Origin of the sequence: Hydrogenophaga sp. (genome assembly GCF_014773545.1) — a bacterium.
Classification (GTDB): Bacteria; Pseudomonadota; Gammaproteobacteria; order Burkholderiales; family Burkholderiaceae_C; genus Hydrogenophaga.
The window spans coordinates 1-55144 of the sequence record NZ_SDDV01000010.1; the positions used below are offsets into that span (position 1 = coordinate 1).

A 55144-nucleotide genomic window follows, 5' to 3' on the forward strand; every position below is an offset into this window, starting at 1 on the left:
GGCTGCGCCAAACACCATCTTTTGCAAGCCCTGCATCATGCAAAACGCGGTGGCCATGCTTGCGCACCAGCCACCGCGTCAGCGGTTTAGTTCAACTTTGATTTAAACGGCAAAACGCCGGATACCCACAATCGCTGCCGTTAAACAAAGTCGCCTAGCATCCCAAAAATGTGTTTGAAATCAAACCTGTAACGCATCATACTGGATGCATGAACAGGTTTAACAGATCCGATAAACCCGACTGGGTCCCTCCAAGGTCCGCCCGGCTGCTGGATCAGGTGCGCGAACGGGTTCGCTACCTGCACTACAGCATACAGACCGAGAAGGTTTACGTCTACTGGGCGAAGGCGTTTGTGTTGTGGACGGCACGCAGCGGTGGCGGTTTCCGGCACCCGCGCGAGATGGGGCAGGCGGAAGTTGAAGCTTTTCTGACCATGCTCGCCACCGAAAAGCAGGTCGCGCCGGCCACCCACCGGCAGGCGCTCAACGCGTTGCTGTTTTTGTACCGACAGGTGCTGGGCATGGAGTTGCCGTGGATGCAGCAGATTGGCCGGCCGCCGGAGCGCAAGCGCATCCCGGTGGTGCTGACGGCGCATGAGGTTCAGTCGGTGTTCGGCCTCATGACGGGCACCGAAGGGCTGCTAGCGGCCCTGCTGTATGGCAGCGGGTTGCGTCTGCGCGAGGCGCTGGGCCTGCGCGTCAAGGATGTGGACTTTGACCGCCATGCCATCGTGGTGCGCAGCGGCAAGGGCGACAAGGACCGGGTGGTGATGTTGCCCAAGGCGTTGATCGCTCGGTTGCAGGCGCAGCTGGCCCACGCGCGGGCGGTCTGGGGTCAGGATCGGGCGAGCGGACACAGCGGCGTGTTTTTGCCGCATGCGCTGGAGCGCAAGTACCCTCGGGCGGGCGAGAGCTGGGCGTGGTTCTGGGTCTTCCCGTCGCACAAGCTGTCGGTCGATCCGCAGACGGGCATCGAGCGCCGCCACCACCTGTTTGAGGAACGGCTGAACCGGCAACTGAAAAAGGCGGTTCTGCAGGCGGGCATTGCCAAACATGTGTCGGTCCACACCCTGCGCCACTCGTTCGCCACGCACCTGCTGCAGGCGGGCACCGACATCCGCACGGTGCAAGAACTGCTGGGGCACTCTGACGTGTTTGTCGTCACCTCAGAACCGCAATTGGTCGCGACGGACGGCGCAGGGTTGCACAACGCACACCACTCCCTCATTTGAGCGACTGGAAGTTTTGCATGAAATCGACTCCCCAGCCCGAGGCCGTGCGCCGGCCGCGCCGCCTCGCCCGCCTTGCCGGGCTGCTCGGCTTGGCCATGCTGCTGCCCCTGAGCAGCATGGCGCAAACCGCGCAAACCACGCCCCCCGCCCCGTCTGCCCTGCAGGTGCAGGTCTGGGCCGCCAGTTGCATGGCCTGCCACGGACCAGACGGGCGCGCCGAAGGCACCGGCTTGAGAATCGCCGGCATGCCGGCCCAGGAGCATCTGGACAAGATGCTGGCCTTTCAAAAAGGCACTCGCAGCGCCACCATCATGCACCGCCACGCCAAAGGCTACAGCGAGCAGGAACTGCGGCTGATTGCCGAATACTTCTCCCGCATCAAATAAAAGCGCCATCATGATCCAGCGACGTCTTGTGCTCCAGCCCGGCCTTGCAGATCACGGTGGTCGAGCCGGCCAGCGCATTCGTCATGTGCCCGCTGAGCAACCGGGTGCTGCACGGAGGCTTGCACCTGCGCGACATCACACGCTCCTACGCCCGCCTTGTCAGCAACAACCGCCTGCACTGGGTGCGCGCGCGCGCCGACGGCATCGAGGGCCTGGGCACGGCGGCGCAGCAGGCCGCCGTACCGCACGCATGGAAAGCCGGCCCGCAAACCGAGCAGTTGCGCAACATGCTGCGCGCCCTGCCCGACCAGGGCGTGGTCGCCATCAGCATCCCCAAAGTACCGTTCAGATGTCCGCCCGGACCGTATGAACGCGCCAGCCTGATCGCTGACTACCTCAGCACGCGCAAACCGCGCGCCAAGCTGCTGGTGTTCGACGCCAACCCGGAAATTCAGGCCAAAAAAGGCTTGTTTGAATCGGTCTGGGCCAGTCGCTACAGCAAGCTGATCGAGTACGTGCCCAACGCCGAGCTGAAGGCGGTCGACAGCGTGGCCGGCACGCTGGAATTCGATCTGCAAGGCAAGGTCAGCGCCCAGGTCATGAACGTGATACCGCCGCAGCGCGCCGGCCAGATCGCCCGCGCCAGCGGCTTGGCCAACGTCGACCAGCGCTGGTGCGGGGTCGATTTCCTGAGCTATGAATCAACCGCCGCCAAGGGCGTGTACGTGCTGGGCGACTCGATCTCCAGCGCCGGCCGGCCCAAATCGGGCCACATGGCGAACCAGCAAGGCAAGGTCTGCGCCGGCGCCATTGCGGCCCTGACCCTGGGCCAGGCGGTGCCGTCCGATCCCATCATTGCCAACACCTGCTACAGCTTTATCTCGCACAACGAAGTCGTCCACGTGGCGGCGGTGTACCGCTACAACCGCGAGCAAAGGGTGATGGCGGTCGTGCCAGGATCGAGCGGCGTCTCAACCCAACCGGGCCGAAGCGGTCTACGCCATGTCCTGGGCGACCAACATCCTCAACGACACGCTGGGCTGAAGCGGGCCCGCTTGCGTTTGTCGGAATAAAAAAACCCGCAGCATGCTGCGGGTTTTTTTCAGGCTAGGGCCACGCAGGCCGAAGCCGCTGGCGTCAAGCGATCAGTAACCGCCGCGACCACCACCACCGCCGCCGCCTTCACGACGGCCACCACCACCACCGCCGCCGCCGCCGTAGGGACTGCGGAAACCGCCGCCGTCACCACCGCTGCGGCCGCCGCCACCACCAAAGCCGCCGCCACCGCCGCCACCACCAAAGCCACCGCTGCGGGGTGGGCGAGTCTCCATCGGACGGGCTTCGTTGACCACCAGGCTGCGCCCACCCAGCGATTGGCCGTTCATGCCTTCGACTGCGGATTGCGCTTCCGAGTCGCTGGCCATTTCGACAAAGCCAAAACCTTTGGAGCGGCCGGTGTCGCGCTCCATCATGACCTTGGCGCTATTGACAGCGCCGTAGGCGCTGAAAGCCTGCTGCAGATCTTCGTCGCGGACGGTGTATGGCAGATTGCCGACGTACAGTTTGTTGCCCATTCTTGGGACTCCTCAAAACACTGGAAAAAATAGCGAGGCAGCCCCGTTAGCAAACAAACCTGTAGCACGCGAAACCGACCGATCACTTGTCATGCGAGCGCTTAAGTCACTCACCCGCCCATTATGCGCGCAAAGCCAGACTATCGGAGATTTTTTTTCAAAACCACCAGCGCTGCGCCGCATCCGCTCTGACCGCTGCCGTCCCGCGCAGCCGCATCCCTCTGGGTGGTCGAGGCGGTTCAATCTATACTTGCTGCGGCGCCGATAGGTTCCGGCTTGCGGGCGTTTTGGAACTGCCGCTAACGGGCATGACTTTGAAAGCCACCCCGGCAAATGAAAGTCCTGCCCGTTCTCCCTCACCCCCAACCCCTCTCCCGCATACGGGAGAGGGGAGCGAAGTGAGTCGCGGCCCGACTTTCACGTTAACGAGGTGATTGCCGGTCTTGCTCGTGGCTGCGCCGGGTTTTTGAATATTCGAAGCTGCTCCGCAGAGATAGAGCCGTGATCCCCTGCCTGATTGCCACGCCGCAAACGTTTCGCTTCACCGAGCCGCTGGCGCTGCGCAGCGGCGCCGTGCTGCCCGCCTACGAGTTGGTGGTGGAAACCTACGGCACGCTCAACGCCGCGCGCTCCAATGCGGTGCTGATCTGCCATGCGCTCAACGCCTCGCACCACGTGGCCGGCTGTCAGATCGATGCCAGCGGTCAAGCGCTGGCGCGCAGCGAAGGCTGGTGGAACAACATGATCGGGCCTGGCAAACCGGTCGACACCGAGCGCTACTTCGTCATCGGCGTCAACAACCTGGGTTCGTGTTTCGGCTCCACCGGCCCGACGCACCACAACCCAGCCACCGGCCAACCCTGGGGCGCTGATTTTCCCGTGCTCACGGTGGAAGACTGGGTGCAGGCGCAGGCGCGCCTGCTCGACGCCATGGGCATTCAGACGCTGGCCGCCGTCATGGGCGGCAGCCTGGGCGGCATGCAGGCCTTGAGCTGGACCCTGCAATACCCCCATCGTGTGCGCCACGCCGTGGTGATCGCCAGCGCGCCCAACCTGACGGCGGAAAACATCGCTTTCAACGAGGTGGCGCGGCGCGCCATCGTGACCGATCCAGACTTTCACGCCGGCCACTACCTCAAACACCACACCCTGCCACGGCGCGGCCTGCGCATTGCTCGCATGATCGGCCATATCACGTATTTGAGCGATGACGTGATGAATGAAAAATTCGGTCGCAGCCTACAGCCGCGCGCGGGGGAGGACAGCACCCGTGCCGCCGAACTCGCCTACCGCTATTGCACCCAGGAAGTGGAATTCCAGATCGAGAGCTACCTGCGCCACCAGGGCGACAAGTTCAGCGCGTATTTCGACGCCAACACCTATTTGCTGATCACACGCGCGCTGGATTATTTCGACCCGGCGCGCGCGTACGGCGGCAGTCTGCGTGCGGCGCTGGCACGCGCGCAGGCCAGTTTTTTGCTCGTCAGCTTCAGCACCGACTGGCGCTTCTCGCCCGCACGCAGCCGCGAAATCGTACAGGCGCTGATGGAAAACGGCCGCAACGTCAGCTACGCCGAAATCGATGCACCGCATGGGCACGACGCCTTCTTGCTCGACGACCCCCGCTACCACCAGCTGGTGCGGTGCTACTTCCAACGCAGCGTAGCGCAAGAGGTGGCGGCATGAGCGAACAAGCCATCATGGCTTCGATTGCCCGCCTGGTGCCGCGCGGCGCGCGCGTGCTCGACCTGGGCTGTGGAGACGGCGCGCTGCTGGCGCTGCTGCGCGAGCAGCGCGGCTGCAGCGGCTACGGCGTCGAGATCGACGATGCCAAGGTGCTGGCCTGCGTCAAGCGCGGTGTCAACGTACTGCAACTCAACCTGGAAGGTGGTTTGAGCCTGTTTGGCGACGACGCCTTCGACGTGGTGCTGCAAATCGACACCCTACAGCACCTGCGCAACGCACAGATCATGCTGCGCGAGACCGCGCGCGTGGGCCGCCTGGGCATCGTCGCCTTTCCCAACTTCGCCCACTGGCCCAACCGGCTGCACGTGCTGCAGGGCCGTATGCCGGTGACCAAGCGGCTGCCCTACCAGTGGTACGACACGCCCAACATCCGAGTCGGCACCTACGCCGACTTCGAGTTGCTGGCGCGGCGCAATGGGCTGACCATAGAAGACAGCTTCGGCCTGCACGAAGGCCGTGAAGTTCGCCGCCTGCCCAACCTGCTGGCCAGCACGGCGGTGTTTCGCCTGTCGCGCTGAACCAATCCAGCGGCGCAGCAAGGGCGGCACGAACTCCTGAATCAGACTGGAAAACACGGCTTACTTCGCGCTCAAGACGGCCTTGATCGGTCCGATATTCTTGGAAGAGAAAATGGTTTTCTCTTCGTTGTCTTGGCGCGCAGGGGCGGCCGGGGCGGTCGGGCATCATTTTCCAGGGCCACGGGCATGACATCGAGCTTCGTATTTGGCATCGCCGGGCGACTGCTGTCGGTTGGCATCGCCATCACCTTGGGGCTGGCCGCCTTGGCGGTGCTGGCGTACGTCAACCTCAACCAGGCCGCCCGCGTAGCGGCCTTCACCGAACAGCAGCGCGTGCCCCAGTTGCGTGCGGTCGACGACATCGAATTCAATATCGCTCGCACCGGGGGGGAGTTGCGCCACGCCATGCTGGCGCGCACGCCACAGGAAATGACTGAGGCACTGACCGACATCAGGCGGATACGGCAAACCGTCGGCGAGCTGCTCCAGGCTTATGAATTGCGTCTGAACTCGGGTGCGAGCCAGCTGCATTTTGAGCGGCTAAGGCCACGCAGCGAAGCGTTCTGGCGGGTGGTCGACGCCAATATCGCACTGATCGAACAAGGACAGCGCGACGAGGCCTTCGGCCACCTGGTGCAGGCCTTGGTGCCGGCGCGCAACGCCTTGCTGGCCGAGCTGGCGCAGGGTGCGCAGATCGAGGCACAAGGGCTGACGGCCGACATGGCCCAGATCCAGCGCGACATGCGCAACACCTCCAAGCTGCTTGCCCTGCTGGCGCTGATGATCGGGCTGGCGCTGCTGGCACTTTCCTGGCGCGTGGCCGCGCTATTGCGCCGGCGCGTGGCAGCGGCACGGGCCGTGGCCGAGCGGGTGCGCAACGGCGACCTGAGCACCCCGATTGCCGATGGGGCGCAGGACGAATTCATGCCGCTGCTGGCGGCCCTGCGCGACATGCAAACGGCGCTGACGGCGGTGGTTGTCGACGTGCGCCGCAGCGCCGAAGGGGTGGCGGCGGCCAGCGCCCAAATCGAGCGCGGCAACACAGACCTGTCTCAGCGCACCGAACAGCAAGCCGCCGCGCTGGAACAAACCTCTGCCTCCATGACACAACTGGGCTGCACGGCGCGCCAAAATGCCGACCATGCGCGCCAGGCCAGCCAGCTCGCCGCCAGCGCCAGCGCCGTCGCGGTGCAAGGTGGCGTGGTGGTCGGGCAGGTGGTGCAGACCATGCACGATATCAACACCAGCAGCCGCAAGATCAGCGACATCATAGGCGTCATCGATGGCATTGCGTTCCAGACCAACATTCTGGCTCTCAACGCCGCGGTCGAGGCCGCGCGGGCGGGCGAGCAGGGCCGGGGATTTGCGGTGGTGGCCGCTGAAGTGCGCCATCTGGCGCAGCGCAGCGCCGAGGCCGCGCGCGAAATCAAAGGGCTCATAGGAGCCAGCGTGCAGCGCGTCGAACAGGGCAGCCAACTGGTCAATCAAGCCGGCTCGACCATGCAGGAGATTGTGCAATCGATCCAGCGCGTGACCGATATCGTGGGTGAAATCAGCAGTTCCAGCGCCGAACAAAATACCGGGGTCGCACAGGTCAGCGAGGCGGTGGCTCAGATGGACCAAAGCACGCAGCAAAACGCTGCCCTGGTGCAAGAGAGCGCAAGCGCCGCCTCCAGCCTGCGTCAACAGGCGCAGCAACTGGTGCAGACCGTCGGCGTGTTCAAGCTGCCAGGCGCAGCAGGCGCGAGCGCCGCTCAGGCACCGGCCACGTACCCGACGGCGCCACCGGCGCGCGGGCGCAGCAGCACAGTGCACAAAGCCGTCTACGCGCCCGCCCACGCGGGCCGCAAGGTCAGCGGCGATCAGGCCTCGAGTCGACCGACGTCGGCAGCGGCCGCTGCGCCACAGCGAAGCGGCACCGACGACTGGGAAAGTTTTTAAGGCCCAAGCCCTCCGGAACACAGAATGAACGCATCAAGCCGATCGACCCAGTTGGCGCAAGCCGCCAACACCAGCAGCAACACCGCGCGCACCGAACTACTCACCTTTTGCCTCGGTGCGGAGGAGTACGGCATCGACATTTTGCGCGTGCAGGAAATTCGCTCCTACGAAGAGCCGACACGGATTGCCCATGCGCCGGCCTTCATCAAAGGCGTTGTCAACCTGCGCGGGGTGATCGTTCCGGTGGTCGACCTGCGCCTCAAGCTCGGTTGCCAGCAGGTCGAATACAACGCTTTCACAGTCGTGATCGTGCTCAACCTGCGCGGGCGCGTGATCGGCGCGGTGGTCGACTCGGTGTCGGACGTGCTGCACATCCCGCCCGAGCACATCAAACCCGCGCCTGAGCTCAACGCCATGGTGGACACCAGCTTCATCACCGGCATTGCCAGCGTGGGCGAGCGCATGCTCATTCTCATGAACATCGAGGCGCTGATGTCGAGCGCCGACATGGGGCTGATCGACGCCGCCCCGGCCCTGACTGCCTGACGACCATGCAATACCTGATGCGACAATTTTCCATCCGCACCCGCATGTTGGGTGCAGTCGGCGTGGTTTTGCTGCTGCTGCTGCTCATTGGTGGTGCCGGCCTGTGGGGCCTGATGCGCATGCAAGCAATGAGTGCGCAGTTCTCCGAGCGCGCCTTCGGAGCCGCCGTGACGCTTGTGCGCCTGCAAGTGGCGCTGGGCGATCTGGGGCGCTTCGAAAAAGACATGGTGATTGCGTATGCAACCCCGGCCGATGTGCGGCGCGCCCAGGCCGGTTGGCAGACGGCGCACGAGTCGGCGCAGCGTCAACTCGAACAGGTGTTCGTCGGCACCGAGCTGCAAGACAGCGACCTGGTGCGCGCCATGCAGCAGCAATTGGCCGCTTACGCCGCCGCCGTGCATCCGGTGGCGCACCAACTCATCGCCAGCGGCTACGAAACCGCCAGCGTGGCCAACCGCATGCTGGGCGGTGCGCACAGCCAGTTCGACGCCCTGCGGGCAAACATCGAGCGGGCGCAAGACGCGCTGACGGCGCAGGCAGATCGACTCAGGCAAAACGAAGCCGCCATCAGCCAGCAAACCCGGTGGCTGTTTGGTTTGGCCGTGGCCTTGGCCGCGCTGCTGGTGCTGCCCACCACGCTGATCAATATGCGCAGCATTTGCCGGCCGCTGGAAAAAGCGCAGCGTCTGGCCCAGGCCATCGCACAAGGCGATTTGACGCAAGCGGTGCGGGTCGATGGACGCGACGAGTTGACCAGCCTGATGCGCGCGCTCGACGGCATGCAGGCCGCGCTGGCCCACATCGTGGGCGAGGTGCGCAACGGCACCGAGAGCATGGGCAGCGCCAGCACGCAAATTGCCAGCGGGAATCAGGACTTGTCGAATCGGACCGAACAGACCGCTCATCGGCTGCAACAAACCGCCGCCAGCTTAGCGCAGCTCACCAGCACGGTGCGTCAGAGCAGCGAATCGGCGCACCAGGCCGTGCAAATGGCACAGAGCAACGCCGACACGGCCGCACGCGGCGGCCAAGTGGTCGCACAGGTCGTCAGCACCATGGACGAAATCAACCACAGCAGCCAGAAAATCGGCGACATCGTCGGTGTGATCGACAGCATTGCCTTTCAGACCAATATCCTCGCGCTCAACGCCGCCGTCGAGGCCGCGCGCGCAGGAGAACACGGCCGCGGCTTTGCCGTCGTCGCCACCGAGGTGCGCAACCTGGCGCAACGCAGCGCGCAGGCGGCCAAAGAAATCAAGGGCCTGATCGAAGCCAGCATGGAAAAGGTGGGGAACGGCTCGCAACTGGTGGCCCAGGCCGGCAGCACCATCGGAGAAATCGTGACCAAGGCCAAGCAGGTCTCGGCCTTCATCAACGACATCACGACCGCTGCTCGCGAACAATCGCAGGAGATTGAACAGGTCAACACGGCGGTCACACAGCTCGATCAGATGACGCAGCAAAACGCCGCGCTGGTCGAGCAAAGCGCGGCCGCTGCCGCCAGCCTGCGCGATCAGGCCGGCCGTCTGGCCGAGCTGGTGCGGGTGTTTCGCCTGCCCGGCCCCGGCAGCGAACAAGCCACCTGAGCGCGGGCACATTCAGCCGTCGAACGCGCATATGTCTGACAGCACGCACAACTCCTTCATCCTCATCGACGGTGTTGCGCTGGCGCTGTATGACTGGCCGCTGCCCCTGCGGGTGCGACCGCGTGCGGTTGTCTTGATTGTGCATGGCTTGGGTGAGCACGCCGGGCGCTACGTGGCGCTGGCCCAGCGCCTCAACGACTGGGGTTTTTGCGTGCGCGCCTACGACCAGCGCGGCCACGGTGAATCCAACGGAGCACGCGGCGTGCTGGCTGCCGACAACATCTTGCTGCAAGACTTGGGCGAGGTACTGCGCGAGACGCGGGCGCAACTGTCGCAGCCCTGGTCTTGTCCGCTGATTCTGCTGGGGCATAGCATGGGCGGCCTGGTGGCAGCGGCCCTGGTCGAGCGCCAACCAAGCGCAGTCGACGCACTGGTGTTGTCCTCACCCGCCTTGGATCTGGGCCTGGGTGCGTGGCAAAAATTCATGCTCAGTCTGCGCTACCGACTGGCCCCCGATCTGACGCTGTCCAGTCGACTCGATCCGAGCAAAATTTCACACGCTCCGGCCGTGTTTGAGGCTTACCGCAACGACGAGCTGGTACACCGCCGCGTGTCAGCCCGGCTGCTGCGCTTCATGGAGCGGGCCGGTGCACGCGTGCTGGCGGCCGCGCCGAACTGGCGCACGCCCACTTTGTTGCTGTACGCCGGTGCCGACGAGCTGGTACGCCCGGCTGGCAGCCGGGCCTTTGCCGCGGCCGCTCCGGGTCATCAGGTGCGCAGCCATTGCTTCGAGCAGATGTATCACGAAGTTTTCAACGAAACCGATCCATCAGATGTCTATGCCGCGCTCATCGTCTGGCTCGATCAACTGATCCCGCGCCGCTAACCCCTCTGCCGCACGCGGGAGAGGGGAGCGAAGTGAGTCGCGGCCCGACTCTCACGTTAAAGGCTTGGCTGAACTGAGCTGCTTGCTGATGATTCCAGCCAGCTCGAACATACTCACCTGCGGCTGGCCAAACAAGGGCGCGAGTTTGGCGTCGGCGTTGATGCGGCGTTTGTCAGCGCTGTCTTGCAAGTTGTGGGCCTTGATGTAGTCCCATAGCTTTTTGATCGCCTCGGTGCGCGCCAGCGGTTCGGCGCCAATCACCGCCGCCAAGGCGGTGCTGGGTTGCAGCCCGCGGCCCGGCGTCGGCTTGGCGGCGGCCTTCTTCACCGGCGCCGGCTTGGCTGCTGCGGTTTTGACGCCCTTGCTGGCGGCGCTTTTCACTGCCCCCTTGCTGCTTGCGGCCTGGGCCGCTGTTGCGCCCGTCGGCTTGCGCGGCGGGAATTTGCTGGCGCGCGGCTCGAACTCGAAGTTCACCTTGCCGGCTGCCGCGTCCCAAACCAAAAAAGCCTTGAAGGCGCGGCGCGTGCGCGCAGAGACGAATTTGTCCAGCAGGTCGGTCTTGCCGGTCTGCAGCAGCTTGCTCATCTGCTCGCGCGCGACCAGTTGTTGCAGGATGATCTTGCCGCTCTTGAAGTCGCAGCTTGGTGTGGCCTGAGCGTCGCTTGGCAGCGATTTTTCGCACACGTAGTTGGCGCCGTGCTCGTGCACCGGGCTGTTGCATTTGGGGCAGGCGCCGAGCGACTCGCTGGCGCTGAAGTCGACCCGCTCGCCGCTCGCTTCGTTCTTTTTGTCGTCGCCGAAGTCGAATTCGAGCTTCCAGTTCTTGTCTTCTTCGTTGAACTTGAGCACGATCTCGGCCACGAACGGCCAGCCGGCCTTGGAGCGAAAGCCTTCCAGCGGGCCGATCTTTTTGTCCGCCAGCAAACGCTCGGCCTCATCGGGCTCAAAAGTGCGGCCGGCCGGCGACTTGCCAAACGAAAAGCCGCAGCCCTCACTCTGACCGTCGGCGCCGCTGCAGGCGTAGCGGCGGTAATTTTCTTTCACCACGCCGGCGCAGTTGGGGCAGGGTGTGTGCAGCGTGGCGTAGTTGCCGGGCACGCTGTCGCGGTCGTGCTCTTTGGCCTTCTTGACCATGCGCTCGGTCATGGCGGCGATCTCAGCCATAAAAGCGGCGCGTGAAAGCCGGCCCTGCTCCATTTGCGCGAGCTTGTATTCCCAGGCGCCGGTGAGCTCGGGTTTGGTCAGCTCCTCCACCTGCAGGCCGCGCAACAGCGTCACGAGCTGGAACGCCTTGGCGGTGGGGATGATCTCGCGGCCTTCACGCAGCATGTATTTTTCGCTCAGCAAACCTTCTATGATGGCCGCGCGCGTGGCGGGCGTGCCCAAACCTTTGTCCTGCATCGCCTGACGCAGTTCGTCGTCGTCGAGCAACTTGCCCGCGCCTTCCATCGCACCCAGCAGCGTGGCCTCGGAGTAGCGCGCCGGTGGTCTGGTCTTGAGGCCCTTGGCCTCGACCAGCTCGGCGCGAACCGATTCACCCGCGCGCACCGGCACCAGGCTCTGGCCCTTGTCGCCCTCTTTTGCGCCCTCCACGTCTTCGGCCGCTTCCTTGCCGTAGACCGCCATCCAGCCCGGCTTGACCAGCACCTTGCCTTCGGTCTTGAAATGCTGGTTCAGCGCTTTTGAAATACGCGTCGTCAACATGAACTCGGCGCTGGGAAAGAACACCGCCAGGAAACGGCGCGTCACCAGTTCGTAGAGTTTTTGCTCGGCATCGGACAGCCCGCTGGGCGCTTGCAGCGTGGGGATGATGGCAAAGTGGTCGCTGACCTTGCTGTTGTCGAAAATGCGTTTGCTCGGGCGGATGTAGCCCTTGTTCAGCGCGGTCAGCGCGTGTGGCGCCAGTTGCGTCAGGCCGCTTGCGGCCAGCATCTCAAAGGTCTGCTTGACGGTGGGCAGGTAGTCCTCGGGCAGGGCGCGCGAATCGGTGCGCGGGTAGGTCAGCGCCTTGTGGCGTTCGTACAGGCTTTGCGCCAGTTGCAGCGTGGTCTTGGCCGAAAAACCAAAGCGTCCGTTCGCCTCGCGCTGCAGGCTGGTCAGGTCGTACAGCAAGCCGCTGGCCTGCGTGCTGGGCTTGCTTTCTTCGCTGACGCTGGCCGGCTGGCCGCGCACCGCTTCGACGATGGCCAGCGCCTCGCGCTGGCTCCACAGACGATCGGCGCGCAGTTCGGCGTCGGCGGCGTCGCCAGCCGGTTTCTTGAACGCCGGGTCGAACCATTTGCCCGGGTACGCGCCGGCCTCGGCCAGAAAACTGGCGTGAATTTCCCAGTAGTCGCGGCTGCGGTGGGCGCGAATCTGCTCTTCGCGCTCGACCACAATCGACAGCGTGGGCGTTTGCACGCGGCCGACGGTGGTGAGAAAGAAGCCCCCGTCGCGCGAGTTGAACGCCGTCATGGCGCGCGTGCCGTTGATGCCGACCAGCCAGTCGGCCTCGGAGCGGCTGCGCGCGGCGTCGGCCAGACCCTGCATCTGGGCGTCGCTGCGCAAGTGCTCGAAACCGTCACGGATGGCCGCCGGTGTCATCGACTGCAGCCACAGGCGCTGCACCGGCTTGCCCAGGTTTTGATAAGCGCCGCTTTTGATGCCGCCGGCGTATTGCTCGATCAGGCGAAAAATCAGCTCGCCCTCGCGTCCGGCGTCACAGGCGTTGATGAGCTGGCCCACGTCCTTGCGCTTGGCCAGCTTGACCACGGCGGACAGGCGCGACTTGGTCTTGTCAATCGGTTTGAGCTCGAAGTAAGGCGGCAGCACCGGCAAATGGGCAAAGCTCCACTTGCCGCGTTTGACGTCGAATTCCTCGGGCGCCGCAATCTCCAGCAGGTGGCCCACCGCAGAGGTCACGACGTAGCGCTCGTTCTCGAAATGGTCGTCGTGCTTGTCGAACTTGCCCGCCACCGGAGTGAGCGCGCGCACGATGTCCTGAGCCACGGAGGGCTTCTCGGCAATCACCAGGGTTTTGCCCTGCGCTTGAGTTTTCGCCAGACCTACAGTTTTCATCTCTACAATCGGTTTTCTCGCGCGTGTGCACGCGCCCCTGGGTCTGCGCGCTCGCACGCACCCGCATGGGTCAACCTTACCAAATTTTCGGCTGCGGCCACCCAATTTCGCCCGCCTGACGGCTGGCGCCCAAGCGTAGCCGCTTGGCCCGTCGTGCTGGCTGTCGCAGCGCCCATTTGTTCATGCCTGAAACTCTGTTGTCGCACGCCGAATCGCTCTGGCAGACCTTGGCGCGCAGTCTGCCGGGGCTGACGGTCGAGGTGCTCAGGCGCATCGACTCGACCAACAGCGAGCTGATGCGCCGCGCCCGCGCCGGTGTGATCGAGCCGGTGCTGCTGGTGGCCGAGGAGCAAAGCGCCGGGCGCGGGCGCCTGGGCAAAGCCTGGCACAGCCAGGCCGGACAATCGCTGACGTTTTCGCTCGCCCTGCCGCTGGCACCGACCGACTGGTCTGGCCTGTCGCTGGCGGTGGGGGTGAGCCTGGCGCACAGCCTGCACCCCGAGGTGCGGCTGAAATGGCCGAATGACCTCTGGCTGCAGCAGCGCAAACTGGGCGGCATTCTGGTCGAGACGGCGGCCTGCGCCGCGCCCGGTTCGCGCCAGCGTGTGGCGGTGATCGGCGTTGGCCTCAACCTGGCGCGCCCGGCGGCGGCGGCGCTGGCCGCGCTGACGTGCGCTCCTGCCGCCCTGCCGGCGCAAGCGCCGGCCGGGCTGTCCGAGCTGCTGGTGGGCATTAGCGCGGGCGAGTTGCTCGAACGCGTCGCCCCGGCACTGGTGCGCGACCTGCTGGCCTTCGAGTCACAAGGTTTTGCTGCTTTTGCGCTGCGTTTTGCCCAGCGCGACGCGCTGCGCGGTCTGCCGCTGCAACTCTCGGACGGCACACAGGGAACCGCCTGCGGGGTCAACGAACAAGGCGCGCTGCAGTTGCTGACCGCGCACGGCATGCGCAGCGTGAACCATTCCGACCTGAGCGTGCGGCCATGCTGAGGTGGGCGATTGCGCTGCTGCTGCTGGCCAACGCCGGCTATTTCGCCTGGTCGCAAGGGTATCTGGGCCCGCTCGGACTGACCGCGCAGCCGCAACGCGAGCCCGAGCGGCTGCACACGCAGCTCAGGCCCGAGGCGCTGCGCTTGCTCGATGGGCCAGCGCCTGACACCGCGCAGACCGACCCAGGCGCTCCAGCGGCAGCGACGCCCAGCGTTGCACCGCTGGCAGACCCGGCGCAAACCGACGCGCCAGCTCCCAGCGCGCCAGCACCCAGCGCAGCCGGCGCATGCTGGCTGGCCAGCGGTTTCAGTGCGGCGCAGGCCGACGCTTTGCGCGCCGCGCTGGCGCTGCTGGACCTGCCCAGCGCGAGCTGGCAACTCACGCCGACTGGCAGCGGTGGGCGCTGGATCGTCTACATGGGGCGCTTTGACAACCCACAACAGCTCGAACGCAAGCAAGCCGAGTTGCGCGCGCTGCAAGTCGAATTTCGCAGCGTCAACACCGCTGGCCTGCGTCCAGGGCTGGCACTGGGCACTTTCTCCAGCGAAGCGGCGGCGCAACAAGCGCTGCGCGATCTGCGGCCCCAGGGCGTGCGCACCGCGCGCGTGGTGCTGTACCGGACTGAAACGCTCAGCTACACCCTGCGCCTGCCGCAGGCCAGCGCGGCGCAACACGCCGCCGTGGCCGCGCTTGGGCCGGCGCTGGCGGGTCGAACGCTACAGCGCTGCGAATAGTTGAGCGCCGCTGGCGCGGGTTCAGCGCCGCTGGCGCATCGACCAAGCCAGCGCCAGCACCCAAGCCCACAGGCCCAGCACCCACAGCAGTCCGCTGGCACCACCACCGCCACCGCCCGCCACCGGTGGCGGAACCGGTGGCGCCAGCACCTCCACCCGCACGCGCTCGCGTCCGATGCGACCGGCGCTGTCGGTCACGCTGAGCTGGAACACATGCACCCCCTCTACCGCACCCAGGCGCACCGTGGTGCTGGCCTGATCGGCGGCGGCGATCTGCGCCGGCGGGCCCTCAATCTGCTGCCACTCAAAGCGCTGCACGCTGTAGCCCGCAATGGCCTGGCTTTGGCTGCCGTCCAGCGTCAGCGTGGCGCCGGGCGCCGCAGCAGCCAGCGGCGCAATCAGCGCCGCCGGCGCACGGGCCTGCTGCAGCGCCAGCTTGGCGTCGAGCAGGCCGGCGCCGCAGGTGCTGGCGGTGCAATTGCAAACCCCAACCCCCGGCCGGTCGCACACCGGCAGATGCGCCTGCACGGTGTGCGGCCGGGTGCCCGCCTGCAAACGCTGGACCAGTTGCGACGGTGTCAGCGCCGGGTTGACGCTCAGCATCAGGCTGGCCACACCGGCCGCCAGCGGGGCGGCAAAACTGGTGCCCATGTCGTGGCGGTAATAGTTGTCCTGCGGCTGCGGCCTGGTGAGGCCGCTGTTGCTGGTGGAGAGCAGCAGCGAAGAGCGATCGGCCGCCTCGTTCGAACCGCCCGGCGCCGCCAGCGCCACACCGGCGCCAAAGCTGGAATAGTCGGCCTTGCTGCCGTCTCGGCGCACCGCGGCCACCGTCAGCACGCGCTGGCAGTTGGCCGGGCGGGTCAATGGAGCATCGGCGTTGCCGGCCGCCACCAGCACCAGCGCGCCGGCCTGGGTCACCGCGTCTATGGTTTCCTGGTAGGCCGGCGAGCACGGACCATCGCCGCCGAAACTCAGGCTGATGATGCGAGCCGGGGTCGGATTTTGGGGAACGCCAGCCACCGGCAGCCCGGCCGCCCAGCGCAGGCCGTCGAGCAGATCGGCCACCGTGGCGCCGCACTTGCCCGCGACCCGCACCGGCAACACCCGGGCGCCCCAATTGACACCCGCCACGCCACGCCGTTGTTGCTGGCGGCGGCGATCTGGCCGGCAATGAAGGTGCCGTGCCAAGAGCTGTAGCTTGGTTCACAAAAAGCAAACAGCGGCTGGCGCGCTTCGTCCCGCGTGATCCAGTCGCCCGGGTCGCTGGCGTTGTCGTCGCGGCCGTCGCCGTCGTTGGCCATGTGGAGTTCACTGACCAGGTCGTAACCCGGCAGCAGGCGAGCCGCCAGATCGGGGTGGTCAAAGCGCACCCCGCTGTCGACCACCGCCACCACCACGGGGCTGCCGGTGCTGTGGGCCGCCCAGGCGGCGGGCAGATCGAGCGCCGCGCGCTGCGCCTCTGTGGGTGCGTGCAAATGCCACTGCTGGCCAAACAGCGGGTCGTTCGGCGTCAGCGGCGCGGCTTGCTGGCGCACCAGCACGACGTTGGGCTCGACCCAGGCCACTTCCGGGTGCAGCCGGGCGCGCCGCAGCGCCTGCTCGAGCGCAGCACCCGACAAAGGCTGGTCAAAGCGCAGCAGGGGCGCAGCGCCGGCCAGCGCGCCCGCCTGCCCGGCCAGGCCGGCTTCGCGCGCCACGCGCGCGAGCCGCTCGTGGCTGCGGCGGGCCTGCCGCTCCCACTGTGCCTGGGCGCGTTCGGTCGGTGCATCGGCACGCGCCCGCTCAGGCGGCGCAGCCGCGTCAGCGGCGGGCTTGAGGCCAAAGATCAGCCCCAGGGCCACAGCAGGCGCTGGCTCTACATGTGCCAGCACCAGCCCAGGCAGGATCAGCGCCAGCACGGCCAGCACGGGCCAGCAGCCGCTGCGTTTGATTGCATTCATGGAATCGATCTCCGCTCAACAGTATCAAGCCGGGTATCACGCCGGCTGGCCCGGGGACGTTTTCAGGCGCAGACCACGCGCGCCATCTCCAGACACTTGTTGGAGTAGCCCCATTCGTTGTCGTACCAGGCCACGACTTTCACAAAGGTCTTGTCCAGCGCGATGCCGGCGTCGGCGTCGAACACGCTGGTGCAGACCTCGCCGCGAAAATCGCTCGCCACCACCTTGTCTTCGGTGTAGCCCAGCACGCCCTTGAGCGCGCCCTGGCTCTGCGCCTTCATCTCGGCGCAGATCTCCTCGTATGTGGCCTCCCGGTTGAGCTCGACCGTCAGATCGACCACCGAAACGTCCGAGGTCGGCACCCGAAAGCTCATGCCGGTGAGCTTTTTGTTGAGATCGGGAATCACCACGCCAACCGCCTTGGCCGCGCCGGTGCTGCTGGGGATGATGTTCTCCAGAATGCCGCGCCCGCCGCGCCAGTCTTTGTTGCTCGGGCCGTCGACCGTCTTTTGCGTCGCGGTGGCCGCGTGCACGGTGGTCATGAGCCCGCGCTTGATGCCCCACCGGTCGTGCAGCACCTTGGCCACCGGGGCCAGACAGTTGGTGGTGCAACTGGCGTTGCTGATGATGGCCTGGCCGGCGTAGCCGGCGTGGTTGACGCCGTAGACGAACATCGGCGTGTCGTCCTTGCTCGGGGCCGACAAAATGACCTTCTTCGCACCCGCGTCCAGGTGTTTTTGCGCTGTCACCTGGTCCAGAAACAGACCGGTCGACTCGATCACCACGTCGGCGCCGACCTCGCTCCAATTCAGCTTGGCCGGGTCGCGCTCTTGCGTCAGACGGATCTTCTTGCCGTTGACCACCAGTTGCCCGCTTTCGACCGCCAGTTCGCCCTTGAAGCGGCCGTGCACACTGTCGTACTTGAGCATATAGGCCAAGTAGTCGGGCTCGAGCAAGTCGTTGATGGCCACCACCTCGATGTCCTCAAAGTTGGCCACGGCGGCGCGCAACACCATGCGACCGATGCGCCCGAAGCCGTTGATACCGATTTTTATGCTCATGTGAAACGTTCTCCTGAAGGGTCAATAAAAAACCAAATCACTCGCTCGGCCAGCACGGCGTGCGCCGGGCCGCTGTGGCTTACTTCGACGCCCGGGGCTTGCGTTGCAGCACCGCCTGGACGATTTGCGCCAGATTGTCGGCCGTGAAGCCAAAGTGCTGCAACAACACCGGCGCCGGGGCCGATTCGCCGTAACAGTCCAAGCCCAGCACGGCGGCCACGCCGTACTTCCACCAGCCGTCGCTGCGGCCCATTTCCACCGCCACGCGCGGCACACCGACTGGCAACACGGCGGCTTGGTAAGCGCCGTCCTGGCGGTCAAAGGTGGTGCTGCTGGGCATGGAGACCACGCGCACGGCAATCTGGTGCGCCGCCAGCAACTGCTGCGCCTGCAGCGCCAATTGAACCTCGGAGCCGGTGGCGATGATGACCGCCTTGGCCTTTTTCTTCAGCCCCACCGCGTCCGGCTCGGCCAGCACGTAGGCGCCACGGCTGATGTCGCCCAGATCGGATTTGGGCGCGTACGGCAGGTTCTGTCGGCTCAGCAGCAGCGCCGTTGGCTGGTTTTTGTTTTGCAGCGCCACCGCCCAGGCCACCGCCGTCTCGGCGGTGTCGGCCGGACGCCAGACGTCGAGGTTCGGAATCAGGCGCAGGCTGGCGGCGTGCTCGACCGCCTGGTGCGTCGGGCCGTCTTCGCCCAGGCCGATGCTGTCGTGGGTGAAGACGTGGATCACGCGCTGCTTCATCAGCGCGGCCATGCGAATGGCGTTGCGGCTGTAGTCGCTGAAGGTCAGGAAGGTGCCGCCGTAGGGAATGAAGCCGCCGTGCAGCGCGACGCCGTTCATGACGGCGGCCATGCCGAATTCGCGCACGCCGTAGTTGATGTGGCGCCCGACCACGCCGGCTTCGTTGCGCAACACCTGGCCGGCCGCGTCAAAACGCAGGCTGGGCGTGCTGGCGGTTTGGGTCAGGTTGGAGCCGCTCAGGTCGGCGCTGCCGCCCAGCAACTCGGGCAGCGCGGCGGTGAAGGCCTCCAGCGCGATCTGGCTGGCCTTGCGACTGGCGACGGTCTGCGCCTGTTCGTGCGCCGCAATTGCCGTATCGACCGCCACCTGGGCAAATTTTTTCGGCAAATCGCCTTTCATGCGGCGGCTGAATTCTTTCGCCAGCTCGGGATGGGCGGCTTTGTAGGCAGCAAAGCGCTGGTTCCAGTCCGACTCGGCGGCCTGACCGGCGGCTTTGGCGTCCCAGGCGGCGTACACGCCTTTGGGGATCACGAACGGCGCGTGCGGCCAGTTCAGTGCCAAGCGCGTGAGCTGAATTTCTTGCGCGCCCAGCGGTTCGCCGTGCGCCTTGGCGCTGTTGGCGCGGTTGGGCGATCCGTGGCCGATGGCGGTTTTGCAGACGATCAGGGTGGGCCGGTCGGCGCTGCTTTTGGCCTCGAGCAGCGCTCGGTCAATCGCGTCGACGTCGTGACCGTCAACAGCGCGCAGCACGCGCCAGCCGCAGGCCTCGAAGCGCTGCGTCGTGTCGTCGATGAACCAGGGCGCGACCTGTCCGTCGATCGAGATGCCGTTGTCGTCGTACAGCGCCACCAGCTTGCCCAGCTTCCAGGCCCCGGCCAGCGCAATTGCCTCGTGGCTGATGCCCTCCATCAAGCAGCCGTCACCCAGGAACACGTAGCTGTGGTGGTCGACGATCGGGTGGCCGTCGCGGTTGAATTGCGCCGCCAGCAGCTTCTCGGCCAGCGCCATGCCGACCGCGTTGGCCAGCCCCTGGCCGAGCGGGCCGGTGGTGGTCTCGACCCCGGGCGTGTGGCCGACCTCGGGGTGGCCGGCGGTCTTGCTGCCCAGTTGACGAAAGTTTTTCAGCTCTTGCAGCGACAGCTTGTAGCCGCTCAAGTGCAGCAGCGCGTACAGCAGCATCGAGGCGTGGCCGTTGGACAGCACAAAGCGGTCGCGGTTGGCCCAGGCCGGATTGGCCGGGTTGTGGCGCAGGTGGCGGCCCCACAGGGCGAGCGCCATCTCGGCCATGCCCATGGGCGCGCCGGGGTGGCCCGAGTTGGCCTGCTGCACCGCGTCCATGGCCAGCACGCGGATCGCGTTGGCCTGCGTTTGTTCCGTTACAGCGGCGGTGCGATCGGGGTGGCTGGTGGACGTGGACGTGGACATGGTGTGCGGGGGCTGGCTTGGGGGCGGCACGCGGGTCGCGCAGGCACCGAAAGTTGGAATTTTATCGACCCGCGCGCACCCCCGGCGACTGCATAATGCGGCCGTGCCTGAACTCCACGCTCACCCTGCCTTGCCCCAGCCTGTGCCAGCCATGCTGTTGGCCGCCGGGCGCGGCGAGCGCATGCGCCCGCTGACCGATAGCACGCCCAAGCCGCTGCTGCGGGTGCGCGGCCAGCCGCTGCTGTACTGGTCGATCCAGGCGCTTGCGCGCGGCGGCTTTTCGCGCCTGGTGGTCAACACCGCCTGGCTGGGCGAGCAGATCGAGCAGCAGCTAAGCGCCTGGCAGCACACCCGGCCCGAGCTGCAGATCGCCTTTTCACGCGAGGGGCGCGACTTTGGCCGTGCGCTGGAGACCGCCGGCGGCATCGCGCGCGCGCTGCCTGGGCTCGATGAGGTGTTCTGGGTGCTGGCAGGCGACGTCTACGCACCCACCTTTGTTTTTTCTGCTGCCAGCGTGCAGCGTTTTGCCGCCAGCGAGCGGCTGGCGCACCTGTGGCTGGTGCCCAACCCGCCGCAACACCCGGGCGGCGACTTTGGCCTGGCCGCCGACGGCAGCGCCCTGCCTCAGGCCGCTGAACAACTCACCTACAGCGGCATTGGCCTGTACCGGCGCGCGCTGTTCGAGCCGCCCTGGTGCGAGCTGGCGCCTGGCAACCCGCACGGGGTGGTGCAGCCGCTGGCCGCGTTGCTGCGTGCTGCCATGGCGGCCGGGCGAGTCAGCGCCGAACGCCATGCCGGGGTCTGGGTCGACGTGGGCACACCCGAGCGCTTGGCCGAGCTCAACGCCGCGCCCTGAGAGGGCCCGATGCGCCCACAACCCGCAGCGCTTGTCAGTCGGGTAAAAAGCCGACAATGCAGCCCATGAACGCCTGCCTGCACAGCCCCTGCCACGCCGAACGCCGCGCCCGTGTGGCGGCCCAGCTCGGACCCGACGGCATCGCCATCGTGCCGACCGCGCCCGAGCGCGCGCGCAACCGCGACAGCGACTTTGCCTATCGGCACGACAGCTATTTTTATTACCTGACCGGTTTCACCGAGCCCAACGCCTGGCTGCTGATCAGCGCCGACGGACAGAGCACGCTGTTTTGCCAGCCCAAAGACCCAGAGCGTGAAATCTGGGACGGCCTGCGCCTCGGGCCGCAGGCCGCACCGGCCCGACTGGGCGTGCAGCAGGCGTATGAGGTAACGGAACTCGACGCCCGGCTGCCGCGCCTGCTGGAAAACCGCCGCAGCGTCTGGTTTCCATTTGCCACCCACGCCGGCCTGTCGCAGCGGATCGACGGCTGGCTGCAGACGGTGCGCGCACGCGCGCGCGCCGGCGCGCTGTGCCCGCACACCCAGCGCGACCTGTGCGTCTTGCTCGACGAGATGCGGCTGATCAAAGACCCGCAGGAGCAAGACATCATGCGGCGCGCAGCCGACATCAGCGCGCGCGCCCACGTGCGCGCCATGCAGCGCAGCGCCGCCGTGCTGCGCGCCGGCCAGCCGCTGCGCGAATACCAGCTCGAAGCCGAGCTGCTGCATGAATTTCGCCAGCACGGCGCGCAAAGCCCGGCCTACAACAGCATCGTCGCCGCCGGCGCCAACGCTTGCGTGCTGCACTACCGCGCCGACCAGGCATTGATTCGTGACGGCGATCTCGTGCTGATCGACGCCGGCTGCGAGCTCGACGGCTACGCCAGCGACATCACGCGCACCTTTCCGGCCAACGGCCGATTCAGCGGCCCGCAGCGCGCGCTCTACGATCTGGTGTTGGCCAGCCAGGAAGCCGCCATTGCCGCCATCCGACCCGGCGCGCGCTTTGGCGACCCGCACCAGGCCTGCTTACAGGTGCTGACGCAAGGCATGTTGGATTTGGGCCTGCTGGATAAAAACCACTCCGGCACGCTGGACGACGCGATCGCGCAGCGCCACTACGTCGCCCACTACATGCATCGCACCAGCCACTGGCTGGGCATGGACGTGCACGACTGCGGCAGCTACGTCGAGCCGGCCGAGATCGACCAGGTAAGCGAACGCAACGACCCGCACAGCGGCGAGACGGTGTTGGATCGACCCAGCCGCATCCTGCACCCTGGCATGGCGCTGACGATAGAACCTGGCCTGTACGTGCGCCCGGGCGAGGGCGTTCCGCGCGAGTTCTGGAACATCGGCATCCGAATCGAGGACGACGCCATCGTCAGCGCCAGCGGCTGCACGCTGATCAGCCGCGCGGTGCCGGTGCAAGCAGACGAGATCGAAGCGCTGATGCGCGGCTAACGGGCATGACTTTGAAAGGCGCCCCAAAAAATAAGTGAGTCGCGGCCCGACTCTCACGTTAAAGCGCTGCACCCGCGCGGCAGCCATGAAGCACAATGGCGGCCATGGACTTGAAGCCCCTGATCACCTTGCTGGCGATCGTCAACCCGCTGGCGATCGTGCCGTTTTTCATTCACTACACGCAGGGGTTTTCGCGCCAGCAGCGCCAGCGCACGGTGCTGATTGCCTCGTGCAGCGCCTTTGCCGTGATCGCCATTTGCGCCCTGATTGGTTTGCAGGTGCTGGCCTTCTTCGGCATTTCGCTGGCCAGCTTCCAAGTAGGCGGCGGCATGCTGCTGTTGACCGCGGCGCTGGGCATGCTCAACGCGCAACCGGCCGAGGCCAAGACCACGCAGGACGAGGTCAACGACGCCAGCGCGCGGGCGTCGATTGCAGTGGTGCCCCTGACCATTCCGCTGCTGACTGGCCCGGCCACCATGTCGACCGTGGTGATTTACGCTGACCAGGCGCAAACCGTATGGCAACAGGCCGCGCTGCTGGGCTACGGCGTGGTGATTGCGATCGCTACGGCACTGTGCTTTACGCTGGCGCAACCGATTGCGCGCGCCCTTGGCCAGACCGGCATCAACGTCATGACCCGCTTGATGGGGCTGATTCTGGCCGCGCTGGCGGTCGAGGTCATGGCCAGGGGGCTGCTTCAATTATTCCCCGGGCTAGGCAACTAAACCCGATTGCCCGGCGCTTTCGCGCAACCACCATGTGTCAACTGCTCGGCCTCAATTGCGCCACACCGACCGACGCCTCGTTCAGCTTCACTGGTTTTTGCCAGCGCGGCGGCAACACCGCTGAACACGCCGACGGCTGGGGCATCGCTTTCTTTGAAGGGCGCGGCTTGCGGCTGTTCGTCGAACAGGAAAGCGCGGCGCAATCGCCGATGGCGCAGTTTCTGCAGAGCTACCCGCTCAAGAGCAAAAACATCATTGCCCACGTGCGCAAGGCCACGATGGGCGAGGTGGCGCTGGAAAATGCCCATCCTTTCACGCGCGAACTCTGGGGCCGCAACTGGGTATTTGCCCACAACGGCGACCTGAAGAACTACTTTCCCCACCTGCACCGCCACTTTCACCCGGTCGGCAGCACCGACAGCGAGCGCGCCTTTTGCTGGCTGCTGCAAGAACTCTCAAAGTCGCACGCCAGCCTGCCCAGCGTGGCGGAACTGACGCTGACGCTGCGCGAACTGCTGCCGCAGGTGCGGCGCTTTGGCAGCTTCAATTTCCTGCTCTCCAACGGCGAGGCGCTGTGGGCGCATTGCAGCACCGAGTTGCACTACCTGGTGCGTCAACACCCGTTTGCTCAGGCCACGCTGAAAGACCAGGACTGGACGGTCAATTTTGCCGAATTGAACCAGCCGGGCGAACGCGCGGCCGTGATCGTGACGGCACCGCTGACGCACGACGAACCGTGGCAGCGCTTCGCCGCCGACGAGCTCAAGGTGTTTGTCGACGGCTTGCCGCTGGCCAATTGATCGGGCCCCAGATCGAACCCGTCCGGGGCGTAGACTGGCAGCGCATCTACTGAATCCAAAGCCGCAGCGCATCCCAGGCGCGGCCAAAAACGCCGCTCTCCGGTACGGCTTCGAGCACTTGCAGCGGCACTTCGGCCACCGGCACGCCGCTGCCCAGGCTCACGCGCAGGCTGCCCACTACCTGTCCGCGTGCAAAGGGCGCAATCAGCGGATCAGGGCGCACGATCTCGGTGCGCAAACGAGTGGATTCGCCGGCCGGCACAGTCACCACCACACCTTGCGGATGACCCAGCCGCACCACCGCAGAGCGGCCTTTCCAGACCGACGGCGTGGCCAGCGGCACACCGGGGGCGGACAGGCGAACGGCATCGAACGCGCTAAAACCCCAGTTGAGCAGCTTCTGACTCTCGTTGGCGCGGGCATTTTCACTCGCAGCACCCACCAGCACGCTGAGCAAGCGCCGCTGGCCCTGCGCGCCAGCGCCCAGTGCCGGCACCTGACGGCGCGCGGTGGCCACCAGGCAGAAACCGGCGGCGTTGGTGTGCCCGGTTTTCAGGCCGTCGACGTTGGGGTCGCGAAACAGCAGCAGATTGCGGTTTCTGTCATTGGCCTCGGGGGTGCCGGGAAAACGATAGCGCTGGATCGCGTAGTAATGCATGAACTGAGGGAAGTCCTGCATCAGTCGGGTCGCAAGCGTGGCGAGGTCGCGCACCGTTGTGCTGTGCCCGGGTGCGCTGAGTCCTTCGGGATTTTGAAAGCTGCTGGCGCTCATGCCGAGCGCGCGTGCCTGCTGGTTCATCTTCTCGACAAAGCGCTCGACCGAGCCCGCCACGCCCTCGGCCAGCGCCACGGTGGCGTCGTTGCCCGACTGCACGATCATGCCCTTGATGAGGTCTTCCACCGGCACTTGCATGCGCGGGTCGATAAACATGCGCGAGCCCGGCATGCGCCAGGCGCGCTCACTCACCGGCAAGGTCTGCGTCAGGCTGATGCGCTGCGCCCTGAGGGCATCGAACACCAGATAGGCCGTCATCAGCTTGGTCAGTGAGGCGGGATCGACCGCCAGATCGGGATTTTTGCTTGCCAGCACCTGCCCTGAGCTGAGGTCGACCAGCCAGTAGGCGCGCGCCGCCACTTCGGGCGGCTGCAGCATTTGGGCCGCAGCAGGCACAAGCGCCGCGCCGCACAAGCAAACGAACAAGAAACGGGAAAACCAGCGACGTAACACCATCACATCCTTGCAAGTGAAAATAAGGCCGGCACCACCCCTGCTCAGGCGCGCAAATGGCGCCCGACCAGATCGCGCAACAGCGGCAGTTGGCCGTGAAAAAAGTGACCGCAACCCGGCAACACCAGCACCGGCAGCGCCTGGGGCCGCGCCCAGTCGAACACGCTGGACAAGGGCACCACCTCGTCTTGCTCGCCGTGAATGATTAAGCTGCGCGGCCGGAGTTCCTGCGCCAACAGCGCCACCTCGAAACGGCTGGTGGCTGTTCCCACCAGCACCAGGCGCTGCAAATCGCGTTCGGCCTGCAGCCGGCCAGCCACATGGCTGGCGACAAAGGCACCGAAGGAAAACCCGGCCAGGCACAGCGGCCCTTGCGCGGCCTGCGCCTGCACCACGGCCAGCACATCGTCGCGTTCGCCGCTGCCGTGGTCGAACGCGCCCTGGCTGCGGCCGACGCCGCGGAAATTCAAGCGCAGCGCGCTCCAGCCGGCCAGCACGAAGGCGCGCGCCAGCGTCTGCACCACCTTGTTGTGCAGACTGCCGCCGTGCAAGGGATGGGGGTGCGCGATCACGGCCCAGCCGAGCGGCTCCCCCTCGGGGCGGTCTATCGCCACTTCGATCGACCCGGCCGGGCCGTCTTGCAGCAGGTATTCGGTCTGGGCGTTCATGGGCTTGTGCGGCGTCCGCGCTGACGCTGCTGCGAACCCGCCAAGGGCTGCGTGCGCTGCATCAGGCGCCGATGTCGGGCGGCAGCAGCAAGCGCTGCACCACCACGCCGTCGCGCAAATGCGATTGCACGATTTCATCGATGTCGCTGCGGTCGACATAACGGTACCAGACCGCCTGCGGATAGACCACGGCCACCGGGCCTGCGGCGCAGCGGTCCAGGCAGCCCGCACGGTTGACGCGCACCTTGCCCGGCCCGAGCAAGCCGAGCGCCTTGGCCTGGGATTTGCAGTATTCAAACGCAGCCAGCGCTTGCAGCTTGGCGCAACAATCTTGCCCGCCTTCGCGCTCGTTCAGACAGAAAAAAATGTGCTGCTCGTAGTAGGGGGGTGTGTTCGACATGGCGACCATTCTATTGCCGCAGCCCGGCTTGCCGGTCAGAACGGCAACCAGTGCCCCGCCTGGACGAGCAATTGGGCCGCCAAATGCCAGGCCGAGACCGCGTAGGCCAGCCCGGCTGCGCCGACGGCGCCTGCCAGCAGCATGGCCAGTCCGTCACGAAACATCCAACCCAGACCGAGCAGGATCAGGCTTACGCTGGGCAGCAGATTGCCCAGCGGCAAGGGAATGAAGATGACCGCACCCATCAAGGCGATCCAGATGCCCCACCAGGCCTGTGCATGGGCATGAAACCACAAGGCCCAGCGCGGACGCATCCAGCGGTTGGCCTGCGTGTAAACCCAGGCCAGACTGTGCAGGCAGCGCCCGGTCCAGCGCTCGTTGAGGGTAATGGCACCCAGGCGCGGCGGCAGCGGCATGCTGGCACGACCGCACACCCAACCCCAGGCCAGGGCAAAAATGCCCAGGCTCAACACGGTGCCCAGGCCGGCCAAGGGCAACATGGCGAGCAGCCCGATCAGCACCAGCACCACCGCCGTCGACGCATCGCCGTGCAGGCCGAGCAAATCCGACAGGCTCAGGCGCAGATCGGCCGGATCGCCAGCCGGCGACGGGCGTCCAGGCGCGACGCAGGCGCTGTGCCCGTCTGCCGCCTGTCGCAGCAAGCGCGCCAAATGCGCACCCATGCTCATGATCAGGCTCTCCCCAAGGATCGGGGCTTCTTCATGCGCCCGATCAACCCATGCGCCAGCAGCGCCAGCAGCAGCAGCACCAGCATGACAAGCCCCCAGCCGATCCACATCAGCGGAGCGATCCAGCCCATCAGGCCGGCGGCCCCGGGCAGCACCTGCTCGAGCCACTGCACCATGCCCAGCCAGCTCTCCTGCAGCGCCTGCACCCAGGCGGGGTCGACCCAAAAGGCCAGCCAAGCCGGCAGCGGCCATTGCGCCGCCTGGGTGACCGCATCACCCACCTGAGCGCCATCGGCTGCGGTCAACAACCATTCGGTGGCCTGCACCGAAATGGCTACCAAGCCGGTCCACAAAACGGCCAACAGAAAAAACACCAGCCAGACGGCGATTTTCATTCCAGGCCTTTCCTGTTTTCAGTGGGCTGTTGCGGCGGCTGGGAGTCGGATGGCGCGCGCCAGGCCGATGCCAGGGTGTCGAGCATAGCGGCCTCGCCGTCGGCCAGGTGCCCGTCGGCCAGCGCCAAGGCCTCGCACAGCGCCAGGATTTTGCGGCGCAGCGCCGGCTCTTGCACCTGCGCCATGAGTGTGTTGCGGGTATCCGGGTCCAGGCGTGAGGAGCCGCTCCACTCGCCGTGGTGGGCGCTGAGCAGGTCTTCGCAAAAATCATCGATCAGCTCCTTCATCTCATCCGGGCCCAGACCGAGCTGTTGCGACGCCTCCAGCCGGTTCAGGGCTTTTAACTCCGACATCGAGTAATGGCTGTCGGCCACCAGCAAAACGGCCAACAAACGGGCTGCGGCTTGCGGACTGTCGACGGGATATACGCGCATGATGAACCTCGGTGCAAGGGATGTTTCGGGACGGACGCTGCGGCGCAGGCCAAGCGGATTTTGCACCATGGATTTGATGCCGCCAAGTCAGGCCCTCAAAAGGGGTGCGTCGATGGGCCGCCCGCAAGCCCTGTCAGTACGAGGTCGGTCAAGCCGAAAAGTTCACGCCGGCACAGGCGGGATGAATACCCGCCGGGTGGACCCGGGTCAGAAGCGAAAAAAAAGGGGGCAGGCAGGCAGCGCACCCACGCACCCGCGCAGAAAAACCGGCCGCCGCCGCTTGGCTCTCAGTGCAGCAAGCCCATCGGCCCAGTAGGCATTTCTTCGGACGAATAGTGCGGGTGGTGGTCGACAAAAAAGCGCAGCTTCTGGTCGAGCCGGGACACCCGCTCATGCGCCACTTTTTCACAGTGGTGCTTGGCAATCAGGTTGAACAGCTTGCCGCGCAGAAACCACAGGTCTTTCGGCGTCTGGACGGCGATCAGCGCCGCGTGCATGCGGATCGTCAGCGGATCCGCGATGTCGGCCAGCGCCGCGCAAAATTCATCCACCAGGAAATCCAATTCATGCGCCTGGGTTTCGAGTTGGGTTTCGGCTTTGGTTTTGGCCTTGAACCAAGGCAGCTTGAAGAACATGCCGAGCTCCATGTGCGGATCTGAACGCCAGACGGCGGAAGCGGAATGTACCGTCTTCAGCTCGAACATCGACCCGCAGCGGGCCGACTTGAGTCCCGGCGCTTGACGCCAAACGCAGCAACCGACGAACGGTGAAATCGGAAAAATCGGGAAAAATCGGGGTCAGACTCCTATTTCACCGAGCGCCCGGTCATCTGACCCCCTGGCCGTGCCAAGCACCCGCAACAGCTCGGTGCCGTAGGCCGCGCGCTTGCGCTGGCCCAGACCGGCAATGCCGTCCAGATCGGCCACGGTTTGCGGCTGCCGCGCGGCAATCGCGCGCAGTGTGCTGTCGTGCAAGATCACGAAGGCCGGCAGATTGTGCGCGCGCGCCTGCTCGGTGCGCCAGACCTTGAGTGCGGCCAGACATTCGCGCTCGCCCAGCGAGAGCGGCTGGCCGTCGGGTGCCGTGGCCACCCCCTTGCTGGCGCGCGAACTGCGCAAAACGGCCTTCTTCTCGCTCGCCCGACGCAGCCAGACCGGCGCCTGCCCCTTCAATATGGCGCGCGCCGCCTCGGCCAGCGTCAGCGTGTTGAAGTGGGCCGCGTTGACCTGAATGGCCTCGCGCGCAATGAGTTGGCGCAACAGCGCACGCCACTGCGTCTCGCCCAGGTCGGCCCCGATGCCGAAGGTGCTGAGCTTGTCGTGCCCATGCTGGCTGACTTTTTCCGTCCGCTTGCCGCGCAAAATGTCCGTGATGTGGCCAGCACCAAACGCCATGCCGCTGGCTTGTTGCACGCGGTAGATGCAAGAGAGCAGTTTGCGCGCCGATTCGGTGGCATCGTCGAGCGCCGGCGGCAACAGGCAGTTGTCGCAGTTCATGCAAGGCGCACTGGCCTCGCCAAAGTAGGCCAGCAGACGCACGCGGCGGCAGTCGCTGGCCTCGGCCAGGCTGAGCAAGGCGTCAAGCTTGCCGCGCTGCACCTGTTTGAATTCGTCCGCGGCCGGGCTTTCGTCGATCATGCGGCGCTGATTGACCACGTCTTGCAGGCCGTAGGCCATCCAGGCGTTGGCAGCCTCACCGTCGCGCCCGGCGCGTCCGGTTTCCTGGTAATAAGCCTCGATGTTTTTCGGCATGTCCAGGTGTGCGACGAAGCGCACGTCGGGCTTGTCAATGCCCATGCCAAAGGCGATGGTGGCCACCATGATCAGGCCGTCTTCGCGCAAAAACCGATCCTGGTGCCGCTGGCGCACGGCAGCGTCGAACCCGGCGTGATAGGGCAACGCCTGTAGCCCGGCCTCGCACAGCAGTGCTGCCACCTCCTGCACTCGCTTGCGCGACTGGCAGTAGACAATGCCGGCTTCGTGTCCGTTGGGCTGGCTGTGCCGTTCGCGGATAAAGCGCAACAACTGCTGCGTACCGTCCTTCTTTTCGACGATGGTGTAGCGGATGTTGGGGCGGTCGAAACTGCTGACGAAGCAGCGTGCTGCCTGCAACTGCAGGTGCGTCACGATATCGGCGCGTGTGATCTCGTCGGCGGTGGCGGTGAGTGCGACGCGCGGCACACCGGCAAAGCGCTGGTGCAGCAGTTCCAGCGCGCGGTATTCGGGCCGAAAGTCGTGGCCCCACTGGCTGACGCAGTGCGCCTCGTCGATGGCGAACAACGCCAACTGCGCGCGCTGGTGCAACGCATCGAGCAAGGCCAGAAAACGCGCCGTGCTCAGGCGCTCGGGTGCGACGTAGAGCAGGGTCAGCTCGCCGCGCAACACCTGCTTTTCAAGCGCCTGCGCGGCCTCGCTGCTCAGGCTGGAATTGAGAAACGCCGCCGCCACACCCGCTTGCAGCAGTGCGCCGACCTGATCGTGCATCAGCGCAATCAGCGGCGAGACCACCACCGTGAGCCCGTGACCGGCGCGCGCGCGCACGATGGCCGGCACCTGATAACAAAGCGACTTGCCGCCGCCGGTGGGCATGAGCACCAGCGCGTCGCCGCCGGTGCTGACGTGGCTGACGATCTCGGCCTGCGGCCCTCGGAAGGCGTCGTAACCAAACACATCTTGCAGCACCGCTGCGCAGACCGCTGGCGTTTTGCCTGCGCTGGCATTCACGCTCACATCTGTTCCCAGGGCAGACCTTCAAAGCGCCAGCCATTGAGGCTGGAGCGCTTGAAGTCATCGTTCAAATCACCCTCGAAACCATGCAACACATGCGCCACATCGGTAAAGCCGGCCGCTTCCAGCGCGGCGCCAGCGTCTAGCGTGCGCCTGCCGCTGCGGCAGAGCAACAAAAGAGCGCGCGCCGTGCCGCCCGCTTCTGCCAGCACGGCGGCGACAAAACGCGCCGGATCGGGCGTGAGAGCGGGGTATTCGTACCAGGAAACATGGAACACGCCGGGCGGGCGACCGACGTAGAGCGACTCGATTTCCATGCGCACGTCGACGAACAGCGGAGCTGCGCTGCCGTCGTGCGCGCTGCGCGCTTGGGCCGCTTGCAGCCAGGCCCACGCTTGCGTGGGAGTGAGGTGTTTCATGGGCGCTATTGTCGGGGATGCGCCCGGGTGCTCTGGCGCGCGCGGGCGTGCCGGCGCCGCGCCTTCCTACAATCGCGGCATGAAACCGATTGCCTACACCCGCGCGCAGGCGCTGCCCGCCATCCTGCAACGCCGCATCGCCATCCTCGACGGCGCCATGGGCACCATGATCCAGCGCTTCAAGCTGGGCGAGGCCCAGTACCGCGGCGAACGCTTCAAAGACTTTCCTCACGACCTCAAAGGCAACAACGAGCTGCTCAGCCTGACGCGCCCGGATGTGATTCGCGACATCCACGAAGGCTATCTGGCAGCCGGCGCCGACCTGATCGAGACCAACACCTTTGGCGCCACCACGGTTGCGCAGGACGACTACGGCATGGCGCAGTGGGCGCGCGAGATGAACCTGGCCTCGGCCCGGCTGGCGCGTGCCGCCTGCGACAAGTTCAGCACGCCCGCGCAGCCACGCTTTGTCGCCGGCGCGCTCGGCCCGACACCCAAGACCGCCAGCATCAGCCCCGACGTCAACGACGCCGGCGCGCGCAACGTGACCTTCGAGCAGTTGCGCGCGGCGTACCTGGAGCAGGTGCAGGCGTTGGTCGAAGGCGGTGCCGACGTGCTGCTGGTCGAGACCATTTTCGACACCCTCAACGCCAAGGCGGCGCTGTTTGCCATCGACGAATTTTTCGAGCAAAGCGGCGAGCGCCTGCCGCTCATCATCAGCGGCACCGTCACCGACGCGTCGGGCCGCATCCTCAGCGGCCAGACCGTCAGCGCCTTCTGGGCCAGCGTGCGCCACCTGCAGCCGCTGGCGGTGGGGCTGAACTGCGCACTGGGTGCAGCGCTGATGCGGCCCTACATTCAAGAGTTGGCCAAGATCGCCGACGACACCTTCATCAGTTGCTACCCCAACGCCGGCCTGCCCAACCCGATGAGCGAGACCGGCTTTGACGAAACGCCGGACGTCACGGCGCGCCTGCTGCGCGAATTTGCTGCCGAGGGCCTGGTCAACATCGTCGGCGGCTGCTGCGGCACCACGCCGCAGCACATCGAGGCGATTCACGATGCCGTGGCCCCGCTGGCGCCGCGCGGCCTGCAGCGCCCCTATTTCTACCGCGCAGCGGCTTGAATTCGAACGCCGCATCTGGCATCCTCAGCCGACATTGAGCCCACCGCTCACCATCCGATCTTTTTGCAGGACTGCACCCCATGGCCGCTACCGGACACTCCGAAACGCTGGACACGCCCGCGCCCGACTTTGCCCTGCCCGGCGTGGACGGGCGCACCTGGACGCTGGCCGACTGCCGTGGCCCGCGCGGGCTGCTGGTGGTGTTCATGTGCAACCACTGTCCTTATGTGATGGCAATCAAAGAGCGCCTGGTGCGCGATGCGCGCGAGCTGCAGACGCTAGGCATCGGCGTGGTCGGCATCAACGCCAACGACCCACTCGCCTACCCGCAAGACTCGTTCGAGCAGATGAAGCTCGTGGCGCGCGACTGGCACCTGCCCTTCCCCTACCTGTTTGACGCCAGCCAGGAGGTCGCGCGGGCCTATGGCGCGGTTTGCACGCCCGATTTTTTCGGCTTCAATGCCGCCGGCCAGTTGCAATACCGCGGGCGGCTGGACGCTTCGCGCAAAGAGGCCGCGCCGCCCGACGCGCCGCGCGAATTGTTCGAGGCCATGCAGTGCATTGCCGCCACCGGCAGCGGCCCGCAGACCCAGCACCCCAGCATAGGCTGCTCGATCAAGTGGCGCCCGAGCTGCTGAGGGTCGCTGCGGCCGCTGGCGCACGCACTCCCGCTCGCAGCGCGCCAGCGCCTGTCAGCCCACCTAGTGCAGTGTTGCGCGCTATCTGGAACATAAAACCGCGTCTTTTCGCCCCTGATGTCGTTGCAAATCCGCGCCATAGTGAAACTATGGCTGTGGTTTGCGCCTAATCAGGGTCAAAAATCCATCGGTTTTATTTGTTCCATCAAGCACACAACACTGCACTAGCCGAGGCCGCGTGGCCAAGCGCCGATCTGCCAGCCACAGCAAGGTGTTGGCGAGGTGTTCGCCACCCAGGCGGGGCCTCATGCCGGCGTTGCCCACACCCGCAAACAGGCCGCCCGCAGCACCTCACCTCCAACGGTGGCGTTGACCATGGATATCATTGCGTGCGAAGTTTTATCGACGCACCCTTTTCCCCCGGCGCTGGCGCCGCAAACCCCCAGAAAGGCAGAGCATGCAAATTCAAGTCAATACCGACGATCACATCCACGGTGGTGAATCCCTGGCCAAATGGGTCAACGACGAGGCCCTCAGCCGTCTGAGCCGGTTCCGTGACCACATCACCCGCGTGGAGGTGTTCCTGACCGATCTTGATGGAAGCAAATCTGGCGTGAAAGACAAACGCTGCCGCCTCGAAGCCCGCGTGGCCAACTGCCAACCGGTCAATGTCACGGCCGACGGCGACAAGATAGCCACCGCGTTCATTGACGCTGCGGACAAGCTCATCCGGGTCTTGGACGCCGATTTGGGCCGCGTGAAGGACCGCCACGGTCGCGACACCATACGCCACGCGGGCGGGCAGGACGACTGAGGCTGAGCGTTTTTCGTTCGAACAGATAAGGCTCGTGGCGCGCGACTGACGCCCGCCCCTCCCCCACCTGTTTGACGCCAGCCAGGAGGTCGCGCGGGCCTATGCAGCGCGCGAATTGTTCGCGGCCATGCGGCGCATGGCCGCAAGATTTTCATCTACCGCTGCGCGCCATGCCACACTAGAATGGTCGAAGTTCGTGTCAACCCTAGCGGAGCGCAACATGTCCCAGCCCCCACACGAGCAGCAAGCCGATCCGGCGCCCGACGTGACTGAATCCCTCGTTCACCAGATGCACATCGTGCTGCCGGTGCTAGGCGCGTTGCTGATGTTTTTGCTTGCTTTCATCGCCGTCACCGTTGCCTGAGAGGCCCAGGGCTGCGCGGGGCAGCGGCCGCCACCCAGCCACGGACGGTGGCACGTCTTGTCTTTGCCAATCTTTCTGCGCAGGTTTTGCACGTAACCTGTCAGTAACCGGTAGACGGTTTTTATACAATGGCAAGCTTGGCCGCCCCGTCAATCAAAAACCGGATTCACCGAGCCGTTTTTTTGCACCCCCCTGCACCTGCTATCCGCACCGCAGCCTTTCGCGTCGGCCACCCTTTTTTTGCCCCAATGATGCCGCCCTTGCCCGCCGTGCGCTTGCCTTGAGTGCCCGGGTGTGGTGTGTCGCTGCGGCTCGCCGCTTAATCCCCCGTCTGGAGCCTCATCCATGAATTCACCCCTGCTGCAGGGCATCGATCTGAACGTCCCTGATTTTGTCCAAAACGCCCGCTTGATCGACTGGGTGGCCGACATGGCCGTGCTGTGCAAACCCGATCGGGTGTATTGGTGCGACGGCAGCCAGGACGAGTACGAGCACCTGTGCCAGCAACTGGTGCAGGCCGGCACCTTCAAAAAACTCAACCCAGCCAAACGCCCCAACAGCTACCTGGCCTGGACCGACCCGTCCGACGTGGCGCGGGTCGAAGACCGCACCTTCATCTGCTCCGAGAAAAAGGAAGACGCCGGACCGACCAACAACTGGGTCGATCCGGACCAGATGCGGCAAACCCTGCTGCCGCTGTTTGACGGCTGCATGCGCGGGCGCACCCTGTACGTGGTGCCGTTCAGCATGGGGCCGCTGGGCTCGCCGATTGCCCACATTGGCGTCGAGTTGACCGACAGCGCTTACGTGGTGGTGAACCAAAAGCTGATGACACGCATGGGCCGTGCGGTGTACGAGGTGCTGGGCACCGACGGCGCCTTCGTGCCCTGCCTGCACAGCGTGGGAGCACCGCTGGCCGACGACGCGCAAGACAAAACCACCTGGCCGTGCAACCCGCAGACCAAGTACATCGTGCATTTCCCGCAGACGCGCGAAATCTGGAGCTACGGCTCGGGCTACGGCGGCAACGCGCTGCTGGGCAAAAAGTGCCTGGCGCTGCGCATCGCCTCCAGCATGGGGCAGCAGGCCGCGCACGGCGCAGCGCCGGGCTGGTTTGCCGAACACATGCTGATTCTGGGCGTGCGCAGCCCGCAGGGCAAGAAATACCACGTCGCCGCCGCTTTTCCGAGCGCCTGCGGCAAAACCAACTTCTCCATGCTGGTGCCGCCAGCGGCATTTGACGGCTGGCGCGTCAGCACCATTGGCGACGACATTGCCTGGATCAAACCGCAGCCCAATGGCCAGTTGCGCGCCATCAACCCGGAAGCGGGTTACTTTGGCGTCGCACCGGGCACCAACACGCTGACCAACCCGAACTGCATGGCCAGCCTGAACCAGAACGTGATCTTCACCAACGTGGCGCTGACCGACGACGGCGACGTCTGGTGGGAAGGCATGGAAAAAGACAGCGGCCAACTGCCGGCGCACCTGATCGACTGGCGCGGACAAGACTGGACGCCAGAGATCGCCCGCCAAACCGGCGCAGGCGGCAAGCTGCGCGCCGCCGCGCACCCGAACGCGCGCTTCACCATTGCGGCCAGCAACAACCCAGCGCTCGATGAGGCCTGGGACGACCCGGCCGGCGTGCCGATAGACGCCTTCATTTTCGGCGGCCGCCGCTCGACCACGGTGCCGCTGGTGACCGAGGCGCGCAATTGGACCGAAGGCATTTACATGGCCGCTACCATGGGCTCGGAGACCACTGCCGCCGCCTTTGGCGCGCAGGGCGTGGTGCGGCGCGACCCGTTTGCCATGCTGCCGTTTTGCGGCTACCACATGAGCGACTACTTCCAGCACTGGCTCAACCTGGAGCCCAAGCTGCAAGCCAGCGGTCGGGCGCTGCCGCGCATTTTTTGCGTCAACTGGTTTCGCAAGGACGAAAGCGGCCACTTCATCTGGCCCGGCTACGGGGAGAACATGCGCGTACTCAAGTGGATGATAGACCGTATCGAAGGTCAGGCCAGCGGCGTCGATTCGCTGTTTGGCCGCGCGCCCAGCTACGACGAAATCAACTGGAGCGGGCTGGACTTCAAGCCCGAGCAGTTCGACGCCGTGACCCGCATCGACGCGGCGGCCTGGGAGCAAGAGTTCAAACTGCACGAGACGCTGTTTGAACAACTGGCCGACCGGCTGCCACCCGCGCTGGCGCACACCAAGGCCGCGCTCGAACAGCGTCTGACGGCCAGCGTCTGAGCAACGCCGGGTTGGGCCGCGCTGGATCAGCCTGTCATGCAAGAAAACAGTTCGCCGCTCGGTTTGACGGCGCCGCAAGCGCCTGCACCACAGCGTGTGGGCTGGTCGTTTTTGCTCGCGCACCCGGCACACTTCATCGCGCTGGGCGCCGGCGCCGGCCTGGCACCCTGGGCGCCCGGCACCATTGGCACGCTATGGGCCTGGGCGACCTTCTTGCTGCTGCAACCCCATTTGTCGGCGCCGGCCTGGGCGGTACTGATTCTGGCCACCACGGCGCTGGGCTGGTGGGCCTGCACCGTGACCGCGCGGCACTTGCAGGCGCCCGATTCGGGTCAGATCGTGATCGACGAAATCGTCGCCTTCTGGCTGGTTTTGTGGCTGATCTCGCCCGCTGGTTTTTGGGCTCAGTTGCTCGCCTTTGTGCTCTTTCGCGGCTTCGACAGCTTGAAGTTCGGCCCTATGCGCTGGGCCGACCAGCGCTTCAAAGGCTTTGGCGCGCGCGGCGGTTTTGGCATTTTGCTGGACGATTTTGCCGCCGCGCTGTGCACCCTGCTGGTGCTTGCCCTGTGGCGCTTCGGGGGCGGCTGATGTTCCCTTTGACCACCACCGCGCTGGTGCAGCAATTGGCGACCGAGCTGAAGGCGCGCGGCCTGCTGCTGGCCAGCGCCGAGAGCTGCACCGGCGGGCTGATTGCAGCCGCCTGCACCGAACTGAGCGGATCGAGCGAGTGGTTCGAGCGCGGCTTCGTCAGTTACTCCAACGCCGCCAAGACCGAACTGCTGGGTGTGCCGACCGCACTGATCGAGCACCACGGCGCGGTCAGTCAGGCGGTGGCGCAGGCGATGGCGGCTGGTGCGCTGGCGCGCAGCCGGGCCGCTTGCGCCCTGGCCGTCACCGGCGTGGCCGGCCCCGGCGGTGGCAGCGCCGACAAACCGGTCGGCACGGTCTGGTTCGGCTGGGCCACGCCCGCGGGCGTGTTCACCGAACGCAAACAATTTGGCGGCCCGCGCGCAGCGGTGCGGCAGGCGGCGCTGGCGCACGCACTGGCCGGGCTGTTGCAGCGCCTGCCGCCGGCCTGAGGCTCGCCGACGGCAAGGGCGCCGGCCAAGACGCAAGCGACACGCCGGTCACGTCATGTGACTGTGGCATGATGCGCGTCTTTCGCCGCCTTGGCTGCCGCTTCGGTCGCGCCCGACGCCGCATTTTTCCTGGGGTTTTATCATGACTGTCCTGATGTTCATCGCAGGCTTGGCCGCCCTGGTCGTGGGCGCCGAGTTGCTGGTGCGCGGCGCTTCCAAGCTGGCCTTTTCGTTTGGCATTTCGCCGCTGGTGGTGGGCCTGACCATCGTCGCCTTTGGCACCAGCGCGCCCGAGGTGGCGGTGTCAGTCGGTGCGGTGCTGGACGGCAATACCGAAATCGCCATTGGCAACGTGCTGGGTAGCAATATTTTCAACGTGCTGTTCATCCTCGGGGTCTCGGCCCTGATCGTGCCGCTGGTGGTCAACGTGCAACTGATCCGCCAAGAGGTGCCGATCATGATTGGCGCCTCGCTGCTGCTGCTGGCGCTGGCGCTCGACGGTGGCCTGAGTCTGTTTGACGGCGCGCTGCTGTTTGGTCTGCTGGTGTTCTACACGGTGTTTCTGGTCGTGCAGTCGCGCCGCGAAACCAAGGCCGCCAAAGCAGAATACGCGGCCGAATTCGAACCCGCTGCGCCTGGTGGCTGGGACGCCAAACTGCCCGCGCAGTTGCTGCTGATCATCGGCGGACTGGTGTTCCTGGTGCTGGGCTCGGAATGGCTGGTCAACGCCTCGGTGCTGTTTGCCCAGGCGCTGGGCGTGAGCGATCTGATCATCGGCTTGACCATCGTCGCCGCCGGCACCTCGATGCCCGAAGTCGCCACCTCGATCACCGCCGCTATCAAGGGCGAGCGCGACATTGCGGTTGGCAATGTGGTCGGCAGCAACACCTTCAACATCCTGGGCTGCCTGGGCCTGTCGGGCATCGTCGCCGGCACGCTGGGGCTGGACTTGACAATGCCGCAAGCAGCACTCAATTTCGACATCTGGGTCATGCTGGCGGTGGCGCTGGCTTGTTTGCCGGTGTTCCTGAGCGGGCGCGAAATCGCGCGCTGGGAGGGTGGCGTCTTCGTGCTGTACTACGTCGCCTACGTGGTCTACCTGATCATGGCCTCGCAGCAGCACGCCGCGCTGGCGATGTTCTCCAGCGTCATGCTGTGGTTCGTGCTGCCGCTGACCGTGCTGACGCTGCTGATCGTGCTGGCGCGCAGCCTCAAGGCAGACAAAGCAAGGATATAAAGGGGCGGCGGCGCTGGGGGGTGGTGCTAATCGTCGGCGCTGCGCTGCCCCGGCCACGCGCGGCCCCGTCTGAGCGCCTCTCAGTCGGCCATCAAGGCCGCCGGCTCTTCGGCCAGCAGCACGCTGTGCGCCCAGGCCTTCAGGCGGCTGCTGTCGCTGCGCAGAATTTGCTGCTTGACCGCCAGAATCTGCGCCGGATGCATGGAAAAGCTGCGCAGCCCCAGCCCCAGCAGCAAGCGCGTCAAGCTCACGTCGCCGGCCATCTCACCGCATACGCTCACGCCCTTGCCCTGTGCATTGCATTGGGCAATGGTGCTGGCGATGAGTTGCAGCACCGCCGGGTGCACCGGGTTGTAGAGGTGTGAAACCGCCTCGTCGCTGCGGTCCACCGCCAGCGTGTACTGAATCAGGTCGTTGGTGCCGATCGAGAGAAAATCGAAATGGCGCAAAAACAGCGGAATGGTCAGTGCCGCCGCAGGCACCTCTATCATCGCCCCCAGGCGCACCGACCCGTAGGCCTGGGCGCGCTCATCGAGCTGCGCGCGCGCGCGCGCCAGCAACTCCAGCGTCTGGTGAATTTCACTCGCCTGCGCCAGCATGGGCACCAGCAGGCTGACCGCACCGTGCGCAGCAGCACGCAAAATGGCGCGCAGTTGCTGCAAGAACATCAGCGGCTCGGACAGGCTCCAGCGAATCGCGCGCAGCCCGAGAGCGGGGTTGAGGTGGTCGTCGCCGGCGCGCGTGCCCACACGTTCGAGCGGCTTGTCAGCGCCGACGTCGACGGTGCGAATCGTGACCGGCAGGCCCTGCATACCCTGCACGGCGCTCAGATAGGCCTGGTACTGCTCCTCTTCGTCGGGCAGCTTGCCGTTGCGACCCATGAACATGAATTCGGTGCGGAACAGGCCGACCCCAACCGCCCCGGCCTTGAGCGCCGCAGCCACGTCAGCGGGTTGTTCGATATTCGCCAGCAGTTCGATTTTCTGCCCGTCCAGGGTGACTGCCGGGGTGTTTTTCAGTCGCGCCAGGTGTTCGCGCTGCTGCTCGCCCTGCTGGCGCTTGAAGCCGTAATCGGTCAACAGGGCAGGAGAGGGGTCCACCACCACCACGCCGGCGTCGCCGTCGACGATCACCCAGTCTTCCGGCGCGATCAATTGGCTGGCCGTGCGTGCGCCGACCACCGCCGGGATGTCCATGCTGCGCGCGACGATGGCGGTGTGGCTGGTCTTGCCGCCGACGTCGGTGACGAAGCCGACAAACACGCTTTGCTTGAACTGCAGCATGTCGGCCGGAGCCAGGTCGTGCGCGATCAACACCAGCGGCACGTCGGCATGCGGGCCGACGTCGGTGGCTGCGCCTTTTTGCGGCGCAGCCTTGGCTGGCGCCACGGGCGAGGCCGCGCCGCGCATGCTGCGCAGCATGCGTTCGACCAGTTGCTCCAGGTCGGCCTTGCGCTCACGCAGATAGGGGTCTTCCATTTCGTCGAACTGGCGCGCAATCACTTCGAGCTGCGTGGTCAGCGCCCACTCGGCGTTGTAGTGGCGCTCATTGATCCAGTGCGTGACGCCGCCGATCAGGGTATCGTCTTGCAACAGCATCAGATGCACGTCGAGCACGGCGCTGAGTTCAGGGTGGGCGTCGTGGGTGCCGAGTTCGCCCAGGTTGTGCTGCACGCGCACGATCTCTTGTGCCACCGCATCGCGCGCCTGGCACAGGCGCACGAGCTCGGCTCCGATCTGGTCGGCGGCAACGATGTAATGCGCCACGTCGATCCGGCTGGACGCGACGACGACGGCGCGCCCGATGACAATGCCTCGGGAGACCGCCTGGCCGTGCACACTGAAGCTCATTCGCCTTCACCGAATTTGTCGTTGATGAGGGCGACGATGGCGTCCAGCGCCGCCTGCTCGTCGGCACCGCTGGTTTCTATCTCGACTTGGCTGCCCATGCCGGCGGCCAGCATCATCACGCCCATGATGCTCTTGGCGTTGATGCGGCGTTCGCCGCGCGCCATCCAGACTTCGCACGAGTGGGCGCCGGCGAGTTTGGTCAGCTTGGCCGAAGCGCGTGCGTGCAGGCCGAGCTTATTGCTGATGGTCACGGTGGTCTTGATCATGAGAGGACGACAAGCCCGGCGCGCGGGGCTGATTTTGAGGAGCGGAGACGGCGACCTGTATCACACCCTGTGTGGCACCGATCATGGCGCGTGAAATCAGAGCGTCGAGCGACTCGTGCCGGTAAGACACGCTGCGCAGCAGCATCGGCAGATTGACGCCAGTGAGCAGCTTGGTGTGCACGCCGTCAACCAGTTTTTGCGCCACGTTGCAGGGGGTGGCGCCAAACACATCAGTCAGCACCAGCGTGCTGGGCAGGTCGAGCTGGCGCAACAGCCCGCGCGCCTGCGCCAGCGTCTCCTCGGGCGGTGCCTGGGGCAAGACATCGAGCGCCAGCAGCGCCTGGCTGCTGTCGGGAAACACGTGCAGCGCACACTGCCGCAAGGCCGAAGCCAGCGGCGCGTGGGCAATGATGAAAATCCCGTTCATGGCGTGCAGTTTAGCTCTCTTGCCAAGCGCCGCCCAGCGGCCCAGCAGTGGCCCGCCCGCCCGGGAGCGCCGTGCGCCCGCAGCGACCGCGCCGCAGCGCTGGCTGAGCCGGCGCACAATCGGCGCATGAACACTCTCGATGGCATCCGTGTGCTCGATCTGTCCCGCGTGCTGGCTGGCCCCTGGTGCACCCAGACCCTGGCCGACTTGGGTGCCGACGTGGTGAAGGTCGAACGCCCGCCCGGCCCCGATCATCCGGGTGGCGACGACACGCGCGGCTGGGGGCCGCCGTTTTTGCGCACGCGCGACGGCAGCGACAGCGCCGAGTCGGCCTATTACCTGGGCGCCAACCGCAACAAGCGCTCGATCACCTGTGACTTCACGCAGCCCCAGGGGCAGGCGCTGCTGCGCCGACTCGCCGCCCGGGCCGACGTGCTGGTCGAGAACCACAAAGTGGGCGACCTGGCGCGCTACGGCCTGGACTGGACCAGCCTGCAAGCCGTCAACCCGCGTCTGGTGTACTGCTCAATCACCGGCTATGGCCAGACCGGCCCCTACAAAGACCGCGCCGGCTACGACTACGCAATCCAGGGCCTGGGCGGCCTGATGAGCGTGACCGGCGAGCGCGACGCGCTACCCGGCGGTGGCCCGCAAAAAGTCGGTGTCGCCGTGGCCGACCTGTTTACCGGCATGTACGCCACCGTGGCCATTTTGGCCGCGCTGCGCCACGCCGAGCGCAGCGGTCAGGGGCAACAGATCGACCTGGCCTTGCTCGACACCCAGGTGGCGATGCTGGCCAACCTGGGGGCCAACTACCTGGTGCAGGGCCGCGCTGACGGCACGGTGCCGGGCCGCTCGGGCAATGCGCACGTCAACATCGTGCCGTACCAGGTGTTTGAAGTTGCGCCCGATGCCCAGGGCCAGCCGCAGCACCTCATCCTGGCGGTGGGCAACGACGCGCAGTTTGCCCGCTTCTGCGCCGTCGCTGCGCGGCCCGAGCTGGCTGCCGACCCGCGCTTTGCCCGCAACCCGGGCCGGGTGCGCTGGCGCGAACTGCTGCTGCCACAGCTCGAAGCGATCATGCAAACCCGCTGCAAAGCCGACTGGCTGGCCACGCTGACCGCGGCCCAAGTGCCCTGTGGTCCGATCAACAACCTGGCCGAGGTGTTTGCCGACCCCCAGGTGCAGCAGCGCGGCATGGTGCAGCGCTGGACGCACCCGCTGACCGATGCGCTTGATCTGGTGGCCAGCCCGCTCAAGTTCAGCCTGACCCCGGTGCGCAGCGACCTGCCGCCGCCCCTGCTGGGCCAGCACGACGGCGCCGTGCTGGCCGACTGGCTGGGCAGCAGCGCGTGAAGGCAAGCGCCCAATGCCTGTGCGCGCCCAGGAAACTCTGAGCCCTGGCTGGCATCGCAGACGCATGTTCATTTTTTGCACCTGGTCAACGCTGACCCGCCTGCGGCGCGGTGCTGCGCTTGGGCTGTGCGCTGCACTGGCTCTGGCCAGCGTCACCCCGGCGCTCGGCGCCGCGACCGCCGAGCCGGCGCCGACCCACCTGCCCAGCCTGGGCGACGGCCTGGCGCTGTCGCTGGCGGCCGAGCGTCGCATCGGCGATCGGGTGGCGCGCGAAATTTACCAACACCCCGACTACCTGGACGATCCCGTACTGGATGAGTATTTGCAGTCCATCTGGCAGCCGCTGCTGGGAGCGGCGCGCGCGCGTGGCGACGTCTCCCCTGAGCTGCTGGAGCAGCTGGCCTGGGAGCTGATGATTTCACGCGACCGGCGCGTCAACGCCTTTGCCCTGCCCGGTGGCTACCTGGGTTTGAACCTGGGCTTGATCGCCGTCACCGACAGCGCGGACGAACTGGCCTCGGTGCTGGCGCACGAGCTGGTGCACGTCTCGCAGCGCCACATCGCGCGCTTGCTGCAGCGTCAAGAGCGTATGGCGCCCTGGGTGCTGGGCTCGCTGATCCTGGGCGCGCTGGCCGCCAGCGCGAACGCCGATTTGGCCAACGCCGCCATCACCGGCACACAGGCAGTGGCCGCGCAGACGCAGCTCAATTTTTCGCGCGACATGGAGCGCGAGGCCGATCGCGTCGGCTTTGCCGTGTTGATCGACGCCGGCTTCGACGGCCAGGGTTTCGTCAGCATGTTCGACAAGCTGCAACAGGCCAACCGCCTCAATGACGACGGCTCCTTTCCCTATTTGCGCAGCCACCCACTGACCATCGAGCGCCGGGCCGACATGCAAGCGCGCCTGCCCGCGCCGCTCAGCGGCGCAGCAACCCCGCCCCCTGCGCAGACCAGCCGCAGCCCCGAGCTGCACGCGCTGATGGCCGCGCGTGCGCGCGTGCTGGCCGAGAGCCGGGCGCCGCGCCTGCTGGCCTGGGCGCAATACGGGCAGACAGCGGGCGCGCGTGCGGCCGATCTCTATGCCGGCGCCGCTGCGGCGCAACGCCTGGGCCAAGGCGCGCTGGCGCTGACGCTGGCGCAGCGTTTGCGCCAGCAGGTCGCTCCCGCTGCGCACTGGGCGGCCGATGCCCTGCTGCTCGAGGTGCTACTGGCCACGCCCGGCGCGTCAGCCACCGCCAACCCGCTACTGGCCGAGTTGCGCGACCAGGCCCTGCGCGCCAGCGGGCGCGGCCAGGTCTTGCTCGGCGCCCAGGCGGCCATCGCCACCGGCGTGCCGCAACGCGCAGCCGCTCGCCTGCAAGACTGGGTGCTGCGGCACCCGCGCGACGCGCAGGCCTGGGAAACCTTGGCGCAAGCGCAGCAGGCACAGGGCCAGAGCTTGCGCGCGCTGCGCTCGCAGGCCGAGTCGCACGTGGCACGGCTAGACTACGCCGGCGCGCTCGAGCGCTTGCAGGCTGCGCAGCAAGGCCCCGAGGCGCAACAAGGCGCAGACCCGATCGATCTGGCCATCATCGACAGCCGCCGGCGCGCCGTGCAAAGCCTGCTGAACGAATCCCTGCGCGAAAATTAAGCGCGGCGCGCCCACAAGGTCTTGAGCGCCGCGTCGACCACCAGCATCAAGACCGAATAAATCAGCGAACCCAACAGGGCGGCCCAAAACCCGCTGACGTCAAAACCAGCCAGTAAACTGGCAGCGGCCCAAAACATCAGGGCATTGATGACAAACAAGAACAAGCCCAGCGTCACCAGCGTCACCGGCAGCGTCAGCAGCACCAGCACCGGGCGCACCAGGGTGTTGAGCAAGCCCATCACGGCCGCAGCGATCAAGGCGGCGGTAAAGCTCAGTATTTGCACCCCGGGGTAGAGATAAGCCACCAGCAGCAAGGCAGCGGCGGCAAGCAACCAACGGACAATCAGTTTCATGCGCGCAGCATAACAGCCCGTGGCCGCTGGCGGCCAGGTGGGCGCCAGCAAGCGTCGCGGCGCACTTTCAGTTCTGAACTTTTATGGCCAGCATCCACATCAGCGACATCGAGGCCGCCATCAACTTCTGGCGTGAACGCAGCATCCCGGTCGCTGATTTTTCGCTTGCGCCGCCCACGCGCGCGCTGGCCGAGGTCTACGCCTTGCTGGCGTATCACGGCCAGACCGAAATCGACGAGCGCCAGATGCCGACGGCGGCGCAAGCCGCCTGGCTGGCCTGGTTCGACAGCACGCCCGACACCCCTTGCATAGCGATCTGCACCACCAGCCAGGGCGACGCGGTATGCCAGGGCTGCGGCCGCACGTTTGAGGAGGTGCAGCGCTGGACCGCGCTGAGCGCGGCCGAAAAGCGCGCCTGCTGGCGGCGCATCAGCCTGCAAGGCAGCGCCTGGCGCTTCAACCGCTACGCCGAACGCGCAGCGCGCGGGGGTGGACCGGACGGCTGAAACCTTGCGCGTCCGGGCATTGCCCACAAACTTCAGCTAAAAGCGCCCCTCATTCCTGCCGAGCTGGCAGGAACCGCCAGTTCTCCTCGAACGCCACAGATTGAAAAAGACCGGTCTCGAGTGCGGCCTGGAAGTCCTGGGTGACCCAGGGCGGCCAGCTCGTCATGCGTTGCCCGACGATTCAGGCTGCGCCGCACGCTCTGCAAAAGGCTTGACTGCCAAGTTCAGTCAATCAACACCCCGGCATGACGAAAAGGATAGTGGGGACCGAAATCCCCCAGCACACAGGTGTGTGTAATCAAGCGCGGTGGAGTCCACAGATGCAACTGAAACCCAGGCGGCTCCATGACAAAACAGTCGGGGCCACCGATGCGCAAGTCAAGAGCGACCTGGTGCGCCGTGCTGGGACAGACCGAAACCACGCTCGAGCCGATTCGGCACTGAATCGAACGATGCAAATGACCGCACATTATTCGCTCGACCTGGGCATGGCGCGCGACGATTTCCTCAAACTCGGCCGCCCCCTCGAATCCCGGCGCATCCATGTGCGCGATGCCTGTGACAAAAGGCGGATGATGCATTGCGATAATGGTTGGCATGGCCGTTTCGGACAAACGCTGCTCCAACCACCTCAGGCGAACGGAGCACAACTGACCGCGCGCCTCCATCGGGGCCACGGTGTCCAGCACCAGCAAGCACAAAGCACCCAATTGAACCTGATATTGAATAAATTGATCGGTCGCAGCAAGATATTCGAAGCCAGGCCCGCCAAAGGCGGCCCGCAGGTGCCGACGCTCGTCATGATTGCCCGCCACCAGGTATACCGGCATGCTCAGCGGCGCCAACAAAGATTTAAGCAGCTCGTACTCGGCGGCAAGCCCGTAATCAACCAGGTCACCTGTTGCCAACACCAGGTCGGGCGCCGGCTGCAAGCGCGTGATGGCTGTCACGCACCGCTGCAGCAAGTTTGCCGTATCGACCACACCGTAAGCAAGCCTGCCGGCGGCCTTGATGTGCAAATCAGAGATCTGTGCAATCAGCATACTACTCATCCCGGCAGGAGTTGACCCTAAGCCCGAGAGCCTCACCATTCGCAAGTTTGAGCTGCGGCGGCAATTTCAATATCACATCCTCACCGCCAGACATTCTGAGCTGCACCCGCTGGTGATCACCAAGAAAGAATCTGTTCACGACCACGCCCCGCAAGCTCGCCTGCTCCAACGGCACCAGGCATACGTCTTCCGGCCGGAAGCGGTGCGCGCCGACCAGATTCATGGTGCCAATGAAATCGGCAACGAACGAATTGGCAGGTTTAAAATAAATGTCCTGCGGCGTGCCGATTTGTGCAATTTTTCCGCTCTCCATGACGGCAATTCTATCACCTAGAGCCATGGCTTCGGCTTGATCGTGCGTGACATAGATCGAGGTGATCCCCAGGCTTCGAAACAGCTCGTTGATATCCGAGCGCAACACCTCTCGCAGGCGGGCGTCGAGTGCAGCCAACGGCTCGTCGAGCAACAACAGTCCGGGCTGCGGCGCAATGGCACGCGCCAAGGCGACGCGCTGCCGCTGGCCGCCAGACAACTGGTTGACCGCTCGCGCCGCCAACGACTCAATGTGCATCATGGCCAGCATTTGCGCCACCCGTGCATTGCGCTGAGCGACCGGAATGCTTCTAACCACCAGTCCGTAGGCAATGTTTTCCGCCACCGTCATATTGGGAAACAATGCATAGTTTTGAAACACCATGCCGACGTTGCGCTTTTCAATCGGTAGCTGCGTGACATTTTTCTGATTGAACCAGACCTGTCCTGTATCTGGCAGCTCCAGGCCGGCAATCAGACGCAATGTCGTCGTTTTGCCGCAACCAGAAGGGCCCAGCAAGACCAGGGTCTCGCCCGCCTCGACCTGCAAATCGATCGGATCCAGCACACGCTGGCGCCCGTAACTCTTGGAACAGCCATGCAAGGCCACCGAGACGCCATCTGCTGCGCTCGTCATACCTGAATCCTGCGTCCGCCAGCCAGTTGCAGCGCAATCAGTAGCGGCACGATCATGACGAAAAACACGATGGTATAGGCGCTGCCGACTTCGATCCGCAATGAGGCGTATGCATCAGCCAAGCCAACCGGCAAGGTCTGCGTCAGCGGCGTATGCAACAACAACGTCATATTGAATTCACCTATGGAAAGCGTCAACACCATGAGTGCGCCGGCCACGATCCCCGACCGGCAGTTGGGCAGCACAACCCGAGTAAAGCGCTGCCAGAATGACGCCCCCAGACTGCGCGCAGCCTCCTCCAATGCCGGCATGTCTACCGATAGCATCACCGCCAGTACCGCCCGCACCATGAAAGGCAAGGTGAACAACACATGACCGACCAAGATGAACGACCAATGGGTGCGAAAATCACCGACGGCACCGTAGGTGACTATCAACGCCAGCGCCGTGGCTATGCCTGGCAACGCCACCGGCAACATCAGCATTTCCTCGATCGTGCGCGCCCACCGGCCCTGGCAGCGCAACAACACATAGGCTGCCGGCACCCCCAGCAACAGCGTACTGGCCAAGCAGGCAAGCGCGATGCCGAACGACAGCCAAATGCTGCTCCGGTAGTCTGCCCAGACTTCAAAGACCCAGCGCAGGGTCAAACCGCTTTCCAGTCCGACGAGTTGGTTGCGGGTCAAGCCGGTCAGGATCGAGAGCAGTACCGGCAACAGCAAAAAAATGGCCACGCATACCGTGAACGCCAGTGCGGCCCAGAATACCGCAGAGCGCGGAAACGACTTATGCTGGCTCATGCCGCCGTCGAAACCACACTACCACTGAGCGTGCGCGCAAACGCCAGTGCCGCCCAAGTGACGAGGCCGAGCAGGAATGACAACACTGCCGCCATGGCTATATTGGCGTGCAGGGTGAATTCTGTATAAATCACCATGGGCATCACATCGATCTTGGTGGCCAGGGTGAATGCGGTCCCGAAGGCGCCCATCGAAGTTGCAAAACATATTGCCCCGGCCGCCAGCAGTGCCGGCCGCAGACCGGGAATATAAACATCACACAATACCCGCCAGTTTGATGCCCCGAGCGAGCGCGCCGCCTCAATCAGGCGCTGATCAAGTTTTTCTGCCGCGGCCATGACGGTGAGAATGGTGCGTGGAATCGAGAAATAAATGTACCCGACAAACAGCCCGACCATGGAATAGGCAAAAACCACAGGCTCTCCGAGCAGCGGCTCGGAGAGCTGGGACACCAGGCCTTGGCGGCCACCCAGCATGATGACCATGAAGCCAATCACCACACCGGGAAATGCCAGCGGCAAGGTGAGCAGCGCGGTCAGAATCTGAATTCCGGTAAATTGATTGCGCGCCAAGAACACGCCGGCAATACCCGCAATGACCAGCGTGCTCAAGGTCACCACGACCGAAAGCGTGATGGTGGAAAGCATGCTGCGCCAGTAGCGCTGCTCGGTGAGGGCCGTCAGGTACACGCTCCAGCCCAATTCGCCCGCGCCGCTCATCAAAAACAGCCGACCCATCGGCAGCGTGAAGAAAACCAGGAAGATCAGCGCGGCCGGCAGCAGCAACAGCAGCAACCAGCCGCGCTCGCCTTGCATCAGCCGACCTCGCGCTGGTAGCGCTCGGCAATCTGCCGCGCCACGGCAGCAAGCCTGAGCACGTCAACCGGGCGGGCCCGCTGATATTCTGCAGCCGGCAGGAACCGTCTTTGCACTTCAGCGGGCATCGCCCCCGGAAATACCGGACGCATAAAGGCATTGGCCCAGTGCCTTTGCCCCTCTTCGGACAAAACAAAATCCAGCATGCGCCGCCCCTGCGCCGGATTCGGTCCATTTCTGACCAAGGCCATCACATAAGGCAATTGCAGCGTGCCCTCCTGCGGAATAACAAATACCGCTGGCGCCTGATCCGTGTATTTGGCGCGATAGGCGTTGAAGTCGAAATCAATCAGGATCGGTATTTCACCCGACAGCACCCGCGCGTATGCAGTCATGGTCGGAACGATCGGATTGTTGGCCATTAGCTGGCGGAAAAAATTGATGCCAGGATCAAGATTCTCAAAGCTGCCGCCCAGCGCCAGGTTGACAGCCATTACGCCAAGCTGCCCTACTGCGGCGCTGCCGGGATTCAGATAGCCGACCATACCGCGGTAGACCGGGTTTTGCAGGTCTTGCCAACTGCGCGGCACCGGTCTGCCGCGCAAGGCCTGGGTGTTAACAAACAAACCCAGGGTTCCGATATGGATCGTGAACCAGTAGCCCTGGGCATCTTTCAGTGGCGCTGCTATCTCTTCCCAGCGCACAGGCCGGTAAGGCTCGATCACTCCTGCGGCCCGGGCCTGCGGACCAACCTGTCCGCCGAGATAAACCACATCTGCCACCGGCCGCGCCCTCTCCGCCACCAGCGCGGCCAAGGCTTGACCGGAATTTTTGTTGTCCGGCGGCACACGAATGTCCAAGCGTTGGCCTATCAAACGCAGCATGCCGCCCCAATCGGCCCATTCGGGCGGGCAGTTGTAGCAGATGGCCGTGGCGGTCTGCGCCCTGGCGGGCAACGCCAGTGCCGCGACAGAACCTGTTGCTGCAGCCGTTAACAAGATATCGCGTCGGTTCAGCATTTCATATCCTTTCAGATAGGGTGAGACGAAGGGCGGGAGATTCGGTCGGCATTGCATGCGGTGGCGGCGAATTCATGGGCGCTTGCAGCAATTCAAAAAATACCGCCCGGCGCCCTTCGGCGGGCGCTGGGCGAACGGGAATCCAATGAACTGCCGCTCAGTCTTGCTTGTTTGCATGAAAAGTCCGTGACACCCGGTCTGCCTGGCCAGGGCTTCGATCAGATGCGGCGCCGGCGCGCTGCTCGGGCCGCCGCGCCCGGGCCAACGTGCTCGCTCCAGGCGACGCAGCGGGTGTCAGAGTGCAGCAGCGCGGGCGCGATCGCTTGCACGGCGCGCCAAAGCTCGCCGTGCTGAACGGCGTATCGGGAGGTTCCAGCCGGCTGCCTGCCTTTGCCGCCAGGCGACTCTGGGCGACAATCGAGCGGCCATGTCCCGCTACGCCCTGTCTGATCCATCCGACCGCACGCCCTACGTGCGGCTGGCGCTGGCGCTCTCGCTGGGGGCGGCGATTTCACTCGGCATCACCCGCTTTTCCTACGGCCTGTTGCTGCCACCGATGCGCGAAGATTTGGGCTGGACGTATGCCTTGGCCGGCGCCATGAACACCGCCAATGCGGTGGGCTACTTGCTCGGCGCGCTGGCCACGCCGTGGCTGCTGCGGCGCTATTCGACCACCACGCTGCTGCTGGGCGGCGCGGCACTGGCCACGGTCTTCATGGCGCTGAGCGGTTTTTTTACCGCCGCCGGCCCGCTGTTGCTGCAGCGCTTGCTGGCCGGGGTGGCGAGCGCGCTGGTCTTTATTGTCGGCGGTTTGCTCGCGGCTCAACTGGGGGCGCGACAAGCGCGGCGCGCCGGCTTTTTGCTGGGCTTGTATTACGGTGGCGTCGGCTTGGGCATCGTCGCTTCGGCGCTGGGCGTGCCCTGGGTGCTCGAACATGCCGCCGGGCAGGAACACGGTTGGGCCTGGGCCTGGTGGGGCCTGGCCTTGCTGTGCGCGTTGGCCACCGCCTTGCTGTGTTGGCCGGCACGCCGTCTGGGCACCGCCCCCGCCGCCGGCGCACCGTCTGCCGACCCGGCGCACGCCAGCGCCCGCCGGCACGAGCGGGTCTTTCGGCCGCGCGACTTTGCCTTTGCGCTGGCCGGCTATGCCGCCTTCGGCGTGGGCTACATCGGTTACATGACGTTTGTGATTGCGCTGTTGCACGAGCAGGGCAGCAGCAGCGCCGCCATCACCTGGTTTTACGCGCTGCTGGGGCTGGCGGTGGTCGCTTCTGCGCGTCTGTGGGCCGGCCTGCTCGACCGCCACCGCGACGGCCAGGCGCTGGCGCGGCTCAACGCGCTGCTGGGGCTGGCCATCTTGTTGCCGGCGATCACCAGCTTTTGGCCGCTGGTGATCGCCTCCGGCCTGTTGTTTGGCGGCGTGTTTTTGTCGGTGGTGGCATCCACCACCGCGCTGGTGCGGCACAACCTGCCGCCCAGCCAGTGGGCGGCAGGCATCAGCGCTTTCACCATCGTATTCGCGGCCGGTCAGATCGTCGGGCCAACCGTGGTCGGCCTGATCGCCGACGGGCCCGGCGGCTTGGCGCGTGGGCTGGTGTTTTCCGCCCTGGCGCTGTGGATAGGCGCGGCACTGGCGCTGCGCCAGCGTGCCCTGTAAGCCGGTCCCGCCGCCGTGAAACCATCCGAGTGCGCCCCCGATCTGGCTTTGCATGCCAGCCTTTGCCCTCTGTGTGGCCAGGACAACCGCTGCGCGCAGCAGGCCAGCAGCGCCAGTGGCACCAGCGCTGCAACGCCGCTGCCGTGCTGGTGTGTGGCGCAGACTTTTGCGCCCGCGCTGTTGGCCCAGGTACCGGCAGCGGCGCAGGGCCGGGCCTGTGTTTGTGCCGCTTGTCTGGCGGCTTTTGCGTCTGCCCAACACGCCTGAGGCTGCCCGCCGCTGGTCCAGCCACAGCGCCTGTGAGGTCTGAAAAAACCGGAGCCGACGGCGGCGCGGCTATATTGTCGGCCACATGGCCAAAGACAAGACCCTCTACTGCTGCCATGCCTGCGGCGGCACCAGCCCCAAGTGGCTCGGCAAGTGCCCGCATTGCGGCGCCTGGAACACCTTGGTCGAGACGCGGGCCGAACCGATTGCCAGCGGCAAGAACCGTTTTGACGCGCTGGCTGGCAGCACCGGCGTGGTGGCGCTGGCCGACATCGAAGCCAGTCAGTTGCAGCGCAGCCCGACCGGCGTCGACGAGCTCGACCGTGTGCTGGGCGGCGGCATCGTGGCCGGTGGCGTGGTGCTGATCGGCGGCGACCCCGGCATCGGCAAGTCCACCTTGCTGCTGCAGGCGCTGGACGCGCTGCAACGCGCCGGTCTCAAGACCTTGTACGTCAGCGGCGAGGAAAGCGGCGCACAAGTCGCGCTGCGCGCGCGCCGCCTGGGGCTGGACGGCTCGCAGGTCAATGTGTTGGCCGAAATCCAGTTGGAAAAAATACTCGCCACCCTGAGCGCCATGCAGCCCGACATCGCGGTGATCGATTCGATTCAGACCGTGTACTCCGAGCAGCTCAGCAGCGCCCCCGGTTCGGTGGCACAGGTGCGCGAATGCGCCGCCCACCTGACGCGCGCGGCCAAGTCCGGCGCGACCAGCGTGGTACTGGTCGGCCATGTGACCAAAGAGGGTGCGCTGGCCGGGCCGCGCGTGCTCGAGCACATGGTCGATACGGTGCTCTACTTCGAAGGCGATACGCACAGCAGCTTTCGCCTGGTGCGTGCCATCAAGAACCGCTTTGGCGCCGTCAACGAGATCGGCGTTTTCGCCATGACCGAGCGCGGCCTCAAAGGCGTCTCCAACCCGAGCGCGATTTTTCTGTCTCAACACGCCGCGCCAGTGCCGGGCAGTTGCGTGCTGGTCACGCAAGAAGGCACGCGGCCGCTGCTGGTGGAGATTCAGGCGCTGGTCGACAACGGCGGCCCGTCGCCGCGGCGCTTGTCGGTCGGGCTGGAACGCGACCGCCTGGCGATGCTGCTGGCGGTGCTGCACCGGCATGCGGGCGTGGCCTGCATGGATCAGGACGTGTTTGTCAACGCCGTCGGCGGTGTGCGCGTCAGCGAGCCGGCCGCCGACCTGGCAGTGCTGCTGGCGATCGGCTCCAGCCTGCGCGGGCGCGCCTTGCCCAAGGGTTTCGTCACCTTTGGCGAGGTCGGCCTGGCGGGCGAGGTGCGGCCGGCACCGCGCGGCCAGGAACGGCTGCGCGAGGCCGCCAAACTGGGCTTTTCAGTCGCACTGGTGCCCAAAGCCAATGCACCGAAGAAGCCCGACCCGGCCCTGGCCGGACTGCAGATTCATGCGGTCGAGCGGATCGAAGACGCCATGGCGCTGGTGCGCAGCCTGGATTGATGAGGCGTCCGCCAGGCCATGACCATGACCCTGCGCAAATTATTTGTCGCACTGGCCGCTGCGCTGCTGCTGGTGCTGGCGCACCGGGCCTACGGCTGGCCGGGCGTGGCCGCCGTCTCGGGCGGCCTGTTGATGTGGCTGCTGCTGCACGTCACGCGCTTGCTGACGGTGCTGCAACGCGCCGCTCAACGCCCGCTGGGCCATATCGATAGCGCCGTCATGCTCAATGCCCGGCTGCGGGTGGGCGCTTCGCTGCTGCACGTGCTGGCGCAGACGCGCTCGCTCGGCGTGCTCGAATCAGCCGCCGGGGAGCAGCCCGAGCGCTATCGCTGGAGCGACAACAGCGGCTCGGCGCTGACGGCTGAGTTTCGCTCTGGCCGGCTGCTGCGCTGGACGCTGCTGCGTCCGAACGACGGCACGCCCGCCGCACCGCCGCCAGACCCATCGCAGCCGCCCGTGCAGCCGCCCGTGCAACCGTAAAATCAAGCGCTTGGCGTGAGCACCCCAGCGCCAGCCATCCACTCAAAACAAAGGACGATTGCATGAGCCCCCCACTTCCCTCGATGTCCGATCGCGACGGCAAAATCTGGATGGACGGCCAGATGGTCGATTGGCGCGACGCCAAGATCCATGTGCTGACCCACACCCTGCACTACGGCTGCGGCGCCTTCGAGGGCGTGCGAGCCTACCAAACCGCACAGGGCACGGCGATTTTCCGGTTGCAAGAGCACACCGAGCGCTTGTTCAACAGCGCCAAGATTCTGCGCATGAAAATCCCGTTCAGCCCGCAAGAGGTCAACGAGGCTCAACAGGCTGTGCTGCGAGAAAATCGGCTGGCCAGCGGCTACCTGCGCCCGCTGACCTGGATCGGCGACAAAAAACTGGGCGTCTCGCCCAAGGGCAACACGATTCACCTGATGGTGGCCGCTTGGCCCTGGGGCGCCTATCTGGGCGAAGACGGCTTGCAGCGCGGCATCCGCGTCAAGACCAGCAGCTACACGCGCCACCACGTCAACATCACCATGACGCAGGCCAAGGCGGTGTCCAACTACACCAACTCGATCCTGGCCAACATGGAAGTGACCGACGAAGGTTACGATGAAGCGCTGCTGCTCGACAGTTCAGGCTTTGTCAGCGAAGGTGCAGGAGAGAACATTTTCATCATCAAAAACGGGGTGATCTACACCCCCGATCTCTCGGCCGGCGCGCTCAACGGCATCACCCGCAACACGGTGTTGCACATCGCGCGCGACCTCGGGCTGGAAGTGGTGCAAAAGCGCATCACGCGCGACGAGGTCTACATCGCCGACGAAGCCTTCTTCACCGGCACCGCAGCCGAAGTCACCCCCATCCGCGAACTCGACCGCATCGCGCTGGGCAAGGATGACTATCAGGGTTCACGCGGCCCGATCACAGAAAAAATCCAGCGCGCGTTCTTTGACATCGTCAACGGCCGCAACCCGCAATACGCCCACTGGCTGACCCTGATTTGAGACGCCCCATGAACCCTTCCAGCATCGAACTCGGCCCCCAGGATCTCAACGCCCAGGGCGGCATTTATTGCCCCAGCCCGCAAGCCGGCATGCAGCTCTGGAGCAGCCACCCCAAGGTCTATCTGGATCTGACCAAGACCGGCGAGGCGCGCTGCCCCTACTGCGGCACGCTGTACCGGCTGAAGGCGGGCCAGGCGCTGGCACAGCGGCACTGAGCCCATCTTACAAGCAGGAACCATCCACATGAGCATTCTCGTGACCGGCGGCGCCGGATTTATCGGCTCCAACTTCGTGCTCGACTGGCTGGCGCAGTCAGACGAGCCCATTGTCAACCTCGACAAACTCACCTACGCCGGCAACCTGGAAAACCTGGCCAGCCTGCAAGGCGACGCACGGCACCTTTTTGTGCGCGGCGACATTGGCGACTCGGCGCTGCTGGACGCGCTGCTGGCGCAGCACCGTCCGCGCGCGGTGCTCAACTTCGCTGCCGAAAGCCACGTCGACCGCAGCATCCACGGCCCGCAAGACTTCATCCAGACCAACGTGGTCGGCACTTTTGCCCTGC

Annotated in this window: 57 protein-coding genes (1 of these 57 cut by a window edge); 33 read left to right on the top strand and 24 right to left on the bottom strand. The window is 65.6% G+C overall.

The features are described from left to right. The first annotated feature begins 170 nt into the window (after positions 1 to 170). From EST26_RS08135 to EST26_RS08145, 3 genes are read left to right on the top strand one after another with little or no spacing between them, the layout of a single operon-like run. A complete protein-coding gene (locus EST26_RS08135) occupies positions 171 to 1232 on the top strand; it encodes an integron integrase (RefSeq protein WP_291066888.1) in 1062 nt (353 codons plus the stop codon). A 17-nt stretch (positions 1233 to 1249) separates the two neighbouring features. After that, positions 1250 to 1618, top strand: a complete 369-nt coding sequence (locus EST26_RS08140) for a class I cytochrome c (RefSeq protein ID WP_291066890.1) — start codon at positions 1250 to 1252, stop codon at positions 1616 to 1618. A gap of 26 nt (positions 1619 to 1644) precedes the next feature. Continuing rightward, a complete protein-coding gene (locus EST26_RS08145) occupies positions 1645 to 2691 on the top strand; it encodes an NAD(P)/FAD-dependent oxidoreductase (RefSeq protein WP_291066891.1) in 1047 nt (348 codons plus the stop codon). Between the two features lie 72 nt (positions 2692 to 2763). Here EST26_RS08145 and EST26_RS08150 read toward each other — a convergent pair whose 3' ends face one another. Further along, complete coding sequence (locus tag EST26_RS08150) at positions 2764 to 3192, bottom strand: RNA-binding protein (RefSeq protein WP_291066892.1); 429 nt, start codon at positions 3190 to 3192, stop codon at positions 2764 to 2766. A 501-nt stretch (positions 3193 to 3693) separates the two neighbouring features. On the opposite strand from EST26_RS08150, the gene EST26_RS08155 reads away from it, so the two are divergent. The 6 genes from EST26_RS08155 (at position 3694) to EST26_RS08180 (ending at position 10415) form a co-directional block, all read left to right on the top strand. After that, positions 3694 to 4878: a homoserine O-acetyltransferase gene (locus EST26_RS08155; RefSeq protein ID WP_291066894.1), complete on the top strand. Its 1185-nt coding sequence runs from the start codon at positions 3694 to 3696 to the stop codon at positions 4876 to 4878. Beyond that, positions 4875 to 5456, top strand: coding sequence for a methionine biosynthesis protein MetW (gene metW / locus EST26_RS08160; protein WP_291066896.1), 582 nt, complete (start codon positions 4875 to 4877; stop codon positions 5454 to 5456). Before EST26_RS08155 ends, metW begins: the two co-directional genes overlap by 4 nt. A gap of 186 nt (positions 5457 to 5642) precedes the next feature. Then, entirely contained in the window at positions 5643 to 7397 is a 1755-nt protein-coding gene (locus tag EST26_RS08165) for a methyl-accepting chemotaxis protein (RefSeq protein WP_291066897.1), read from the top strand. 24 nt (positions 7398 to 7421) lie between these two features. After that, the gene (locus EST26_RS08170) at positions 7422 to 7943 is read left to right on the top strand and encodes a chemotaxis protein CheW (RefSeq protein ID WP_291066899.1); all 522 of its coding nucleotides are present in this window, start codon (positions 7422 to 7424) and stop codon (positions 7941 to 7943) included. Positions 7944 to 7948: 5 nt separating this feature from the next. Further along, positions 7949 to 9529 carry a methyl-accepting chemotaxis protein gene (locus EST26_RS08175; protein ID WP_291066901.1) on the top strand — a complete coding sequence of 527 codons (1581 nt, stop codon included), beginning with the start codon at positions 7949 to 7951 and terminating at the stop codon, positions 9527 to 9529. A 31-nt stretch (positions 9530 to 9560) separates the two neighbouring features. Continuing rightward, positions 9561 to 10415, top strand: a complete 855-nt coding sequence (locus tag EST26_RS08180; RefSeq protein ID WP_291066903.1) for a lysophospholipase — start codon at positions 9561 to 9563, stop codon at positions 10413 to 10415. 51 nt (positions 10416 to 10466) lie between these two features. On the opposite strand, the gene EST26_RS08185 is transcribed toward EST26_RS08180, so the two are convergent. Continuing rightward, positions 10467 to 13472 (bottom strand): DNA topoisomerase III, encoded by a 3006-nt coding sequence (locus EST26_RS08185; protein WP_291066905.1) that lies wholly within the window; start codon positions 13470 to 13472, stop codon positions 10467 to 10469. Positions 13473 to 13654: 182 nt separating this feature from the next. On the opposite strand from EST26_RS08185, the gene EST26_RS08190 reads away from it, so the two are divergent. Both EST26_RS08190 and EST26_RS08195 read left to right on the top strand, forming a co-directional pair. Beyond that, positions 13655 to 14458: a biotin--[acetyl-CoA-carboxylase] ligase gene (locus tag EST26_RS08190; protein WP_291066907.1), complete on the top strand. Its 804-nt coding sequence runs from the start codon at positions 13655 to 13657 to the stop codon at positions 14456 to 14458. Then, positions 14452 to 15192, top strand: coding sequence for an SPOR domain-containing protein (locus tag EST26_RS08195; RefSeq protein WP_291066909.1), 741 nt, complete (start codon positions 14452 to 14454; stop codon positions 15190 to 15192). The genes EST26_RS08190 and EST26_RS08195 overlap by 7 nt, the downstream gene beginning before the upstream one ends. A gap of 21 nt (positions 15193 to 15213) precedes the next feature. Here EST26_RS08195 and EST26_RS08200 read toward each other — a convergent pair whose 3' ends face one another. The 4 genes from EST26_RS08200 to tkt form a co-directional block, all read right to left on the bottom strand. Continuing rightward, positions 15214 to 16257, bottom strand: coding sequence for a S8 family serine peptidase (locus EST26_RS08200; protein WP_366474615.1), 1044 nt, complete (start codon positions 16255 to 16257; stop codon positions 15214 to 15216). Then, on the bottom strand, positions 16164 to 17132 hold the full coding sequence (locus EST26_RS08205) for a S8 family serine peptidase (protein WP_366474593.1): 969 nt from the start codon (positions 17130 to 17132) through the stop codon (positions 16164 to 16166). Before EST26_RS08205 ends, EST26_RS08200 begins: the two co-directional genes overlap by 94 nt. A gap of 62 nt (positions 17133 to 17194) precedes the next feature. Next, positions 17195 to 18193: a type I glyceraldehyde-3-phosphate dehydrogenase gene (gene gap, locus EST26_RS08210; protein ID WP_291066913.1), complete on the bottom strand. Its 999-nt coding sequence runs from the start codon at positions 18191 to 18193 to the stop codon at positions 17195 to 17197. Between the two features lie 79 nt (positions 18194 to 18272). Beyond that, a complete protein-coding gene (gene tkt, locus EST26_RS08215) occupies positions 18273 to 20363 on the bottom strand; it encodes a transketolase (RefSeq protein WP_291066914.1) in 2091 nt (696 codons plus the stop codon). Positions 20364 to 20514: 151 nt separating this feature from the next. Between tkt and EST26_RS08220 the strand changes: the two genes are divergently transcribed. The 4 genes from EST26_RS08220 (at position 20515) to EST26_RS08235 (ending at position 24207) form a co-directional block, all read left to right on the top strand. Continuing rightward, positions 20515 to 21219: a nucleotidyltransferase family protein gene (locus EST26_RS08220; RefSeq protein WP_291067018.1), complete on the top strand. Its 705-nt coding sequence runs from the start codon at positions 20515 to 20517 to the stop codon at positions 21217 to 21219. 65 nt (positions 21220 to 21284) lie between these two features. Further along, positions 21285 to 22682 (top strand): aminopeptidase P N-terminal domain-containing protein, encoded by a 1398-nt coding sequence (locus tag EST26_RS08225; protein ID WP_291066916.1) that lies wholly within the window; start codon positions 21285 to 21287, stop codon positions 22680 to 22682. Between the two features lie 104 nt (positions 22683 to 22786). After that, positions 22787 to 23407, top strand: a complete 621-nt coding sequence (locus EST26_RS08230) for a MarC family protein (RefSeq protein WP_291066918.1) — start codon at positions 22787 to 22789, stop codon at positions 23405 to 23407. Between the two features lie 32 nt (positions 23408 to 23439). Continuing rightward, the gene (locus EST26_RS08235) at positions 23440 to 24207 is read left to right on the top strand and encodes a class II glutamine amidotransferase (protein WP_291066919.1); all 768 of its coding nucleotides are present in this window, start codon (positions 23440 to 23442) and stop codon (positions 24205 to 24207) included. A gap of 46 nt (positions 24208 to 24253) precedes the next feature. Here the strand turns inward: EST26_RS08235 and EST26_RS08240 are convergent, their stop codons facing one another. The 9 genes from EST26_RS08240 to EST26_RS08280 all read right to left on the bottom strand — a co-directional run bounded on the left by EST26_RS08240 (position 24254) and on the right by EST26_RS08280 (position 31166). Beyond that, positions 24254 to 25360 (bottom strand): D-alanyl-D-alanine carboxypeptidase family protein, encoded by a 1107-nt coding sequence (locus tag EST26_RS08240; RefSeq protein ID WP_291066921.1) that lies wholly within the window; start codon positions 25358 to 25360, stop codon positions 24254 to 24256. 119 nt (positions 25361 to 25479) lie between these two features. Then, positions 25480 to 26103 carry an alpha/beta hydrolase gene (locus tag EST26_RS08245; protein WP_291066923.1) on the bottom strand — a complete coding sequence of 208 codons (624 nt, stop codon included), beginning with the start codon at positions 26101 to 26103 and terminating at the stop codon, positions 25480 to 25482. Between the two features lie 61 nt (positions 26104 to 26164). Then, the gene (locus tag EST26_RS08250) at positions 26165 to 26503 is read right to left on the bottom strand and encodes a (2Fe-2S) ferredoxin domain-containing protein (protein ID WP_291066925.1); all 339 of its coding nucleotides are present in this window, start codon (positions 26501 to 26503) and stop codon (positions 26165 to 26167) included. A gap of 35 nt (positions 26504 to 26538) precedes the next feature. After that, the gene (locus EST26_RS08255; protein WP_291066927.1) at positions 26539 to 27192 is read right to left on the bottom strand and encodes an exopolysaccharide biosynthesis protein; all 654 of its coding nucleotides are present in this window, start codon (positions 27190 to 27192) and stop codon (positions 26539 to 26541) included. A gap of 2 nt (positions 27193 to 27194) precedes the next feature. Beyond that, complete coding sequence (locus EST26_RS08260) at positions 27195 to 27587, bottom strand: hypothetical protein (RefSeq protein ID WP_291066929.1); 393 nt, start codon at positions 27585 to 27587, stop codon at positions 27195 to 27197. Beyond that, complete coding sequence (locus EST26_RS08265) at positions 27584 to 28021, bottom strand: TerB family tellurite resistance protein (protein ID WP_291066931.1); 438 nt, start codon at positions 28019 to 28021, stop codon at positions 27584 to 27586. Before EST26_RS08265 ends, EST26_RS08260 begins: the two co-directional genes overlap by 4 nt. 287 nt (positions 28022 to 28308) lie before the next feature. Further along, positions 28309 to 28668, bottom strand: a complete 360-nt coding sequence (locus EST26_RS08270; protein WP_291066933.1) for a hypothetical protein — start codon at positions 28666 to 28668, stop codon at positions 28309 to 28311. Between the two features lie 150 nt (positions 28669 to 28818). Continuing rightward, positions 28819 to 30744: a DNA helicase RecQ gene (recQ, locus tag EST26_RS08275; protein WP_291066934.1), complete on the bottom strand. Its 1926-nt coding sequence runs from the start codon at positions 30742 to 30744 to the stop codon at positions 28819 to 28821. Positions 30745 to 30746: 2 nt separating this feature from the next. Then, positions 30747 to 31166, bottom strand: a complete 420-nt coding sequence (locus EST26_RS08280; RefSeq protein WP_291066935.1) for a rhodanese-like domain-containing protein — start codon at positions 31164 to 31166, stop codon at positions 30747 to 30749. A gap of 79 nt (positions 31167 to 31245) precedes the next feature. Here EST26_RS08280 and EST26_RS08285 point away from each other — a divergent pair, with 79 nt between their 5' ends. The 8 genes from EST26_RS08285 (at position 31246) to EST26_RS08320 (ending at position 38677) form a co-directional block, all read left to right on the top strand. After that, on the top strand, positions 31246 to 32292 hold the full coding sequence (locus tag EST26_RS08285) for a homocysteine S-methyltransferase family protein (protein ID WP_291066936.1): 1047 nt from the start codon (positions 31246 to 31248) through the stop codon (positions 32290 to 32292). 80 nt (positions 32293 to 32372) lie between these two features. Continuing rightward, a complete protein-coding gene (locus tag EST26_RS08290; protein ID WP_291066937.1) occupies positions 32373 to 32930 on the top strand; it encodes a thioredoxin family protein in 558 nt (185 codons plus the stop codon). 457 nt (positions 32931 to 33387) lie between these two features. Beyond that, positions 33388 to 33744, top strand: coding sequence for an HPF/RaiA family ribosome-associated protein (locus tag EST26_RS08295; RefSeq protein ID WP_291066939.1), 357 nt, complete (start codon positions 33388 to 33390; stop codon positions 33742 to 33744). A 220-nt stretch (positions 33745 to 33964) separates the two neighbouring features. Beyond that, entirely contained in the window at positions 33965 to 34108 is a 144-nt protein-coding gene (locus EST26_RS08300; protein WP_291066940.1) for a hypothetical protein, read from the top strand. A gap of 345 nt (positions 34109 to 34453) precedes the next feature. Then, a complete protein-coding gene (locus tag EST26_RS08305) occupies positions 34454 to 36361 on the top strand; it encodes a phosphoenolpyruvate carboxykinase (GTP) (protein WP_291066942.1) in 1908 nt (635 codons plus the stop codon). 36 nt (positions 36362 to 36397) lie between these two features. Further along, entirely contained in the window at positions 36398 to 36949 is a 552-nt protein-coding gene (locus tag EST26_RS08310; protein ID WP_291066944.1) for a phosphatidylglycerophosphatase A, read from the top strand. Further along, on the top strand, positions 36949 to 37440 hold the full coding sequence (locus tag EST26_RS08315; protein ID WP_291066946.1) for a CinA family protein: 492 nt from the start codon (positions 36949 to 36951) through the stop codon (positions 37438 to 37440). Before EST26_RS08310 ends, EST26_RS08315 begins: the two co-directional genes overlap by 1 nt. A 142-nt stretch (positions 37441 to 37582) precedes the next feature. Next, on the top strand, positions 37583 to 38677 hold the full coding sequence (locus EST26_RS08320) for a calcium/sodium antiporter (RefSeq protein ID WP_291066947.1): 1095 nt from the start codon (positions 37583 to 37585) through the stop codon (positions 38675 to 38677). An 80-nt stretch (positions 38678 to 38757) separates the two neighbouring features. On the opposite strand, the gene ptsP is transcribed toward EST26_RS08320, so the two are convergent. The 3 genes from ptsP to EST26_RS08335 are packed head-to-tail and all read right to left on the bottom strand — an operon-like array spanning position 38758 to position 41220. Beyond that, a complete protein-coding gene (gene ptsP / locus EST26_RS08325) occupies positions 38758 to 40527 on the bottom strand; it encodes a phosphoenolpyruvate--protein phosphotransferase (protein WP_291066948.1) in 1770 nt (589 codons plus the stop codon). Beyond that, the gene (locus EST26_RS08330; protein WP_291066950.1) at positions 40524 to 40793 is read right to left on the bottom strand and encodes an HPr family phosphocarrier protein; all 270 of its coding nucleotides are present in this window, start codon (positions 40791 to 40793) and stop codon (positions 40524 to 40526) included. Before EST26_RS08330 ends, ptsP begins: the two co-directional genes overlap by 4 nt. After that, a complete protein-coding gene (locus EST26_RS08335) occupies positions 40762 to 41220 on the bottom strand; it encodes a PTS fructose transporter subunit IIA (protein ID WP_291066952.1) in 459 nt (152 codons plus the stop codon). The genes EST26_RS08330 and EST26_RS08335 overlap by 32 nt, the downstream gene beginning before the upstream one ends. Before the next feature lie 126 nt (positions 41221 to 41346). On the opposite strand from EST26_RS08335, the gene EST26_RS08340 reads away from it, so the two are divergent. Continuing rightward, complete coding sequence (locus EST26_RS08340) at positions 41347 to 42576, top strand: CaiB/BaiF CoA-transferase family protein (RefSeq protein ID WP_291066954.1); 1230 nt, start codon at positions 41347 to 41349, stop codon at positions 42574 to 42576. A gap of 64 nt (positions 42577 to 42640) precedes the next feature. After that, the gene (locus EST26_RS08345; protein WP_291066956.1) at positions 42641 to 44206 is read left to right on the top strand and encodes a M48 family metalloprotease; all 1566 of its coding nucleotides are present in this window, start codon (positions 42641 to 42643) and stop codon (positions 44204 to 44206) included. Here EST26_RS08345 and EST26_RS08350 read toward each other — a convergent pair. Further along, positions 44203 to 44559, bottom strand: coding sequence for a phage holin family protein (locus EST26_RS08350; RefSeq protein WP_291066958.1), 357 nt, complete (start codon positions 44557 to 44559; stop codon positions 44203 to 44205). The genes EST26_RS08345 and EST26_RS08350 overlap by 4 nt on opposite strands. A gap of 83 nt (positions 44560 to 44642) precedes the next feature. Between EST26_RS08350 and EST26_RS08355 the strand changes: the two genes are divergently transcribed. Beyond that, on the top strand, positions 44643 to 45065 hold the full coding sequence (locus EST26_RS08355; protein WP_291066960.1) for a DUF3717 domain-containing protein: 423 nt from the start codon (positions 44643 to 44645) through the stop codon (positions 45063 to 45065). 224 nt (positions 45066 to 45289) lie between these two features. Here EST26_RS08355 and EST26_RS08360 read toward each other — a convergent pair whose 3' ends face one another. Genes EST26_RS08360 through EST26_RS08380 form a run of 5 tightly spaced genes read right to left on the bottom strand, consistent with a single transcriptional unit; the run spans position 45290 to position 49700 of the window. Next, complete coding sequence (locus tag EST26_RS08360; protein WP_291066962.1) at positions 45290 to 46108, bottom strand: phosphodiesterase; 819 nt, start codon at positions 46106 to 46108, stop codon at positions 45290 to 45292. Position 46109: 1 nt separating this feature from the next. Continuing rightward, complete coding sequence (locus EST26_RS08365; RefSeq protein ID WP_291066964.1) at positions 46110 to 47066, bottom strand: ABC transporter ATP-binding protein; 957 nt, start codon at positions 47064 to 47066, stop codon at positions 46110 to 46112. Continuing rightward, positions 47063 to 47866 carry an ABC transporter permease subunit gene (locus EST26_RS08370; protein ID WP_291066965.1) on the bottom strand — a complete coding sequence of 268 codons (804 nt, stop codon included), beginning with the start codon at positions 47864 to 47866 and terminating at the stop codon, positions 47063 to 47065. The genes EST26_RS08365 and EST26_RS08370 overlap by 4 nt, the downstream gene beginning before the upstream one ends. Then, positions 47863 to 48681 carry an ABC transporter permease gene (locus tag EST26_RS08375; protein WP_291066967.1) on the bottom strand — a complete coding sequence of 273 codons (819 nt, stop codon included), beginning with the start codon at positions 48679 to 48681 and terminating at the stop codon, positions 47863 to 47865. Before EST26_RS08375 ends, EST26_RS08370 begins: the two co-directional genes overlap by 4 nt. Beyond that, positions 48681 to 49700, bottom strand: coding sequence for an extracellular solute-binding protein (locus EST26_RS08380; protein WP_291066968.1), 1020 nt, complete (start codon positions 49698 to 49700; stop codon positions 48681 to 48683). Before EST26_RS08380 ends, EST26_RS08375 begins: the two co-directional genes overlap by 1 nt. A 427-nt stretch (positions 49701 to 50127) precedes the next feature. Here EST26_RS08380 and EST26_RS08385 point away from each other — a divergent pair, with 427 nt between their 5' ends. The 7 genes from EST26_RS08385 to rfbB form a co-directional block, all read left to right on the top strand. Then, positions 50128 to 51357 (top strand): YbfB/YjiJ family MFS transporter, encoded by a 1230-nt coding sequence (locus EST26_RS08385; RefSeq protein WP_291066970.1) that lies wholly within the window; start codon positions 50128 to 50130, stop codon positions 51355 to 51357. Between the two features lie 15 nt (positions 51358 to 51372). Next, positions 51373 to 51624: a cysteine-rich CWC family protein gene (locus EST26_RS08390; RefSeq protein WP_291066971.1), complete on the top strand. Its 252-nt coding sequence runs from the start codon at positions 51373 to 51375 to the stop codon at positions 51622 to 51624. An 85-nt stretch (positions 51625 to 51709) separates the two neighbouring features. After that, entirely contained in the window at positions 51710 to 53086 is a 1377-nt protein-coding gene (radA, locus tag EST26_RS08395; RefSeq protein WP_291066973.1) for a DNA repair protein RadA, read from the top strand. 24 nt (positions 53087 to 53110) lie between these two features. Next, positions 53111 to 53566 (top strand): glycerate kinase, encoded by a 456-nt coding sequence (locus EST26_RS08400; RefSeq protein WP_291066976.1) that lies wholly within the window; start codon positions 53111 to 53113, stop codon positions 53564 to 53566. A 62-nt stretch (positions 53567 to 53628) separates the two neighbouring features. Next, on the top strand, positions 53629 to 54579 hold the full coding sequence (locus EST26_RS08405; RefSeq protein ID WP_291066978.1) for a branched-chain amino acid transaminase: 951 nt from the start codon (positions 53629 to 53631) through the stop codon (positions 54577 to 54579). Positions 54580 to 54587: 8 nt separating this feature from the next. Continuing rightward, complete coding sequence (locus EST26_RS08410) at positions 54588 to 54794, top strand: zinc-finger domain-containing protein (protein WP_291066980.1); 207 nt, start codon at positions 54588 to 54590, stop codon at positions 54792 to 54794. Positions 54795 to 54822: 28 nt separating this feature from the next. Then, positions 54823 to 55144, top strand: partial view of a dTDP-glucose 4,6-dehydratase gene (gene rfbB, locus EST26_RS08415; RefSeq protein ID WP_291066982.1) — the 5' portion only. It continues 749 nt past the right edge of the window; the window shows 322 of its 1071 coding nt (coding positions 1-322); the start codon lies at positions 54823 to 54825; the stop codon falls past the right edge of the window.

Excerpts from the sequence above, each read along its gene's own strand:
- EST26_RS08140 (WP_291066890.1), top strand. The coding sequence starts at position 1,250 with ATGAAATCGACTCCCCAGCCCGAGGCCGTGCGCCGGCCGCGCCGCCTC.
- EST26_RS08150 (WP_291066892.1), bottom strand. The coding sequence starts at position 3,192 with ATGGGCAACAAACTGTACGTCGGCAATCTGCCATACACCGTCCGCGAC.
- metW (WP_291066896.1), top strand. The coding sequence starts at position 4,875 with ATGAGCGAACAAGCCATCATGGCTTCGATTGCCCGCCTGGTGCCGCGC.
- EST26_RS08165 (WP_291066897.1), top strand. The coding sequence starts at position 5,643 with ATGACATCGAGCTTCGTATTTGGCATCGCCGGGCGACTGCTGTCGGTT.
- EST26_RS08170 (WP_291066899.1), top strand. The coding sequence starts at position 7,422 with ATGAACGCATCAAGCCGATCGACCCAGTTGGCGCAAGCCGCCAACACC.
- EST26_RS08175 (WP_291066901.1), top strand. The coding sequence starts at position 7,949 with ATGCAATACCTGATGCGACAATTTTCCATCCGCACCCGCATGTTGGGT.
- EST26_RS08180 (WP_291066903.1), top strand. The coding sequence starts at position 9,561 with ATGTCTGACAGCACGCACAACTCCTTCATCCTCATCGACGGTGTTGCG.
- EST26_RS08185 (WP_291066905.1), bottom strand. The coding sequence starts at position 13,472 with ATGAAAACTGTAGGTCTGGCGAAAACTCAAGCGCAGGGCAAAACCCTG.
- EST26_RS08190 (WP_291066907.1), top strand. The coding sequence starts at position 13,655 with ATGCCTGAAACTCTGTTGTCGCACGCCGAATCGCTCTGGCAGACCTTG.
- EST26_RS08195 (WP_291066909.1), top strand. The coding sequence starts at position 14,452 with ATGCTGAGGTGGGCGATTGCGCTGCTGCTGCTGGCCAACGCCGGCTAT.
- EST26_RS08205 (WP_366474593.1), bottom strand. The coding sequence starts at position 17,132 with ATGAATGCAATCAAACGCAGCGGCTGCTGGCCCGTGCTGGCCGTGCTG.
- gap (WP_291066913.1), bottom strand. The coding sequence starts at position 18,193 with ATGAGCATAAAAATCGGTATCAACGGCTTCGGGCGCATCGGTCGCATG.
- tkt (WP_291066914.1), bottom strand. The coding sequence starts at position 20,363 with ATGTCCACGTCCACGTCCACCAGCCACCCCGATCGCACCGCCGCTGTA.
- EST26_RS08220 (WP_291067018.1), top strand. The coding sequence starts at position 20,515 with ATGCTGTTGGCCGCCGGGCGCGGCGAGCGCATGCGCCCGCTGACCGAT.
- EST26_RS08225 (WP_291066916.1), top strand. The coding sequence starts at position 21,285 with ATGAACGCCTGCCTGCACAGCCCCTGCCACGCCGAACGCCGCGCCCGT.
- EST26_RS08230 (WP_291066918.1), top strand. The coding sequence starts at position 22,787 with ATGGACTTGAAGCCCCTGATCACCTTGCTGGCGATCGTCAACCCGCTG.
- EST26_RS08235 (WP_291066919.1), top strand. The coding sequence starts at position 23,440 with ATGTGTCAACTGCTCGGCCTCAATTGCGCCACACCGACCGACGCCTCG.
- EST26_RS08240 (WP_291066921.1), bottom strand. The coding sequence starts at position 25,360 with ATGCTGCAGCCGCCCGAAGTGGCGGCGCGCGCCTACTGGCTGGTCGAC.
- EST26_RS08245 (WP_291066923.1), bottom strand. The coding sequence starts at position 26,103 with ATGAACGCCCAGACCGAATACCTGCTGCAAGACGGCCCGGCCGGGTCG.
- EST26_RS08250 (WP_291066925.1), bottom strand. The coding sequence starts at position 26,503 with ATGTCGAACACACCCCCCTACTACGAGCAGCACATTTTTTTCTGTCTG.
- EST26_RS08255 (WP_291066927.1), bottom strand. The coding sequence starts at position 27,192 with ATGAGCATGGGTGCGCATTTGGCGCGCTTGCTGCGACAGGCGGCAGAC.
- EST26_RS08260 (WP_291066929.1), bottom strand. The coding sequence starts at position 27,587 with ATGAAAATCGCCGTCTGGCTGGTGTTTTTTCTGTTGGCCGTTTTGTGG.
- EST26_RS08265 (WP_291066931.1), bottom strand. The coding sequence starts at position 28,021 with ATGCGCGTATATCCCGTCGACAGTCCGCAAGCCGCAGCCCGTTTGTTG.
- EST26_RS08270 (WP_291066933.1), bottom strand. The coding sequence starts at position 28,668 with ATGGAGCTCGGCATGTTCTTCAAGCTGCCTTGGTTCAAGGCCAAAACC.
- EST26_RS08280 (WP_291066935.1), bottom strand. The coding sequence starts at position 31,166 with ATGAAACACCTCACTCCCACGCAAGCGTGGGCCTGGCTGCAAGCGGCC.
- EST26_RS08285 (WP_291066936.1), top strand. The coding sequence starts at position 31,246 with ATGAAACCGATTGCCTACACCCGCGCGCAGGCGCTGCCCGCCATCCTG.
- EST26_RS08290 (WP_291066937.1), top strand. The coding sequence starts at position 32,373 with ATGGCCGCTACCGGACACTCCGAAACGCTGGACACGCCCGCGCCCGAC.
- EST26_RS08295 (WP_291066939.1), top strand. The coding sequence starts at position 33,388 with ATGCAAATTCAAGTCAATACCGACGATCACATCCACGGTGGTGAATCC.
- EST26_RS08300 (WP_291066940.1), top strand. The coding sequence starts at position 33,965 with ATGTCCCAGCCCCCACACGAGCAGCAAGCCGATCCGGCGCCCGACGTG.
- EST26_RS08305 (WP_291066942.1), top strand. The coding sequence starts at position 34,454 with ATGAATTCACCCCTGCTGCAGGGCATCGATCTGAACGTCCCTGATTTT.
- EST26_RS08310 (WP_291066944.1), top strand. The coding sequence starts at position 36,398 with ATGCAAGAAAACAGTTCGCCGCTCGGTTTGACGGCGCCGCAAGCGCCT.
- EST26_RS08315 (WP_291066946.1), top strand. The coding sequence starts at position 36,949 with ATGTTCCCTTTGACCACCACCGCGCTGGTGCAGCAATTGGCGACCGAG.
- EST26_RS08320 (WP_291066947.1), top strand. The coding sequence starts at position 37,583 with ATGACTGTCCTGATGTTCATCGCAGGCTTGGCCGCCCTGGTCGTGGGC.
- ptsP (WP_291066948.1), bottom strand. The coding sequence starts at position 40,527 with ATGAGCTTCAGTGTGCACGGCCAGGCGGTCTCCCGAGGCATTGTCATC.
- EST26_RS08330 (WP_291066950.1), bottom strand. The coding sequence starts at position 40,793 with ATGATCAAGACCACCGTGACCATCAGCAATAAGCTCGGCCTGCACGCA.
- EST26_RS08335 (WP_291066952.1), bottom strand. The coding sequence starts at position 41,220 with ATGAACGGGATTTTCATCATTGCCCACGCGCCGCTGGCTTCGGCCTTG.
- EST26_RS08340 (WP_291066954.1), top strand. The coding sequence starts at position 41,347 with ATGAACACTCTCGATGGCATCCGTGTGCTCGATCTGTCCCGCGTGCTG.
- EST26_RS08345 (WP_291066956.1), top strand. The coding sequence starts at position 42,641 with ATGTTCATTTTTTGCACCTGGTCAACGCTGACCCGCCTGCGGCGCGGT.
- EST26_RS08350 (WP_291066958.1), bottom strand. The coding sequence starts at position 44,559 with ATGAAACTGATTGTCCGTTGGTTGCTTGCCGCCGCTGCCTTGCTGCTG.
- EST26_RS08355 (WP_291066960.1), top strand. The coding sequence starts at position 44,643 with ATGGCCAGCATCCACATCAGCGACATCGAGGCCGCCATCAACTTCTGG.
- EST26_RS08360 (WP_291066962.1), bottom strand. The coding sequence starts at position 46,108 with ATGCTGATTGCACAGATCTCTGATTTGCACATCAAGGCCGCCGGCAGG.
- EST26_RS08365 (WP_291066964.1), bottom strand. The coding sequence starts at position 47,066 with ATGACGAGCGCAGCAGATGGCGTCTCGGTGGCCTTGCATGGCTGTTCC.
- EST26_RS08370 (WP_291066965.1), bottom strand. The coding sequence starts at position 47,866 with ATGAGCCAGCATAAGTCGTTTCCGCGCTCTGCGGTATTCTGGGCCGCA.
- EST26_RS08375 (WP_291066967.1), bottom strand. The coding sequence starts at position 48,681 with ATGCAAGGCGAGCGCGGCTGGTTGCTGCTGTTGCTGCTGCCGGCCGCG.
- EST26_RS08380 (WP_291066968.1), bottom strand. The coding sequence starts at position 49,700 with ATGCTGAACCGACGCGATATCTTGTTAACGGCTGCAGCAACAGGTTCT.
- EST26_RS08385 (WP_291066970.1), top strand. The coding sequence starts at position 50,128 with ATGTCCCGCTACGCCCTGTCTGATCCATCCGACCGCACGCCCTACGTG.
- radA (WP_291066973.1), top strand. The coding sequence starts at position 51,710 with ATGGCCAAAGACAAGACCCTCTACTGCTGCCATGCCTGCGGCGGCACC.
- EST26_RS08400 (WP_291066976.1), top strand. The coding sequence starts at position 53,111 with ATGACCCTGCGCAAATTATTTGTCGCACTGGCCGCTGCGCTGCTGCTG.
- EST26_RS08405 (WP_291066978.1), top strand. The coding sequence starts at position 53,629 with ATGAGCCCCCCACTTCCCTCGATGTCCGATCGCGACGGCAAAATCTGG.
- EST26_RS08410 (WP_291066980.1), top strand. The coding sequence starts at position 54,588 with ATGAACCCTTCCAGCATCGAACTCGGCCCCCAGGATCTCAACGCCCAG.